Origin of the sequence: Mucilaginibacter paludis DSM 18603 (assembly GCF_000166195.2) — a bacterium.
Classification (GTDB): domain Bacteria; phylum Bacteroidota; class Bacteroidia; order Sphingobacteriales; family Sphingobacteriaceae; genus Mucilaginibacter; species Mucilaginibacter paludis.
The window spans coordinates 1,613,786-1,671,456 of sequence record NZ_CM001403.1 but is presented as its reverse complement, the minus strand read 5'-3'; the positions used below and the strand labels follow the sequence as shown (position 1 = coordinate 1,671,456).

Below are 57,671 nucleotides of genomic sequence, written 5' to 3'. Positions count from 1 at the left end.
GAAGCTTACCGCCCCTTTGGCTGCCCGGACTTTGTTTATAGACTGTCTACCACGCCCTATCTTGAAGGCGACCATATTTAAATACCTGTTACACAAGTAAACGCCGTTTAATTAACAGAGCGGTTCATTCACTTTTCAAACTTTTGACAGGATTGATTAAGGCTGCTTTAAGCGCCTGGTAACTGACGGTGACTAATGCAATGGTTAAGGTCATAAGTGCCGCCATCCCACGTAATATGCTAACCTGTAAAGGCAAGTATTAAGGCTGTATCGGGGGGGGGGGTGGCGTGCAACGATTGAAAATGAAAGTCTTTAAGTACGCCGATAATCTTTCCACGGTGGTCAAAGAAAGTGAACAGTTTTCCTATAGGATTTTTGTAACCATTCCATCATAAAGTTCGACGATGCCGAAAGTGTCGTTATAATCATTGATGTGGCGCAGGTTCATTTGCTAAAGGCCTTTTATCGTCCTATAGTTTATATTGTGTCCGCCTTCCTATATGCGGTGTTGTAATGAACCGCTTTTGGTACGCAAGGAACTTGTTTGTTTTACCAATGATCATTAGTTTTAGTATACCAGCCTACCCGCAACCTTTAAAAATAGCTCTCCACTCTCAAAATCGCCATTCGTCCCCTGATCTCGTAATGGTTGACCAGCAGTTGATTGGTTTGCGAATAATAGAACGTATAGTCCTTTACGTTAAAGATATTAGTTATATCCAGACTGAGATCGAGGCGATTCTTTTTAAGGTTTTTTTTCACATTCAAATCGCAAAACAGGTATTTCCTTGACCCGAAATCCGATTGCTGGGTAAAGCTTTGCCGCGCGGCAATCTCCACCAGCATGGATTTGGAAAGATTAAAATCCAGGTTAAGACGGCTGTCGAGCCGAAAGGTCTGATACGCGGAATTCACATCATCATCCTTAAACTGAACACGGTTCCATGAGAAGGCAGGCTGATAATTGATCGTCAGCACCTGCGCCACCTTTTTATTAAAAGTGCCGTAGATATCGATCCCATTGCTATAGGATGGCAGAAGTTGCAATCGCTGGCAGGCCGTTTTTAATCCATTGCTTTTTTAAAGCTTGTTGTTTTGCCATCAATACCTGGCCGTCTTCAATTTTAGCAAGCAAAACTGGGACGATCATACCGTCATATAAATCGATAACTTTGAAGGTGTCCCTGTATTCATTAATATGCTGGAGATTCATTTCATATACGCCTTTGATTGTCCGTGCATCTACATGATGTCCACCTTCACATACACGTTGTTCAACACGGAATTTACAGGCACGAATATTATCCAAACAAAGATAATTTAGCTGAAGCTGGTACCCATTCCGTTCAAAGCGATCAATGTAGCGCCAGTAATCCGGATGAGATAAGGGTGTTTCCAATACAAAATGATTTCTTAATGCAATAGCTCTATCCATTGACTCTTCAAGACTGGCTTCCATTAAACGGGTCGCGCTGGCCGTCAGTTCATCTGCCGCCAGCCCCTTCCCGCTTAATTCCAGTTCAAAATGCATCCTTGTCTTGTCTCGGTCAAATGAGTAGATGCCGTCAAATTCTTCGGGCAGTAACGAAGTAATAAATGTTGACTTACCGGCACCATTCGGGCCTGAGATGACCAATAAGGTTGGTTTAGAATAATCCATGCTTTAACCGGATGTCTACAGCTTCCTGCCGGGTTAGTTCCCGCACCAGCTTTGACCGCAATTCGGCACCATTTTCGGTTATCTCCTGTATCTCGATATGACCGTCCGGAAACTCGCGGTAAGCCAGGCCTTCCGGCAAGTCTTCAGACAGTATCAGGAAAGGCACGCCGCCAGCCAAATTCTTCTGTCTTAAGGCCCTGGCCGCTTCCAAAACCCGCTGATTCTGTTGTGTGAGTGCTGTTTCAAATGTTGTCATGACTTTGCCTTAAAAATAATCTTGCTTAAGTATAAATATACGAAAAATCAGCCGTTTCTGCAATCCAATACTGTTATGAAAAGTCCTTATTCCCGGCTACCGTCATGTTCTATTGGTTGAAGTGTTTTAATGCCGGTCGTTCCATAACCGTTCCACTTTAGATAATAAAATATAGGATCAGGTTCGGACATATTTAATTCTTGACAAAGGTTTCAAAGGTTGAAAGCGTGATATCGCTGTGATTTGATTTATTCAATAGGTGTCCTGTCGACTCAAAAATAAATTTAGACGGATAAAATTGAACATGCAGTAACTTTTTCAGCTTAATCGCCTGAGTGTTATACAAAACTGGATAACTGATATTATATTTACTTATCATAGCTTTGATGTAAGTCGTATCCTTCTTTAGCTCTTCTTTGTCACAATTAACAGAAATGAAATATACATCCTTCCGATTTTTGATTTTTTCGTAAAGTGCATTTAGTTCTTTAATTTCTGCGATACACGGGCCGCAGTCTAAAGACCAAAAATCTATCAACAGGTATTTAGCATTATGTATTTTATCATTGTCGATATCTCCTTGATTAAGATTCAAATATTTAAAACTTTCATAAGCGCTACTATTATCTCGCACTAATTGGATTTTTTCGGAAAGCCCAGTTGCCTTTCTGTAATTTTCCTCGGCAAGAGCGGGGTCGATTTTTAAGTACCATGACTTTAAGCTATCTAAAGGAAAGGCATCTTTGCCGACTGTTTTTGCCATATTATTTAATATAGCAAGACCGTTATCTTTTTGACCCGTCTTATAATAATGATCCAATAAGATTTTTGAGCAGTCAACAATTCCTCTTTCATCAACCTGGTTTGTCTGGCTCTCCTTTAAGAGGTAATTCATTGCTTCCTCGGGGTGTCCTTGATAGTATAAGTTTTTGCACTCCATTTCAAATTTATAGTCATTGATGATTTTAAGCAGATCAGATACAAAAACTTTCCCTTTCGCGGTAGGTGATGAATACGACTCAAGCAAATTTTTCAGACCAGTGTAAAAAGAATATAGACTACTAAAATCAGGTTGTGATAAATGAGCTTGAGTTCCAAAAGTGAGTGTGTTCTTTAATGACCCGAGCCATATTAATTTTAAATAACTATCAGAACGGTTTTCTTTGAAATTGTTGTAGTCAACCAATAACGAAGGAAACATGTATTTGGAATATAAATGATATTCGACGTTTCTGTCAAGCTGTAATTTTTGAGTGATCGATAAAAAGCTCCACATGTACGAATAGGAATCTAAGTTTAGTAATGCTTTGTTATTCAAATCCGGTTTCGGCGTGGACTGCTTTAAAATATATTTTCCCCACTCTTGATTAAAAACAGAAAAGAGACTATCCATTGTCTGATTAGATGCATTTAAAGGACGTAACCGAATCTGGGGAAAAATATAATTGTCCTTTAAAAAATTTTGCTGAAGAATGCTTCTTGCCAACTTATCATCGTTTACTTGCCCCTGAACCAGGCGCGCATTTAAACAACAGATGCAGGTCACTGATAATATGAGTATTATTTTTTTCATCCAATTACTTAATTATTGCAACGACAAAAATTCTTATGTGGAAATACTGAAAATCTGTCCCCAGCTAAAGTGTCTTGTTTATATATTTATTAAACGAAATTATCTGTTAATTAATTGCTGCCTTCTTTGCATCTCTGACTTTTATCCCCTTATTATCCGGGAATTGTGGAGGAATTGATCTTGAATTTCCAAAGAAATAACTGAGTGAAAAGCCGAACGTTCTAAATTGTTGCTGACTTGCCAGCGTACCGTTTACCAACGGAGAGGTATAATTTGTATGAGTATTATTCCCCTTATTCAGTAAATCGCTAATGGAAAATCCAACGGACATTTTTTTGTTAAATAAAGATTTATTGATAGACGTGTACAATTGTGGGCCGTCATAGTATATTTTACTAAACGGGGTAAAATCGTGATCTGTGTAACTTAACGCCGAATGCCACCTTAAGCCACTCACGGGTGTTACATCCGCCTGCAATGTGAGCGTATAATAATTACCGTTTAACTTCCAGGGTTCATTTGTCTGCAATGTTGTATGCAGATTGTATAAACCATATTCAATACTGCCATTGAAACTCAGCTTAGTATTAAATTCCCAATTAACCGAACTGTTCAAAAAAATCTTTGTTTGCTTATCCAAATTCTCTTTAATTTTTAATAATGCATCATTAACAATGTTGTAAGGCCCATAATCTATCAGCCCGTGATCAGCTTCGTAAGACAAGGTATTACTTAAGGAAAATTTCTTTATTTGAATCGTCTGGTTCAAACGATAATATTCATTAATCTGAGGATTGATATTGCTTGATCCCATATTGCTATTAAGCTCCGTCTGTGTCCTTGTGCTGGGATTTAAATCGTCGCCAGACGGCAACAAGATTTGCCTATTGTATGCTGCAGAAAATGCACCAGCCTTAGCGGTCGGCAGATAAAATATGATGTTTGGGAAATAATCAATTCTTGAATCGTGTATTCCATAAGGATAAAGAGCGATTTGACTTAAATCCAGCCGGTTATTAATTGTGACAGATAATTTTTTAATCGGAAAACGAATTTTATAGTATAACGAGGTAATATTTTGGGAATATGTTAGGTCTTGATTTGCCCCAGTTGAGGATGGTTGGAGATCCTCAATATTAAAAAAGAAGTTTTTATCAGAGTGGAATTGATATAGCGCGCCAAATTCCATTGCTATTTTATTTACCATAAAATCATGCCCAGCTAATATACTATAATCATTATTTTGATCTTTAATGTGGCTGATGATTCCTGCACTATCTTTTATCGCCAGGTTTAAAGTGGTATTTGTCTCTGAGTTCGTGTACCATCCTCTTACGAAATAAGAACTATTAACATTAACCTTATAGGTTAATCCTAAGTAATTGTTAATAAGTCTTGGATTAAATGCAATTAGAAGGTTTTCTGTAGATTTAGCAGATGCGCTTAAAAATTGATCGATTAATGAACTTGAACTTTGATTTAAATCAATATTGTTATAGGAGAATGAATAATTGATTTTTAGTTTTTTACTCAATTGGGAGTTCAGGCTTAAATTCGTAAAAATGGGAGAAGTGTTATTCACACCATTTTGATCCCTTTTATAGATGCCATCCCCTGAACTTGAAATGACATAGTTTGAATAATTAGAAATTTTAATGTCAGTAGAATATCTGTTAACCATTAAATTAACAAATGTGTTGTCCTTGGCGATATTTCCTGTAATCGTACCAATGTTGTTTTTTCGGTTGACCGCAACATTTGCAATAGCAATGCCATTAAATGAAATTTGTGGTGTTTTTTTAGTAACTATATTTACAATAATTTGATCAGCCTTTATATCGGATGACAGCGTGCTGTTATTTATGATTTCAACTCGCTCTATATCTGCCAAGGGGAAATTTTCGATGGTCTGTTGAGTGACTTGTGTGCCGTTCAAATAAAAAACCGCATGTAGGTTCCCGTCCACTAAATAACCATCTTTCGAGAAGCGAATACCTGGGATTTTCGTTAATAAATTTTTGCCGATTGGCAAGTCGCCTACTGTGAATGAAGATGCTTTATATGATTTTTTTTCAGGGGTAGAATAATTAACGTTGCCCGTTACGCTAACTTCCTTTAAAGTATTCAAATGGTTTGAGTTTACGTCAAGCACGCCGAGATCTGTTTCTGAATTGTTGATTATCGGAAAATTGCGAAGATTGATAGCAGTATCCAACGAGAAAAAAAGGGATTGACCTGATAGCCTGATAAGGTAAAATTTAACAGGAATTTTGAAATGTAGGTAACCTTTATTATCGGTCATTACATTTTGTTTAAAAGAAGTATCAGTAGGGCTATTAATTGTAAAATTCAGATAGCCTGTATTAAATTGATTTTTAGAATTGGTTATTTTTAATTTGAACGTATTAACGGCATCGCCTTTTTTTTGAGCAAGGGTTGAGAACGATAATATGTTTAATAAGATACATACCAAGGTTTTTGCCGGTAGGCATTTAGGATGTCTGAGTTTTATGCCTAACATAGATGAAACTTGCTAAGATTAACAAAATAGAATTAAGTAATATGTGATCATTCCAGTTGAGCATACCAATAATTCCACCACAGCTACAAGGTATGTACGGACTTTTTGTAAGAATTAAAAAAATATAAGTGGTGAACATTGCCAAGAGAAAAATACTTAGGAGTATTCCTTTTATCCGGGTTTTACGAATTATCAGTAATGCAGAACAAGTGAGCTCGATGATTATGACAAAGATGCCGACAGCCGGAACTAAATTTAGGGGAATGATGGGTGAGCGTGCTAAATCGTTGAGAAATTGCCCCCAATCTACCAGCTTCGATAAAGCTGTATAGAAAAACAGAGCGAAGAGAAAATATACAACAATAATTTCGACCAACGTAAAAAATCTTTTCATATTCGACTATTTAAAAACGCATATATACCCATTGAGTAAAATGATATATAATTGTTGACCTACGAAAGAAAAGCCGGAGGCTGGAGAATGCAATCGAGGTAAGGGGATTTTATAGGAGTATAGATAATTTCTTTTGTTTAGCAGATCGTAAACATCGAGAATAGTAGTATCAGTAAAGGAAACTTTTTTATCATTATCTGCCAGCAGGGACGACAAGACATACAACTTATCCTTGACGACCTGGCCATATCTATTTACAAAAATTGGTTGCGTTTTATAAGTGTAGCGTGCTGTGCCGCTTATTCGTTCAACAGCCGGAACATTTTGCACCGTGTCAATAGTATTAGACTTAAATTGCAGTCTCAGATTTTTATCTAACCAAAGGATTGTATTTTTAAAATAACAGAGGTATATAAACCCGTTTTTATAGGGGAGAATCCTACCGTCATCAGTTAGTTTAATTCCATCATTAAACAACTTTGGGCTTTCTACAGCTTTGATGCCTTTTTTATAAATAACAATTTCAAACGTTGGACTATTTTTATAAAAATTCTTGCATAAAATATCTGTTTGGTCTAATACTATGGGGTTAAATGAAGAAGGGGCAGTTTTAGCTGAATCAATAACTTTCAGCCGCCGATTAACTATTTTGAAGACATGGTATTTGCCACTATTAGAGTCAAAATAGTATAAAGTATCATTACGGAAGATACAGTCATTGGCAATCGTAGTGCTCTTTGCAGGAAGGGCAATTGAAATTGTATCTATCGCGCTTGTGACGTCTGTATATAATGCTAAATTATTTTGTTTCGAGTAGGTATATATTCCCTCTTTATAGTAACCGGCAATTTGACTGAACCCTGAAAATATTTTTTTGCTGCCAATATATTTAACCGGAGCCTGCTTATATATTCTTTTAAATCCCCCATTTTTTACAAATTGATGTGAAGTTTTTTTAGTGGAATACATAAAAAGAAGAAATACTGATAATACACCCACTATTACAAATGCCAGCACATTTCGTAATTTCTTGAAAATGGTCATAATGGACTACGAGGGGTTAAAAACTTAAATATGATCTATGAATGAATAAGAATTTACAAAAGGCTTTACCCGAAAGATTTATCGCCGTTAAAAATTATTCGAGTAGTTAAAGAAAAAAGAGGCTGTTCTCGACCTGAAGTGAACCCCAAAAGTTAGACAAAAACTTTTGGGGTTTATTATTTATGTCAAAGCACACATTTGAAGAGAAACTTGATGTAGTTTCTCAAGTAAGAAAGGGAAAGCCGATTCTACGGATATCCCGCGAACGCCATATCCGTGAAGGCATGATATTGGAATGGGTTCGGAAATATGATCTTTATGGCGAAAGTGGGCTGCTCAAACAACCTAACGTCAAGCCCACGCCTGATTTCAAAGAAGAAGTTGTAAGGCTTGTCATAGAAAAAAAAGTACCTTTAAATCAGGTTGTTCTGGAATATAGATTAAGCAAGACTGCTTTAGAGCGCTGGGTAAGATCAGTACGGGTTGAGGGATATGCAGTACTATACCAGCAAAAGAATCCTGGACGACCACCTAAATGCATGGGAAGATCAAAGAAGCTTGAACCTGAAACAGAAGTAGAGAAGCTCCAGGCGGAAAATAGCCGTTTGCGGGCGGAGAACGCACTATTAAAAAAAGTCACGGCCTTAGTCAAGGAAAAAGAAGCCCGCGAACGCATGAGTGGGCAAAAGCCATCGAAGAACTAAGGCCCGAACATGATGTTTCAATTCTATTGGATTGCAAACAGATGGCTCGTTCTGTATTTTATTATCATCGCAAGCGCCTAAATGATGATAAATACAAGCATGAAAAAGAAGAGATCGCAAGTATATACCACTTGCATAAAGGCAGATATGGTTATCGGCGGGTCACCGCCGAAATGAAGAACCGGGGTTATAGCATAAATCACAAGACTGTCCAAAAATTGATGGGAACATTAGGCCTAAAATGCAATATCAGGAAAGTAAGTTATCGCTCATACAAAGGTGAGGTTGGTAAAATTGCCCCTAATGTACTTGAAAGGGATTTTGAGGCAAATCTGCCTAATCAGAAATGGGCTACGGATGTCACTCAGATGAACATTAAAGGGGAGAAGATCTATTTATCTCCTATAATTGACATGTTCAACGGGGAAGTCATTTCTTATAGTATTTCAAAATCTCCAAATATGCAGATGATAGATGAAATGTTATATGAGGCTTTTGATAAAGTGAAAGATATAAGGGGACTTATTTTTCACTCTGACCAAGGGTGGCAATATCAACATTATGGATATAGAAAGGCTTTGGAAAAACATGGAATTATTCAAAGCATGTCCAGAAAGGGAAACTGCTTGGATAATGCCTTGGCCGAAAGCTTCTTTGGGATCTTAAAGACAGAATTACTGTACAAACAGAGCTTTGAAACTGCGGAAGAATTTATAACTTCGTTAAAAGAATACATTCATTACTATAACAATGAAAGAATAAAAAACAGGTTAAATGGAAAGAGCCCGGTGGAATACCGAGCTCTCGTACAAAAAACTTAATTTTGTAAACTGTCCAACTTTTTGGGGTCACACCAACCTGTGAGACAGCCTCTCTTTTTCAATGCACTTAGTTACTGAGCAGTACTGTAAACTAAGACACCCGGAGTAGAATGGGTTACACCGTCTGGCCCGGTAAAGGCGTAACAAGTGTTGTCCGCTGGTACACATGTGCCAGTAGAAGCTTCAGCTTTAGCTTTAGTGATTGCTACACCGGCTATTACCATAACAGCCAATGTTACTTTTAATAATACTGTTTTCATAAAGTGTTTTTTTTTAAATGATACATTTAAATTTATACCTTATACTTTTTGTTAAGTAAGGATTGCTTTATTTTCTATCCCGAATTATTGCCATTCTATCCCGAAAAAGGCGGCTTCTACAAAAACAATTGAAATCACCCGGAAAAACAACCTCTTATTTTAGGGCTTCATTATATTTTTCTTATTCTAATCAGATTCTTTTAATACCATTTTCAAAATATTGGTTAGGATTGATGACTCCCTTTTCAACTGTTTATTTCTTCTATATATTCTTAATTGTGATTGATTTATGGGTTATGGACTTTTGAAATAAGTGTTTACTTAGATCAGGGAAACAGAAATGGTAGATTACTTATTACCGATAACACCTTGTTCAATTCGCCCATTATTCCCCTGCCGCACCCTTTCGGATGATGAGGTGCGTTAAGGCCGGGTCGCTCAATAACCTTTCCATTTCTGATAGAATGATCTGCTGCACATCCTGTTTGATCTGGAAGTAATTTCTTTGAACAATGGCATTTTCCAGTTTGCGCACCATCGGTATCGGTTTATACGCTTGAATTTCCTTTTTCAGCGCCTCATGGTCATTAATGATCTCACTATGAAAGGCCTTCAATTCTATCTTACAATCCGGGTTATCCGCTACCATGCCCACAAACTCGCCCGAACTCAGGGCGGCGATCTTTGACGGCGGCACGGCGGCTTCCAGTTGCTTAGACCTGCTTATCGATGTATCCGAACGATTAATGGATAAGCTTTCCCTGTCCTGCATGATCTTGCCGACCTTTTCTGATACGAGCTTCGCCGTATCGCCGGATACCTGACCCACTGCCATGTTGCCCACGATGTTCATAATCACATCTGCCTGCTCACGGCCATAATCCTTACGCAACTGGCTGGCATCCTGAATACCCAAACAGGTAGAAATTAAATTACTGCGGCCGGTACTGATCGTTGGTATGATATCCGTTGTAAGGGTAGGAAATTCGTCAAAGATAAGGCTGCACTTCAGCTTATCCTTTTGATTTATGATCTTCAACAGCCGGTTGGTAAACAATGATAAAACGGCCCCATAGATTTGTATTTTCTGCGGATTGTTACCCATGCAAACGATCTTCGGCGCATCAGGATTATTGATATCCAGCGTAAAATCATTGCCTGACAAAACATAATACAGTTGCGGTGATGAGATGCGCGCCATCGTGATCTTGGCTGAAGCAATCTGCCCTTCTAACTGCTCTACCGCATCCCGCATGTAAGCGCTGACAAATGGGTTGATCAATACATCAATTTCTTTTTGAGTGCGCAGGACGGTAAACAAGTCGTCGTATTCCACCTGCATCAGCTCGATGACATGCGGCAGGGTACAAAACTCGCCGCCCTTGTACTTGCGCAAATACCAGATGATGGCAGTCAAAAAGTTGATTGGCGATTCTACGAAAAAATCGCCTTGTCGCTTCAACCACTCGCGGTTCAGGCCCAGCAGAATAGTACGCGCCGATTCAACGGCATCGGTAATGTCCAGCATGGCGGATGGATCAAGCGGGTTACAACGATGGCTGTGAGAAAGGTCGTCGAAGTTGATCGAAAAGAATTTCGGCGTTACCTTATATTTATCCTTATTGTTCAACCAGGTATTATAGGCGATGACGGATAGGTCGGGCATTTTAAAGTCATAAACGAACATGGCGAAGCCCTTGCGTATATGCTGAGTAATGATATGCCTGATAACGAAATAGGACTTACCCGAACCGGGGCTGCCTAACACGAGCACCCCCCGGAAAGGATTTATAAAATTCAGCCAACTGTTCCTGTCTTTCGTTTTCAGTCGGTATCGCGCGGGCAGGTTAACGGAGTACTCATTTTCGATCAGTCTTTCCTCCTGGGGAAAGGTTTCATTCTCGCTGTTAAATATGTCATTAGCCAGCTTATCCCGTATGATGCGCGATACCATCGTTCCACCGCTCAGGAACAGCAGGTAACCTAAGCTTGTAACAGCCATATAGAGCAGCGCCACGCCGCTCATTGCACCCCTTATCTGTAATAGAAAATAGCTGATAAAAAAGAAAACCAAGCCGGTTAGGAGGTAAATAAACGCTGTTTTGAAATTCTGTTTTTCGTCCTTTTTACCTTTGACGCCGATAAGCGCAATAATGAGGAATCCCAAAGCGATCAGCTTTGATTTTTGGAAATTTCTGAACAGGCCTGTGGCAATGATATTGTTTAAAATCCTGTCCGATAGCGGAGCCACCAGATGCCATCCGGCAAAGGCACCATAACACTCCTTGTAAAAATGTATTACCAGTATGGCAATACTGATCAGCCTGGTCATGTCCAGGATCTTGCGCATGGCCTGATCGTTTTCTCCTGTCTGCATCGTTTCTCCTTCACTAAATTAAACCATCAAACCTGCGGCGGTAATTGCTGCCGCTTTCTTTTTTTCTTTGTTCTTTTCAACTGCCAGTCCATCTGCCCGCCCTGAAAATCCGGCTCTAATAAGACATCGGCCAATCCTTTGGCGTTGGGCAACTGATCACCAGGAGGAAAGGGATTTCCACCCTGTTTACGTTCGGCATCCGATACTGCGCTATTGCCAGTGGCGGCGCGGTTGAAAGGTATTTTTTTTCCCGCCGCCAGTTTTGTTTTTTGCTCACCCGCCCCACCATTTGTACATCGTTCTAAAATAGCTTTGGCACTATAAGCCTTACCTAATGCGCTACCATTAAAAACACAACCTTTTGCATGATCGACGTAAGTTATACCATAAATGACACCGTTTTCGTTTTGCCGGATCACCGTATCAATTCCCTGATCTTTTAAGACTGAGATCAGCCCGTTCAGGTCAAGCCTGCCATGCAATAAGGCGAGGTCAATTGCATTCTTTACCCTGACCCTGTGCGGTTGCTTCGCAGCGTCATTGGTGGCAAACTTCGCTTCGAGAAATTTCAAACCCGGCTTGTTATAAATGTCACTGGCTTTGATTGGTACACCGACTTTGTTACCCTCATCATCCAGAACCCGGTAAACCAAGCCCCGGTGCCTGAAAATTCGTGAGCCTTCGCCGCCCCGGTCAGCCGCTACGTTATACAATTGCAGGACTGCGTTCAATTCCGCAAGGGACGCAAATTTGTAGCGTGGCAGCACATTTTCCAATACGTTAGCAATCGCCCTTCTGGTTTCTGTGCGGCCATAAGCAACCTTCTGCGCATTAACCGGTTTGAGCCGGTATGCCTGTTGCTTCGAGCTGTCATCGGCTTTCACCAGACCGTATTTTTTTTCCAGTTCCCTGCGCGTTTTTTCGGACTGGTTTTGCCCGATGTTCTGCGTATCGACGCGCTTGCCATCAGCCCGAACCTTTACAGAAACCAAATGAATATGTGGATGCCCGGCGTCGAAGTGCTGATACATCAAATAAGGCAGATCATCGAAGCCTATTCCCTTCATATAGGCATCCGCGATCTCGCGCAAACGATCCTCCGAAAGGTTTTCGGAAGGGTCAAAGTTGAGCGAAATATGGACACTGTTGCGGGTCACGTTTTCATTTAGCGCCGCCTGATTTTGCAGGCGCGCCAGCTTTTGTTCAAAGGATAAATTCTGATAGTCAATCGGGTAATTCCCGGCACCTATACAAAGCGCAGCACCTTCTTTAACCTTGTTCTCATTGTAGTTCAAAAGCCGCAAAAGCGAGTGTCCCGTTTTAATCACTGCAACCATACCGCCGCCAGCTTTTCGACCTGTGAAACTACCTCATCCATTTTGCCAAACAACACACTTTTATCCCGCTCAAAAGCCGTTAGCCAGAACTGCATTTGCGGCAGATGATCGAGCGTATGCAGGCGATGCACCGCCTGGTTAAAGTTTACGCCAATGGCATTTAATTCCTTGCGCAAAAGCATCAGTTCGGCCATTGCCTCGTCCATCGAACGATTTCGGTAACTACTGACCAGCGGCCTGTTAAAAATGATGCGGCGCACATAGTCGCTGAGCTTGCGGCAATTGCTTTTCTTCCATTTTTTTTCTATTTCTCCATACTCTGTTACGGTCAGCCGTAAGCCGATTATGCGGCTGCGGTTCTCATGTTCCTGTTCCATCACACATCCCTTTCCCCGTTAAAATCCTTTCAAAACCAGCACTTTCCAACCCGCCCCCGACTTCGGAGGGGGCGGCAAGATGCGGTTGTTGTTAAACAACCGGACATCTTGCCGATTGCGAAAAGGCAATCTTTCGCCAGCTACCGGATGGCCACAATCCGGAATTTCGTAAAAGCTGACTGATCAGCTTATTTTTTGTTTAAGCTGTTTTTTTGTTGACAGCTCCTTTTTAGTGAGCCAGTCGTTTAAATCCTTGTATTTGCTATAAAAGCTGCTTTCATCCCTATAGCGTTCACTTAAGGATAAGGCGTATTTTGTATATGCATTGCCAGTGGTATCGTTGTCAAGCCAAAGCCCGATGGCCTCATGCTGCTCCATAAACGGGCGCGCTCTTTGAAAAAAAGCTGCGCTATTTAAGATCACGAAATCTGAGTTGCCTGCAAGTTTGTTCTGTATTGTCGCCTTGTAAGTCAGGAAGTCAAGGAAGCCCTCGAAAACCTGCACTTTTTCTGCGCCGTTATTGATGGTGGTGATGTCTTTAGGGGCACTGCTTTGTTTGACAATTTTGTTGCGTAATTCGTAACCACCTGCATTATTTTTAAAGCCGATAGCATAGTAAGAACGTCCTTCTATTTCGTAGCTTACCTCCCGGCAAAACAGTTCGGCAACGGACACCGGTATCATGCGTTCATGAAGGTAATTTTTAAGTGCATAAGACCAGAGCGGGCGGTCACCTTTGATGATGATCCCGTTGTTCGCTTCACCAAAATTTGCAGATGAAATCAACGACTGTTCGCTGGGCTGTTGAATGGAAAAATCGCCGTTGAATTTCCCTTTCAGTTCACCAATGCTGCATTTAAAATAAAGCAGGCCAAAGTCGATCAGGTTGCCGCCTTTACCATCACCGTGATCGAACCATTTGTTTTTTGTACGGTTGACATGAAAGCTGGCATCGTCTTCATTTCGCAGTGGTGACAAGTAATAATAATCCACTCCGTTCCGGCTTGGCTTTGCCGGTTCAAAACCTATGGTAGCCAGGTAATCCACCATGTCCAGCGCCCTGATTTCATCGAGCGTAAGCCCTTGTTTAGTTGTATCCATCACCCACTAACTGCTATCTACATCATTAAACCAAAAGCGAAATTAAACAGCACAAATGGCATTAACCTATCCCCGCTAAATTTTGATAGGGATAGTAAAAGATCTAACCTTTAATTTTACAGCCGTTAAATAAATTAAAATTTTAATGTATGGCAACGAATGTGATGGCCCAGGTGTATGAAACATTATTGTGCAGCCCTGGCATGAATGAGGCGGTGAAGGTCGATGTCAAGATCAACCGTAAAACGGTTTTATTATTGAACAGCGTAATCGAAAGGGGACTAAGTGTAAAGGACGGTGAACAATCCCAGGGGTTACTTGAACTGATACCTAAAGAAACAGTTGAGGAACTTAAACAATTCTCGGATGAATGCCTAAAAAAGGCAGGCCTGACAGAGCTAAGTGAAAAAATGAAGAGCTGGAACCTAAAATAGCCCGCCGGTAACTATTGGTACGGCCTGCCAATACTGGCGGGCCGTATATTTTGCAAAAAACAAATTACAAGAACAAGAAAGCTAATAGAAACCGATAAGGCAAGTGCTATGCGTTTAGCCGGTCGTTAAGGATGCGTTCCGGCGCAGCCGGGTGGCATCCTTAAGCGAAGCGGGCGACCGGCTAAACGCATAGCTCTTGCAGCAGCAGGATAAGCGGGAGAGCCGTAATGACGTGCGCTTAGCGCGCAAAATGAAGGCGAACCGGCTTATCCTGCATTAAAGCCAATTGCGGGTGAAAAAAGAAAGATAAAAGACTGGAATTAACCGGCCTGAAATAGAATAGCCTACGGCATTTGCTAAAATAACGTTAGCTGAACCATACTAACCTGTACCTGACTGATCGCTCTGAGTGTAGCCATAATAACAGGCTGTTTTACATTCGTCGTATCTTTATCGCCAATTCTGGCGGTCATCATCTTTTTGATCTCATCAAGCGCATAAATAAGAGCGTCCTGGCGACAGCGGAATTGTTTACCGTAAATAGAAAGCCCATAGCCGCCGCCCGCCATCCCGTAACTGTAATTAAGCGCATAAGTCCAGATATGATTAATGCCACGACCAAGATAGATATTGCTGTATTCACCATATCTTTCTGAATCACCTAACTTAATATCTTCCTTTTCCAAAAATTCCGATCTGCAAAACCAGTCGTTTTTGTCAAAAGCGATTTCGGTAAAGCCAAATTCTAAACCCTTGCGGTAAGCGTGTACATTCATCAGGATGTGGCGGATGTCCTTACCGAAGCCTTTAAACCATGCCAGCTTTTCGGTATTATTGCTTTCAATGGCTTCCAATATTTCGGCAATCATGTTCTTTTCCCATTGAACACTAAAATGATTGGCTTGCAAATAATTCTTTATTGTAGCTGAATTGAGGGTTAATGCACTATTTTCCATAACTTAAAAATTAATTTCTGTGCCTGGCTACATAGTTTAAACCCGCTATGTCAAGGGCGGCTGTAAAGCCGTTTATGTACCCTTGACATAGCGGGTTTAAACTATACTTTTGCTTAAGAAATTATTTTTATAGTTAGGGAAATAGAATATACCCTTATGGCAGACAGTTAATTGGCAGAAAAAAATGATTGCGGAATTTTTATTCAGATGCAACATTGGCTAATTCGTCGTGTTTTTTAACCAGCCTTATTGAATGAGCAAGAAGAAAAGCAAAGTCAAGGAAAACCCCCATAAGTTGCAAGCCAAGCATAAGCACGACTATATCTCGCGCTTAAAAATGGTTTGCGATAAGCTCGTTGGCACCGGCTGGTTCGAATTGATTCCTGCGGTTGATATCGATGTCATGTACGACAAGCGCTATCCATCGCTAACCATCAAAATGGCACCTGGTACGGCCATTGATGAAGTCCGCTGGCAAACCTACCGTCGAACGCTATCTGTTTTACTTGACGCTCCAGCATTTGACATTGCTGAGGAGAATATTCCACTCAAAACGATGCTCAGCGAGGGCCTGACTTTAATACATTTTGTATCTATGATGGCTGAAAATCGATTTCCACGATCCGAAGAACTCCGTGCGGTATTTAAACCCTTTCTGATTACCGCCAATGGGTACTACAGTTCCATAGCCGACCAGGTTGCTTTTCTGTTGTTTTTGATGGATGTGCGCAATGGAAATTTCCGGGACGGTTTTCTACACGCAGATCGTACACAGACTAACTTAGGGAAAGTTCGGGCAACAGAGAATACGATCTTTGTTCATTTATTTAAGCCAATTATCAGCAGCATCGTGATCAATGGCCGCAAGCGCGAAATAATAGCCGTGAACAGGTTTGTTCCGCCTGGAATAAGTTTGCAAGTCAAATTCAAGCCTTCGGCAATTGGTCTGATATCAGCGGTAAATGATACTTTACCGGTTTATATTCAGCGCCACGCCCTTCATCGCCTGGATGAGCGACTGGGTTTACAAGCCAACAATGTACATGCACATTTATTTTTCAGCCTGTTTGAACAGCCGGTAAATTACGTCTCTGGGAAGGGATGCACCCTGATCGAGTTTAATATGTATGAATACAAAGTAGGTTACTTACTGACTACGGTTCACGACGATAAATTGATTGTTCGCTCCTTTCTATTCTTAACTAACGATGGAACACCCGAAGGACGTAAATTGCGCCAGCTTACCGGGTTGGAGAAATATGACAAAAAATATTTGGGTATTGATAAGTTGTCCACTTTTAGTGCATATAATATTCATGAAGACAAAGAATTGAGCGCTCTTTTTAAAGAAGCAGGTTGCGGTTCATTGCTTGATGCAAGAAACCTTCAGGCTATCACCTCAGACTACACGCCTGAACGTGACAAAGCAAAACTGCATAAATATCTTAATGTCGATTAGTCAAGTCGATGTTTCCAGGAAACGGTACAGACAAGTGCCTAATTAATGAGAAGAACAAAAGCCGGGCTACTGATATAAATAGTCGGAGTACCTAAGAATACTATGGATGTTTTACGAATCCTTCGAAATCAAGCAGGTCTTTAGGTGGTAGGTTAAGACCTTTAGCAAGTTCAATTAATGTTAACATAGTAATATTTATCTTTCCACTTTCGATCTTCTGAATATCGCCGTAGTCAATATTACACCGTTGAGCCATTTGGCGGTAGGTCAGCTTCCTTTCCTTTCGTAACGATTTGTGGTGTTTCCCAAATAAAATTAATACTTTTTTATCTAAATCGCTGATCATTCTTGCCCGGTAAATGAACAGAAAGATGAAATATTATTTAGGCATAAGTGTTGGTGAATTACCCAACAAGACTTAGCTTTGATATATTAACCAACACCTTTAACCGCATCGAGATGGAAGCAAGTGGCGATGAAACAAATCTGGAACAGATAATAGATGAAGTATTTGGGCCTGAACCATTCGGGCCTGTAGAGGAACAACTGTTAAAATGGCTTGCTTTCTTGCTAACTGGCAATGGAGGAAAGATCAGTTGTCTTGATGAATTGAACTATAACTTGTTTAAGGAAAAGCTGGACGTCCTGCTTCCGGCTGTGTACCGATGGCACGTTGAGAAAATCAATCATACGCAATAAGAATGGCCGTTATTTTTCGACCATATAATATATAATATTATAAAAACATCTATCTTTAATCGTCCTAACCATTTCACAATAATGCGATCTCAAATTTTAAGCCTGTTCAGTGTTCTGCTGTTATGGAATATTGCCCAGGGACAAACCAAACAATCTTACGAAGCGGCTTATAAAGAACAATTAGCAATGCTTTCCGGAAAAGAACCGGTCAGTTTCAAAAAGTCTGTTTTTTTAACTGAAAATGCTTACTACGGGGGCAGTCTTAACTATCAGGCATTTTGCCAGGATATTTCCAATATAAGTGCCCAGCTAAAGAAACCTGCCGCTAAGCCACGGCCTGCAAAAGTTTTAAATCCTTTTGAAATGGTTCATGTGCCGGATAGTATCAGAAATAAGTTATCTTTTTTCATTTCAAAAGCAGAACATGACAGCACACAAATTAATTCGGCTGTTAAAATTCAGCATTTGCTAATGAAGGACAGAGCCAATCATTTTGAGTTTGTGGACGGCATCTATTGGTTTAAGCTGATGAATACTAACGCCAATCTGTATTATTTCATTCATACCAAAGCGGAACAAGTGCATATCATAAGGGATTATTCAGTTGAAAATCTCTTAATTGAATTTGCTGGTTATTTTGAGCACAATAAACAAAGCGTCAGCGAACAGGATAAGATAGACTATCTAAAGGCATTATCAGTTGATCTGAAAAACAGGGCTGAACGGTTGAAACCGGGTTTTTATGGTGATTATGAAGTTCGCAAAAATCCTAAAAGTGGTTCAATGTCAGTTGCGAGCCATTTGTGATCAATTAAACCTGTATTGATATTTCACCTACCTGTCTTGGAATTAAATAAATAACATAAACTTATCATATTGGCATTAGCATTTAACGGGCCCGCGAACCCGGAGAGAAGGTCAGAGATGGCCCTTTTTTATTTACCTTTCCTCACCATCACGGAATATAAGGGTTGTTCAGGTGATGCCTGTACCGGAAATAGGCAATGTACTCCAGCTTTTCAGCTTCGGTCAGTCGTTGGTATGTCGGTCTGACCTTTTCACGGAAGTCTTTGAAGACGATATATAGCCCATCTCTTTCGGTGGCTGCTACCAATCCTTCATCAATCAGTAATTGAATTAACCCGACAATGGCGTCATAAGAAAGAGCACTGTAAATGGGATGGTTGTCGAAATAGGGGTCTTTCTTCACATCAATCCTCACTTTCTATTAAAACCAACTCACCGAACCTGATATCCCATTTACCGGTGACTGGATGTAAATGTTCAATGGCTTCTACCATACAGTTTACCTCACGCAGTTTGATTTCAAATTTTTGCGAAGCATTGCTGATGCGGTAAGCTTTATTCCTTTGGAGTTTCCTTTCGTGAATATCCTGAAGCTTGTTGAGGGTTTCCCGCATGATCTGTGCTTCTCGTTTTAAGGAACCTATCTTTTCATTAAATCTGTTCAGGCCGTGAAATTTTCTCATCATAAGGTTTAGTCTTACCTTTTTACGTAAAGCGCCTGTAAATGTTGGGTAAAAACCCAACATTTTTGAAAAAATACTTGTGAAAACACTTTAATAAATTAGTTTTGCAGATATATAATAAATGATGAGAAATGGATCAATTGATTTTCCCCTCTATATCGTTTATTTGTGATAAGGTTTAGGTTAAAAGCCTGCGACAGCGATTGTTTGCGGGCTTTTATTGTTTTAATCCCTATTCCAATCGCTGCAACCAATTAACTTAAACTTGTGATGAAGTGAAAAACATTCATCATTCAATTTATCCTGAGCTTTTACTTTCAAATCAGGAATCTTAATTTTAATGATCATCTATCCATTTCCATTATCTTTTTCTTGAAGTTTTGAATAATTTGTTTGACAAATAGCTCATGAAGTTTTCCCTATAATATTCACCAACGGTAAATGTGAGATTGTTATTCATTTTGATCGTATTACCATCAATGTAATTAATGCGATCTGTTGAAATAATAAATGCACGATGAAACTGTTTAAAACCTTCCCGAGATCCGAGTAATTCCATTATGTCCTTAATTGTAAGATAGGCGGTTAATATTTTATTACTTGTTAAGTGAATTTTGATGTAGTTGTGGGCACTTTCAAAAGCGATCACATCCTTATACAGCACCTTCACAATGCGTAAATCTTCTTCTTTATTTTTTACCAGGAAGTAATTGTCATCAGCATGATGGTCTCCGTTGTGGGCGAAAGACCTTACCGGCATCTCAGCAGGAAAAAGACGGTTGATGGTTGTTGAGAATTTGGCAAAAGTGTAAGGTTTCAAAAGATAGGCATCCGCCTCGACCTCGAATGCTTCAAAAGCGTATTTTGAATACGCGGTGGTAAAAATCAGTTTTTGTGTTTTCGCTCTTAAGGCCTTTGCCAGTTCCAATCCGGAGATATTGGGCATATTGATGTCCATAAAAAGAATATCAATGTTGATCTCGCTGCTTACCTGCTCTAAGGCGGTACGTGGGTCGGTGAATATGGCGTGGATATTCAACCGGGGCACCAGATCGATATATTTCTTTATCGCTTCGATGGAAAATTGCTCATCGTCCACTATGACACAGTTTAACATACTTTTCGTTTTATATTGGTTTATATGAAATAAAGGTTTGGCTTACGATGGATCAAAAGCAAAAGGAACAGCAATGCTTACACGCAGGCTGATCATCAGGTGTTGGAGTACCCACTAACTGATAAGATGATTATCAACCGCCGGGGTGATTAAATTCAATAACTAAGCTTTAAAACCACACCAAATATAATCCATAGCAAACCGAACAAAAGTATTTGACCTTCATATCACACCTAAAATTACCTAATGTTTAAAATTAAGCGTAATAAAGTTTAAATCACTATATGTTAGCTATATAGGTTAATTTTCTCCATAGAAAGGTATTTTTTCTTTCCTGAACCAAAGTCTACGTTGGCAAAATTCCGCGGACTTGTTTAGCATAAAGAGTTATTAAATCTCGTCTTAGCGCATTAAGAGATGGTAAATAGTCGTTCATTTCAACTTATATTATAACTACATAATTTATTTACCATGAAAAAATTTGAATGTATCATTATTGATGATGAACCTTTTGCTATTAACTGGCTGAGCAACTATATCAATTCAATGCCTAACCTCAACCTGCTGAAAAGTTTCACTGATCCACTACAGGCCCTGATCGAGATCGCTAACGGGGATATGGTCGATCTAATCTTATTAGACATCAATATGCCGAAAATTACGGGAATCGACCTTTCCCGCGAAATCAGGAAAAAGACTAAAAAATTAATTTTTTCAACGGCCTATAAACAATACGGATACGAGGCTTTCGAGGTCGAGGCGGATGCTTATCTTTTGAAGCCGTATACTATATCAAAATTTGTGGGCACCCTGGCGAAAGTGTTTTCGGTGAACGATGAAACAAGCAGCGTTTTTTTAGCACCCGATGAGTTCTTTTTTGTAAAAAATAAAGATGAAGATTTAAAGATCGTCAAGATCAATTATTCGGATGTGATAGCGATAGAGAGCAAGCAAAACTACGTTCAGATCCATACGCTAACCAGAAAAGTGCTTACCTATATGTCGCTCACCGAAATTTCAAAAATATTGCGGCATTTGCAGAACTTTGTGCAATTCCAGCGCAGTTTTATTATTGGAAAGCAACACATTGATTCCATAGACGGAAATACCATCAAAATGGTAAATGGCCTTAAAATAACCGTTGGGGATTATTATCGTAAAGATTTTTCAGCATTTTTGACTGAAAGATTAATCAAGGCAGGGCGCAAACGTTAGTATTGCCCCTGCCTGATTCAGCCTAATTAATTTGAACGGCCACCATGCAACATCCCCGTTTTGGTTATGGTGATCATCGTTGTTGTAGGATCGGTCGGCACGTCTGTTTCAGTAGGTGATTTTGAAACTGAATTTCCCCTGTACACAAACAGTGTACTGTCGCTGATTTTAAAATTTTTCTTTTTCATAGTTTTTTTCCGGAAACTTAGGGCGAAAAAGAACCGTAACAAATGATGGTATATGGAATGGCCTTGTTTCTATCTATAAAACAACATTTACATGAAAAAGAATTTCCAGTTGTGGTTTAATCGATATAAGTTACAGTTGTTGGTTTGGGCATTGTACATTTTTTATGAAGCGGTTTTAATCGGCTATGTATCCGGTGTTTTTGGACACCCCATGACTTATTTACTGCATTATATCGCAGCCATCATACTTTTTTATGTCCATGCTGAAATCGTTTTGCCCTGGGCGTTAGCGATAAAAAAATTCATCGCATTCCGGCTTCCGCTTGTATTGGTTGAGCTGGCCGTATTTGTTTTCGTATCTTTCAATTTCGATGTAATATTAGTTGACAGCGGGATTGTCATTCATGAAAAGCCATTTCGCATGTCCTGGGTGTACTTTTTTAGTATGCTTTACCGGGGCGGATACTTTGCAGGCTTTTCTACAGGTTATTACTACCTGGTGACCTATATGAAAGAGAAAAGAAAAACAAATGAATTAGAAAAGCAGCATTTGAACGACATCATTACTCAGCAAAAAGCGGAACAGGAATTAACGAAGGCGCAGAACGCTTTCTTAAAAGCCCAAATCAATCCACATTTTCTTTTTAACACACTTGATTTTATCTATCACAGCATCGCTGATTCGTCACCTATTGCCGCTGACGCGGTGATCGTCTTAACAGAGATGATGAGATATGCCGTTGATGCCGATAAGATGGGGGAATACATTTATTTAGGGGACGAAATTGACCAGGCCGAAAACCTGATTTATTTGAACCAGGTCAGGCAAAACCATTCACTTTATTTTAAACTGAATTATACTGAGCAAATCCGGAATATCCGTCTGATCCCTTTAGTTCTGTTGACGCTGATCGAAAATATTTTTAAACATGGAGATCTAAGTGAACCCAACGACGAAGCCGTTATTAACCTGAATCTTGATGCCCATTACCTGCATATAGACACCTATAATCTTATTTCGCAAAACACATCCGATACTGGCTCTCACGCCGGTCTGAACAATATCCAGAAAAGATTAGGTTATACTTACGGGTCAGAAGTAACTTTTAATTATCATGCCGATCAAACCAATCACTTTCATTTAAACCTCAGCATTCCGCTGGGACGTTTGAACGTAAGCGCTGTCTTAACATAAACTTTACCAAATACTGGTATAATATGCCCTCGTGCATGCGTTGATCGGAAATAAAAAGACGGTTAATATGCATGTGGAGTACATCTGCCAATAGCTTACGCCTAACGGTTAGATCGTTACTTTTTTTGAACAGATTTCTGTAAGCCTTTAAAAGTTGACTTTGAAGTTTGAATGCTACCATTTTAGTTTCGGTTAAGTGATCCCGCTTCAGTGCTTCAAATTTTTGGTTCAGCAATTTAAAGCTGGTCCGGCTCAACCCTAATTCGCAGCTAAAACTATCGGCCATTGCTTTTGCAAAATTCAACTGCTCGTCGCTGTCTTTGAATACTAAAGCAACCAATAGGCTCATCATTATCAATGTTGACGCATAATAGTTATCCATTGCTTTATTACCGACCAGCAACCCCATTACATATTTACTATCCTGAAAAAACAGGTTTTCGGTTAGTCCCATTCTCTTATCACCATAACGCCAGGTTTCACGAAAATAGGTTTTAATCTGTAAGTCAGAGATTAACCCGATCTTTAGATCAGGTTCTATTAAAGACCGGATTTCACTTATTATATCGTAACCTTCAGTCTGGTTTATTAGATGCAACCTCAACCTGATATGAGGCCGCGGGTCATCATACCGGATAAAAAACCATTTATATATTTGCGGTTTAATCTCCATCAACAGGGGGCGGATCTTGTTGACCAATATTTCGTTCGCTCTCGCCGGGTGGCAATATATTTCAAAATACAACCAGTCATTTCCGGGAGGGACGATACTACTTTCATCAGGACTATTTGCCGGTAATTCCAAATCAGGTAATTCATATACGGGATGGCTATGCCCATAACTTGCAATAATCTGCGTAATATGTTTTTTACCTGATTCGTTTGTAAATACATCGTAATCTGAAATTAAGGCTTCTGAGATATAAACGGCAAGCCTCCCCTGCTGCCGGCAATAGGATAAAAATGCGTCAATATCCGATTCCTCAGAAGGATTGAAACATAGCTTCTGATCACTATGACCGGCGGTAAAAGGATGATGGATACCTTTTTGATAAAGCCAGTCCTTCAATAATTCCGGCGCTGATTCCCTTTTTTCAGTTTGTATCGAGCTAAGAAGGGCACCTGGTAATTTCCAGCTTGCGGGCGATACAATCACATTTTTAAAATAAACACGGGGATAATAATCAAGCTCCGGGAAAATAAAAGGCAATTGAAAGTTAAGGTCTGATTTGATATGCTGGTGCTGAAGGTCACTCAAAAACCGGAATAGCCCAAGATCAGAACGGGAATAATTATAGGCCGATGGGATTCGCGGCACCATTCTTCTATTATACTTTTTCGACCATAGTACGATTTCCGCTCCCCGGATGGTAACCCATATATCCTCTGTGAAAAGTGGCTCATCTTCACAAGGCCAGCTCATGATCGGCAATTCAAATGGGTAAAGTTGTTTCCGCCTGTTGACATTGTCAACGTCCTTTTCCAGATGGTAGGCGACATCAAAAAATAGGATGCCGGGGTTTGCGCGCTGTTCCAAATCCGTGATCTGCAGGGCGAAATTTTCCAATTCAGTGCTGGCAATTGTAAAACGGCCTAATAAAGCATTAGCTGTACAACCACCGATATTTTCGATGACCGGATGTTTATCGTAAAAATGAAGTAAAACGCTAAACGTGTTTGGCAACGGCAAATCTGATGACTCCTGGCCTGTTGTAAATTCTTCCAGCCTGATCGGGTCGCCGCTCGTAAGCTTGTCAATCAGAAAACGGTGGAGTGCTGTATATGGGATGTGTTGTTGTTTTTTCTTTTCATTTGCCCCCAAAATATCCAGTTGCTCTGTTAAATCATAGGCCGCGTTCCGTTTTCCAAAGTTTCCATAACCAACTCCCAATTCTAAATCTAATGCGGTCATTAATGGTACTATCCGATGTTCAAATTTTTTAAGAAAGGCATTACAAAAATTAGCCAGGTCTTTATTCTCAGTATCAGGAAGGTGTTTTGCCAAAAATTTTATCAGTTGTGGCAGCTCTTTCATGTCGTGATCGGCAATCGCTCCTGAAACCAGCTTCCTTTCTGAAATTAAATACTTCAAAGATAGCTTGCTGTTTTTAAGCCCTATTCTTTGAAAATATTCTTTTCCCGTGATATTGACTTCAACCTCAGAAAATAAAAGCTGGAGCCGCAGCATTTGAGAAAGAAGTTGCTTTATCTGACGGTCATTCACATTCAGTTCTGAGGCCATCTTTTTGAAAAGTGCGTCCCGTGAAATTTTTTTCCGGCAGATTGTTAGCACAGTAATCAATTCCGGGAAGCCTGCAATTACTGCCAACTCAAAAAAATCTTCGTTTCTGCGGATGTAACGAACGTTTGTATCAATAAAATAGATCGTCGAGTTAGCAATGAGCCACCGGGCTTTTGATACGCTTATGTTATTATTGAACCTGTGTTGGCAAACATCCTTCCAATCGATGAACTCATGTACGGATAACGTATCTTCTAAAATTACAGGCGTTTGGGGAAAGGCCAAAAACGGAACGAGGGAAATCGCTGCCAGTTTTCCAAAAGGCGTAGGCCTATACCTGACGCGATTAAAATACTTCCAGATCGTATAACGGATTTTCGGACTTAAAGTGTCCAGGTCAGCTTTACTACAATTAGCAATCAGGTGGTAAAATGACGGAGAGGAAAGATTGATGAGTTCTTTTAATTCATCCCATTTGTTTTCCAGTTGATCTGTGGGGCTGAATACCGGCGTCCTGCATAAAGCCGTATTGAGTAAGTTTAATTGGAAGCTACCTGATTTAATTTTCTGCATTGGCTGAAAAGTTGTTACAGCGCAAAGAAATCTGCAATTGCATTTCAGGGTAACGAAGTTATATGCAAGGGGTTGTTTTCAGGATAGAAAAGCCTGTTTAAAGGATTCAGATATTTAGATTTTGTTTTTAGTCTAAATCTTAATTGCATACCAAAAAATGACGGTTCAAAACAATCATTTGTCAAATAGATGTAAAAGCCCTTGATTTTCGGGCTGGAACGGTTAATATTCGGGCGATATTCCTAACGGGAGTAAACCCGCATTCCTTAAACATTGGTTAAATTAGATTGGCTTTTTAACCTAAGTGAAATTGCAGGTTAACATATTTAAATAATCCAATCTCAGAGCCAAATGTGTTAACGAGGTAATTCACGGTGGGTTGCCACGGGTATTGTACATCTATTTATAATTAAAGCTGGTCTTCCAACCGGGCCTTAAACACAATGAATTAAGGCCCGATTGGAATGTTAATTCTATAGTAGGGAAATCGTGTGGCAGTGAGCTGAGACAAAATTTAAGGGATTTTAAAGTCCCTTTTAACCTGAACAAGCTAATTTATACATGCCTATGCTTATCCCGGGAACCAAAATGCACATTGTGACGTTCAGTTTCATCATGCTGGAATTTTGCATGTTTATCTGGCAGATGGCACGATACTTCTACCGGTTGCGGGACAAGCACCGGGGTTGGTATATCCTATTGTTGTTATTGCTGTTGCTATATAATATTACTAACGGTTTTTTTCCTGACCCCAATATTCCATTGCCTGTCAAAACACAGAATATCATCGCTTATGGAATGGCTTTCCTGATGGTGTCGTATTTCCCATTTTATTTTTACAAGGAGTTTGACCTAACCGCGTTAAGAAATCATGTGCTTTATGGTGTGCCTATCTTCCTGATACTCCCTTATATCATCTTTTTTGTGATCATGTATTCCATTAATGGAGAACTTAAAAGAGATATGGGCTATGGCGTAATCCTTCCGTTTGCGTATTCCCTGGTATTGCTTTGGATTGTTCTATCCGCGATCAGGAAGCGTTACCAGCAGAACAGGGATGATCATTTCTATGCAGAGGAAATCAGTGTTTACTTCGCTGTTTTACCGTGGGTGCCGATGACGTTGTTCGCATGGCTGGAGGTCGGGCAAGTTGTCGAAACTTTATGCGCTAACCTTGGATTCCTTATCATAACGATCATATTTTTTATCAAGTCGGCAAGGCGGGCCATGCAGGAATACCTGGAAGAAAACGCTATCACCATCGGAGAAACTAATCCTTATCAATTCCAGGCTAATTGCCTGCATTTTGATCTCACCCGAACGGAGATATTGATCATCCAGTATATATATAAAGGCAAGTCGAATAAAGAGATCGCTGATCTGATGTCTATTTCGGAAAATACGGTTAAAAAACATCTTCAAAATGTGTACCGCAAGGTCAATGTAAAGAGCCGTGCCGCGCTGATCTATACATTACAAAATCACCACAGCACTATGTTATAATGTCTTTGTCATAAAAATTACTCCTTTTTAATTAGGATAAATACCCGATCTAAGCATTTTTATAGCGAAATACCGTCGTTAATTTTGATAATATTTTTTTAACGGTTGTAACTGGCAACTCCGGGATTGCATTTAAGATCAAGATTATGACAGCAGATGAATTATATAAGCTTCTATTTACTATCAGGAATCTTCCGGCAGCGTTATCAGACGAAGGTGAAAGAGCGCGGTTAACAGCTTACCTGAATAAAATTGTTGGCCATAGTTATCACCAGCGCGATCAACTCCTTTTAAGTGAAGGACAGGAGGCCATGTATATTTACTTCCTGGAAAAAGGTTTTGCGAGAGGGTATTATCATGATATTCAGCATGACCGGGAGCATACGGTTATGCTTTGGGATCAGTATTCGTTTATTACTGACCCGCCCGCTTTTTTTGAAAAAGAGCCTTCCAAACTTAACATAGAAGTGATGGCCGGAAGCCACCTGCTTTTTATCTCCCGGCAACAATTAGATGAGCTTTACCAGACCTTTCCCTATGCCGAAGTTTTCACTTTCCGTATTACCTCTTTTTATAGCGCCCATTTTGCTACGAGAAGCCACGACCTGGTAAGTTTATCTGCGTGGGAGCGGTATCAACAATTATTAAAACACTATCCAAAAATTGAATTAAAGGTCACAAAAAAGATCATTGCATCTTATATTGATGTTGCCCCGCAGTCATTGAGCCGCCTGATCAAAGCGAATCGCTGCCGTTAAAATCGTTTTTTGCTGTAAAGCATCACCTTTGTTAATTCCTTTGTTAACCTTGGTTAAGTCATTTCGCCACATAGGTGTACGGGCAATAACAATTGCCGATTGTAACTTTAACTCATAGTTACAAACCCTTATGTAACCCTAAATCAATACCTAACCGCTTACTTATTACAAGTAATACAAAAGAAAGGAGACTGGTGACAAAGAGTACAAGAATACAATTGCGGGTTACGTACCTGCCGATAACTGAAGTTATCTCTTTATCCAACTATATAAGATGGTCAATCCAAAATTCCAATGGAAAGTGTAATAACAACTAAATCTAAAATTCAAATCTCAGAACTTGCAAAGGAAATTACAGCGATTGCTATCCGTTGGTTATGTATGGCATTATTCTTTTATACTGCCCATGCGAAAACCGTTGATCACGACCGTTTCCTAAAAGGTCTGGCAAGGGTACATTTGATCAGCGGCTTTGCCTTATTTCTTTCTTATGCTGTTCCAATTGTCGAATTTTTAGTTGCGTTGTTATTGTTGGTGCCGAACACTGCAAAGACTGGGCTATATTGCTTTATCGCAGTAATGTCTGCGTTTACAATTTACATCGCAAGCGCGCTGATTTGGGAACCAACCCTTCCGTGCCATTGCGGGGGAGCCATCGAAAAACTAAGCTGGGGACAACATATATGGTTTAATCTCGCATTCATACTTATAGCCATTACAGGTGTCTGGCTCATTAATTTTAACAAAACATTTAAATTACAAAAATCATGAAAAATTTCAAACAAGTAGCTTACGGCCTGTTGGTAGGTGCTATGGCAATCGGATTTAGTGCTTTTACCAATGCAAAAGAAAGTAACGAGGCTGTCAAAATTCACAAGGCCTTAAAGGCCGGTATGATAACAGACAATTTTATTGTACAACCGACTTTAAATAACTTCGTACAGGAGAGCAGTGTAAATACATCTAATTGCGGCGATCCGGCAACAAGGCAATGTGTTTATGATGTAACTACTTCAGGAAAAAGCAACATTCCCGATCAGGCCAGTTACACTGCTGCCGAAATTGACAACTATATTTCGCATTCATGGCTAACTCCGGCATCTGGTTCCAGTGCCGCGTTATATCAACCATAAGCCAGACAATGCCTGATAGTCCAAAAGAGGTATCCCAATATTGGGACACCTCTTTTGCTAATTAGCTTTTTAGCAAGTATTACAGTGATTGTTTCACCATTGCAATAAAAGCTTTACTATCAGTTCTTGGGTCTGGTGGTGCGACAGAAATAATTTTTCCGTCCTTGGAAATGATAATTATTGTCGGGCATCCCTGAATATTATAATGTTTGACAATGGCTGATTGCCTGTCCATTCCCGCCAATAGATTAATTTCACTTTTACCACTGTATTTTTCAGCAGCCAAACTTTTTAACCACATGGTTTTGTTCCTGTCAAGGCTTACGGTAATGAATATTACATCAGGGTTTGCCTTAAAGGATGAAATAATTGGCTTTAGCTTTGCAGCCATGCCTATACAACCCTCACACCCGGTAAACCAAAAATCCATAACTACCACCTTACCCTGAAAATCTTTCAATTGACGGATTTTCCCATTTTCGTCTGGAAGCTCAAAAGGATACGCGTTTGCACCGATAGCGCTGTTATCACTAAATTCCTGTAAGGCTTTTTTATACTGGTTATTTACAGCTTCGCTAACCGCCTTGTTTACAAAATCAACAAAGTCGCTCTGCCTTCGCCGGTCTATTTCATAAAAGGCGAGCAATTTTAATTTATCCCTTAGAGCGCCATTATCCTGATTTAGATCAATTGCCTGATTAATATCCGCGAATTTAAGATCGGGATAATGGCTTTTCCCGGCATTGCTGTTCATGATTACGGCATAGGCCCTGTCCTTTTTAAATAAAAAATCAGCATACTGGTACGATAAAACGAATAAATTAGAGTCAGTTAAGATCTTTTCTTTGTAATGACCGTAATCCCTTATAAACAATTTTTTTGCTGTTTTATAAATTTCCGTGGTTTGCAGGGTAAAAGGTGTATAATACATTTCGACAAGCCTTTGATTGTAATTACCCCAACAATCCAAGCCAATTAAGTTATAAATTTCCCGGCTTAATTTCCCTTTCAAGCTATTCAGGATGGCTGATTGTACTTTTAATATGGAATCCAGTTGGGATTTACGGCAGTCAAATGCCGCTTCATAATCCTTTAACCGCATGTAGGTATTATATTGATTATTGTTAATTATCACATCACTGTTACTTATTTTATACATACAATTGTACGTGTCGGCGCTTCTACCACTAAAAAAAGCTCCGTTCTTTTGATTTGACAAATGCAATTCTACCGTATCTCCTTGCTGAAAAAGAAATAGATTATTGCTGCGGTTAAGCGGCCTGCCTGTCCCTGGTTTGTTATAAACATAATCTATACGTCCATAGTTGAGCGAGACTGATAATGGAATGACCAGCATAGTCTTAGCTGCGGTTATTTTGAAACGGTATAAGTCTGTGCCGATTGCATAATTGGTATTAATGTCATTCTTACTCATGCTAAATTCAATAGCGGCATCCTGAAGCATTGCAGGATCATCTATAACAAGATCAATAATCACAGGATGCCTTTTATTGGTTGTTTGTGCGCGGGCAAATAATGGTAACTGTACCGTTATCAGTAACCATAAAATGCATCTACACAAATTATGTATTTTCATATCTGTTTTGTCTTTAGTAAAAAATATAAAGGATCTTTCATCATGGGTTACCGTGGATTTTGCTGTATGCCGCTTAGCGCGATTTCGTCCGTTGGGATGGGTAATACCCAACGGTTATCATTAGGAGGTAAAGTGTAGGTAGTTCCGCTAATAATACGGCTAAGCGTAATATTAGCACCCTCTTTATTTAACCGCTTTAGGTCATACCACCGGAGCCCTCGCCATACCAGCTCTTTTTGACGTTCAGTCAAAGCAGCAGCTAAAGCAGTGGCAGGAGATGATGCCGTCAAGGGTGCGTATGCAGTGGTATTACTGTAACGGTTGATCAGTAGTTGGTTTAATTTATCCATAGTCGCGCTGACCATTCCTTTTCTCGCCAAGCATTCTGCTTTAATAAGGTACTGCTCATCGGTAGCCAAACCCGTGAAAGCATAATTCCCTAACCCGTAATAACCTTTTTTTCTGTAGTAGGTGCCATCTGCTGATTTAGAAAAGAAAATCAACAATCGCAGGTCATTCGGAGCATATAGATTTATAATATTGATGGGGATTCTCCCTTTTGAGCCGGATGTGGTCAGGGAAAAATTAGGGTAAGCGATCACCTGCCTTGCATTGTAGATCAGTTCATTATTAACCGTAGTGAACGGGCTGCTTGCCGTTTTGCTAATCGTGTTGTAGTCGATCAGACTACTATACAAACCCAGGCATTGATCTGCGTAATTTTCAGCCTGCGCATAATTTCGCATATCCAGGTAAATTCGGGCCAGTAAAGCATAAACCGCGATTTTTGAGGGGCGGTTTAAGTTAGCAGATGGCCTGGTCGAAGGGAGCAAACTTGCCGCTGTTATGAGATCACTGAAAATCTGATTGTAGGTTTGCTGTAAGGTTGCTCGCTGCTGAATATCATCAACGCCCGATTTTAGGCGTAGCGGGATACCTAAATCCGAATTGGCTGTACTGGCATCATAGGCTTTGCAAAAAGTTCGTGTCAGGTCATAAAAAGCAAATGCACGGGTAAATAGTGCCCATCCCTTTATATACTGACCTTGTAACGTTATTGCGCTGTCGGATTTGGCTAATCCGTCCAGTACGCTATTTGAATAAAATACCTGCAAATACAGCGTATTCCAATCCTGTATATTCACATCCCCGGCATATATGTCATTTGCCCATATATAGGCGTTCCGTTCTGTTGCCGTTGCGTTCAGCCAGTTGGCATCGCTTACCATATATTCATCTGCCGAAAGCTGCGCCAGCCCTCCTGTGCTGTTCAAAAAGTTCGTGTTGTTAAGCAGGTTTTGAAAATCCGTCAACGTGGTTGGCGTTAAAATATTAGTAGCAGGTTTTTTGTCTAAAAAATCAGATTTTTTACAGGCATAAAGGCTTAGTAGCAGGGCCATTATATAAAACCATTGTTTGTTTTTTTTCATTTTAATTTCTTTGTTAGGGTCAAATACTGGGTTACAGGTCGCCTTTAATTCCAAAGGCAATGGTTCTGGGCACCAGGATGCCTGTTGGGTAATCAGGGTCAATGTGGTATTTATTGGCCCTCCATAGGATACCGATATTGTTGATATACGCAAAGACATTTAAGTTTCTGAACGGCAAATGTGGTTTTTTGCTAAGGGTATAACCTAACCGGAAGTCTTGCAACCTGATATTGGCGGCATTTTCGACCAGTATATTTGAATAGGTGTATAATGCCGTTCGATAAGTGCTTGACGGGTAGATCAGAGCGGGAACATTGGTATGCAACTCATCGCCCGGCTTTTGCCAGCGGTTATCATAATCGGACATTTGATAATTACCGCCGCCGGTGGAATAAAGTCCATCATTATTTAATGAGTTTCTCCTAAAATGATAACCAAACTTATAAGTGATATTGAACGATAAATCAAAGGCATTGTAGGCAAAAGTATTTCGCAAACTACCAAAGGATGTTGGTGTGGCTGAACCGCTGTAAACCAATTCGGATCGGTTGGTTGAATTGGCGATGCCCGTATAATCTGAACTTACCGTCCCATTTAAATACCCTTGAGGGTCGCCTGTGGCAGTTAACCCGGCATATTTAAAGCTGAAAATGGCATAATAGGGATAGCCCTGCAAAGGGTTGTTATAATTGGCCGAAACAACATTGTAATTCGTTCCGTTGCTTACCTTATAATCTGTAACACGGCTTTGGACATGGTTGTATAGTAAAGTTGTTAACCATTTCAACTTACCATTCAAATTAATGCTATTTAATTGCACATCTACCCCTTTGGTAGAGGTATTGGCGGAATTGCCAGTATAAAGGGTAGTGCCTGTTTGTGGTGCTATTGGACTGTTCCCGATCAGATCTATGCCGTTTTTGTGCCAGTAATCCACACTGCCGGTCAATCGATTTTCTTTTGTTGCAAAATCCAATCCGATATTTATATTCCGATCTTTTTCCCAACGTAAAGAAGGGTTAGGGGGATTAACGATCTGGCTATAAGGGGCGTTATAGGTTTTTGATGTCAGTCCGGGGCTTGCGGTCAGGTAAGCGGATAAATTAGTGTTCACATTCCCGGTATAGCCATAAGTAGCGCGTAGCTTTAATTGAGGCAGCCAGTCTATTTTATAAAAAATTTCTTTGTTGACGACCCACGCAAGCCCGGCACTCCAGAGCGGCACCCCTTTCTGATTGGTCGTTACCCCAAATAGATTGGATTCATCCCTGCGGGCGCTTAAGGAAGCAATATATTTATCATTATAAATGTAAGAACCATTAAAATAATAGGAAAAAAAACGATTGTCCGTACCTAACCCGGTAGTATTTGTTGGAATTTGACTGGTATTGTACCCGTAAAAATTAGGATAGTATGCTGTATAGTTAACGGCGGCATTCTGGTTGGTGGCCGTTTCAGGGTTATAACCATACAGACCGTTGGTACTGTTAAAAGTGGTATAGTCCTTAATTTCTGTTCCGGCTATCGCACTTATAGCGTGTTTTCCCCAAGCGCTATCATAATTAAGCTGAAAACGCCCGTTATTGGAACTGATATTGGTTAAGTTAGTATATAAAATATCACCAAGCGGGATGGGATGGGTAACGGTGCCTGTTACCGGGTCAATTTGTGTATAGGTATTGATTAGGTTCCGGGTATAATAGGATTGGCGTTCGTTCAGGTTATCACTTTCTGTAACCCCTTTTTCATAGTTATATAAGGCTAACGCTTTTAAACCCGGAAAAATTTTATAGGTCAGGGAAAGGTTTATCCGGTAATCTGTTAAGTTGGTAGTCGTGCCGCTATAGCCGTTGTTCAGTTCGTCCAGTGGTTTATATAACCAGTTGAGCAATTGGCCATTTCCGGCGGTACTGGCATAGGACAGCCTTAGCGTTTTGGCAATAGCCAAAGGGTTCCCATTGGCATCTGCAAACTGATCGTAAGGATATAAGGTATTACTGACGACAGGCCCTGATTTTGTGGTGCTTGCTGTATAAATAATATTGGAAAAAAATTCAAGTTTGTTTTTTAAAAAGTAATAGGTATTACTGGCGTTAAGTGAAACCCGGTCGTAGCTGTTGTTCACGTAACTGTTCAGGTTTTTGTCGTACCCTGCCGACACGAAATACTTTTGTGCAGCACCACCTCCGCTTATACTGGCCTGATATTGCTGAAATACGCTTGGCCTGTAATAATATTTTAGTATCTGCTGCCTTGAATCATATCCCTTTAGCTTATTGATCCGCGCCAGCGAATCGGCTGCCGATATAGTGCCGTTCCTTTTGGCCGAAAAAATCTCTACAGCGGGTGACAATGCTGAATATCCGTCACTGATCGAGGCATTGTAAGCGCCTTGGTTAAATAAAAAATGTTCTATCCCGATATATTGTGCGGACGTCAACTGTGGAGTATAATATAAATTTGGTTTTGCACCAATAGTGGCATTGGCATTGAAACTTACGGTTGGAGCAGCATTAAGATGTCCTTTTTTTGTTGTTATAACAATAACGCCGTTACCGCTACGGGCTCCCCAGGCGGAGGCCGCAGCCGCGTCTTTAAGGATAGTTATACTTTCAATGTCATTAGGATTTATATTATTGACATCCCCGTCATAAGGAAAGTTGTCGACGATAATTAGCGGGTCTGGATTTGAAAACAAGGTGGCTCGCCCACGAATCTCGATATTACTTTGTCCGAATTGATGATTACCATTATTAGTAAAAATCAATCCACTTGTCACTCCGTTTAACCTATCTAAAATATTTGTAGAAACTGACCGATTTATTAACTGATTATCGATTTGAACAAAACTTCCCGTTGCCCTTTCTTTCGGAATCGTCTGATACCCCGTTGATACTATCGCAACTTCATTAAGTTGTGTGCCACCATTTTCAAGTACTATTGTTAAGTATTCCGCACTTGTTACAACAATCTCTTTGGTCAAATACCCGATAAAAGAAACCTGCAAAACAGTACTATCAGCAACATTATTAATTTCAAATTCACCTTTGCTATCGGTAGTTGCTGATACCGACCCGCCTTTAATTTTAATAGTAGCACCGGGAAACGGTATCCCTTTACTGTCAGTTACCTTTCCCTTTATTGGAAACGCCGGTTTTTCAGATTGCCCTTGCGTGGGAGGCCGCGAACTGGAAACTACAATTTGGTCGCCTATAATTTCGTAAGTAAGCTTAAGCGGCGATAACAATTCAGTAAGCACTTTGCTCACAGGCTGATCTTTTGCATGTATAGTTACCTGTTTATTCAGAATGCCTTTGGCATTGCTATATATTATTCCTATTTGTCCTTGTTTGGCGATTTGATCAAGCGTTTCTTTTAATGTTTTCTTTTCTATATCTATCGAAATTGGGTTGGTTAAGCCTTGCGACCGGGAAACTTCGACTGCCAAAGCGCAGTTAAAAAAACAGGCCGTTGCGACGGTTAAAACAAATAACCTGCACTTCAATTTGGTGGGTAAGTTTTTAAGCATAGTGGTTAATTAAATGGGGGTTGATGGGAGAATATGATGCGCATTTCAAATTGATTAATTGGCGGTAGCGGCTTTCGAATGAGCCACAAAAAGGGCAATAACAATCCTGTAAAGCAATTTTTCATTTTTTTGCAGTTGAGTTTGTTCGTTAAAAATTGATTAGATGGCCGCCTGAGAGCGCAGCCCTTATTTATCTTTTGTTATTACTATTTGTCACTACATCCTCCCACTATAACATATCCCTTGTCAGTTTGACGAACGGTAGCGCCAATTGCTGCAACTAATTGGCGTAGTACAATATCAATCGGCTTTGAGGTATCAAATTCGCCATAACAGAGACAGGATGCCGATTTGTTTTCCAGTTCAATATCTTGATTGTAATAGCGTCTGAAGTCGGCAACAACTTCGGGCACAAGCGTTCCGTCATAGCTTAAAATGCCATTTCGCTTTTTTAATAGGGGGGCAACCGTTGGTATTGATTTTTCAGTTAAAGTTGCTTGAGCATTATTATATTCTGCCTGTTGTTTCGGCCTTAAAGTAACTTCAGATAGCTTATGCTTATTAGCCGCTAACATGGCAACCTTAACCACACCGGTTACGACTGTAACACTGTATAGATTCTGCTTACTATCGGATTTGATATTGAAAGATGTACCAACAACTTGGGTCTGCATCCGTCCGCTATGAATAATAAAAGGATGTTTTTTATCCTTCGCCACCTCGAAATAGGCTTCGCCGTCCAGCGTAACTTCTCGATAACTATTAACTAACTGATCTGCATATTTTATCGTGCTGGACGGGCTAAGCCATATCTTGGTTCCATCGAATAACTTAATTAGTTTTCTCTGGCCGTTTTGGGTAACTATTTGTTTTGAGGAATTTTTTATATGCGCATTATAAATATCTGTAAAATGCTGGTAAAAAAAGAATAAAGTGGCTGAACCGACCACCAGCCATAAAGCGGCGATCTTCAACCAGGTATTAGCTATTTTATAGGGAAACTTGGATGGATTAGACTTTGGGGGAATTTGTGCCCGAATTTCGCTAAGTATGACAGATTTAACTTTGGTAATAATCTTATCTTCTTGTTCGGCCTTCAGTGGCTTTAGGGTGTCTTTAGAAAGTTCATTACCGATCAAGGAATTAAAAAGTTCCTCATTTTCCTTTTTGCTGATTAGCTTAAACAGTTCATTGATCTCGTCAGGAGTACACTCATCGTCGAGGTACTTTTTAAAGAGACTTTTTATATAGATTTGATCCTTCATTTGTTGTGTTACTCCACAACAAAATAAAACATAAGAGAAAATAGGGCTATTGAATAAATAAATTATTTTAATGCGCCATTTGTTTGCTGTCAATTACACGCAGGGTAAAAACCGCAAATTGGCTTTCCGAAGTAATTCGGAACGAGCACCCGAAGGACATCAAAGTTTGTCGATAGGTAATCATTGATGATTTTGCGGTTGCAAACCTGAAATCGCTAACGCTTTATCGTATCTACTACCATCAAAACATTTTTGCTTTAACTTTGCAAATCATTGTAAATCATGTCCTATGCAGCTTAGAAATCACATTGTTTATCGCTTTTTAACTGAAAAACATTTTTTAAACGATATTTTAAGATCATTGCTTCCCATAGAAGTTGAAAATTTGATTCGCCATCAGCAGAGTGACGAAGAAATGCACAGGATCGCTATGACGTACAAGTTATTGGAGATTGATGAACAAAAAGCTTATTATATCACCAATACAGTAGTTGATAAGCTTGACATGCTTAAAGTAACCAATAAAAATGGGATATATGACTGGACGGTTTTTAAGCATGTAAAACCTTGTAAACTAACATTCATATTCAAAAACAATAGTTTTTTACGTGTCTGGATTCATCACCATGTTATCCAATTTTTACATGGGCAGTTTGTTTATTATTCACAGCAGGAGAAGCTAAAGTATAAGGCAACAGGTACTATAGATGTGGTACAATTATATGTAGACAGGAATACCGGTGAACCTACTGCTTATTTTGCCCACGCGAGTGCAAATGGTATGGAAGAAACCTTCTATAAATTATTGTGTTTTTTCTTTCTATCTGAAAACCAAGAAATTATTGTTAACCCAGGTAAAAGCTATGGCACCAAGAAACAACCTGATGCGCTTTCAAATGATATCAATGTACCTGTAACTATCGTTAACAGTTGCTGGAATATAACGAGCATACGAACCGACGGATTTGATGTAAGCGGGCATTTTAGATTGCAACCCTGCGGGCCTGCTTTAGCCGATACGAGAATGATATTTATAGAGCCGTATAAAAAGCATGGTTATGTAAGAAAGGCCGCCAAGCCATTAGAATAACGTTGAAAGTTCACTAAAAGACGTTATCGACATTTACGCTGATGAATAAGCCAGGTTGCGGAATATAGTTTTCGCAGGTTGTCATAAACTTCAATAACTTCCCTTGCGGTCAGTGTTTCGAGAACGGCTTTATCAGACAAAGCTATACGGAGCCATTCGTGCAGGTACTCCTTATATTGTTTTAAAGTAATCCGCTTGAAAAATCTTTTTATTACTGCCAATGGATTGAGGATCTCTTTTTCTGAAAGATTATGCGGGAAAAACTCCCAATCCTTTCTTTCCTGCTCAATTTGGCTTTCTGTTATGTTTTCATTTGATAAGAACATCATGCTATTACCGGAAGCTAATAAAAGATGGGCAGCCTCTATTAACTGTATTGTTTCTTCGTAAACAGAAAGGAGGTATACCGCCCCGTGACGACTTTTGAATTGCTCGTCATTAATTACGTAGTGCCGCCATTTTTTCAGATCTTTTCGTATGCTCTCCCGGCAATCCAGACTGAAAGAAGTCAGCAATGACCTCGAACGGTGAATTTACCTCACTTGATGGTGTATTTGTATATAGTGCAGGTGTGGCCATGGACTTTTAATTTACTATGGATTAATGCGATATAGTGCTACAGAGACTATCAGAAAGACAGCCAAATCAGTATTTAACAGAAAAAACTCTTTTACAGATTTATTGGCTGACACGATTTGATTGCGAATTGTTGAGGTGGAGATTCCCAAAATTTCACTTGCTTCCTGATAGCTTTTACCTTCAAATTTACACAGCTTAAAAACCTGCTTGCGTTGTGGTGGTAAATCTTCTATAGCCCTCATTAAAAGCTCGTAAGTTTCCTGGTCGATCATGTTTTCTTCCGCGTTGGTAACATGATCTACCGTAGTTATTATCAAATGGTCGATGAGTCGTTTATCACGGGCAACTTTTTGAAAATGGTTCAACACCAGCCACCGGGCAACCATATATAGGTATGGCCAAAATGCTTTATCGGGGTCAATTTGTTCGCGCCTTGTCCACACAGTTAGAAAAAGCTCTTGCAAAAGCTCCTGGGCAACTTCCTCATCTTTTACTAAAAACAAAATATTGCGGTATAAGGGCCTGCTACAATGATCGTAAATCTTGGCAAAAGCTCGCTCACTGCCTTGTTGCAGTTGATTTAGAAGTAAGGTAATATTTGTTTTATCTAAACTCATTGGATGGCTTCCTCAAATTGAATTGAGCCATTCAAGAATCCACTAAAGCCATAAGGCCGGAGCAGTTGTTCTTATTGAATTTGCCCGCACTCCCGGTGGTAACGGGGGCTTGAAACAAGTATCAGAGATACGAGTAACAAGCCAGGACGCAAACAATAAGCTGCCCCGGCCTAATAGCGTAGCTATAAGAACCGGGTGCTCACCTATTCCTCGCGTCCATTCAATACCACTTGTGCGGACGAGGCTCTTAGCGAACACCTCTATATCATTTCGATAATAAGTGTTGCAAAATTAATCTTATATCATCAATTTTTAAATCTTAAATATTTTAACAAATTACAAATATATAACAAATAGTCACTTAGGCAAATCAAATAGTCTATTTAACTAATTAATAACTCAAATAGACTATTTTTACAATTAATTCAACATTTTTAAGTGTTTTACATTTGGGTTTGCAGTGTAAACCGATGAGTAAAGCGATAAAGTTAAATAGGATTAAGGGTGCGTTAGTTGATAAAGGGATTCCGAGTTTTCTGCTTGCTATCTATATGGGTGTACACGAAACTACTGTATCTGATTGGTGTACTAATAGAAATCAACCAAGCCCTAAAGACTTTAAAAAAATAGCTGATTTTTTAGATTTAAATATTCGGGAACTTATTGTCCCAACGCAACCTACGGGCAATAAAATAGCAGAATCGATGTTAGCCGAAGTTGAGAAGTTTCAACATCAGGGCTTATCTTTATACGTCCAAACGGAAACCAAAACAAAAAAGCCAAAGAAAATTGTAAACCCTGAACTTTTGAAGCGATTAAAAGATCTTATAATTGAGAAATAACTGCCTCAACTTATTTGTCAGTTAACAAAAAAATACAAACAATCCACCTAAACAGCGATATCGGGATAGTCATTCAATAATTTTGCATTTACAACGTGTCGCTAATCAATAATAGATTCTTCTTCGTTAGCCGTTAAGCGGTTTTAATGTATCTGAAAGCTTTATATATTTGAGCGAACAAGATCCTATGAGCAAACAGGTTGAACGGCTAAAAAAAAATTTAATTGAGTTAACGGATGTTATAAACGCATTCCAGTCGGAAACGGTACAATGCATTGTTATTGACCGTATTTTGAACTATCTAGCAGCTAAAGACCGTGGCGCTGAAACAGATATAAATGAAGGGGATACTACAATACCTTTCAATGCCAATATCATAAAACCTGACCTACCGGGAAGCTCCAAGGGTAAAAAGATGGGTTCCACTAAAATCTTAAACCAATTATTGACGACTGATTTTTTTGATAGCCCGAAATCTATTGCTTCGATCACTGATTTTTGTGCCACGAAATATGATACCGTGCTTCAAACAAGTGAAATATCGGGTGTACTACTAAAGCTAATTAAGGTCAATAAATTATCACGCGTGAAAAGCGAGGAAACCAACCGTTATGTCTATCTGAAACCTGTTTGATACTACCGTGTAAACTTACATGCTGCATAATTAGTAACCAATCGCCGCCGCTGTTGCAGGAGACCATAACAGTAATACCGATTGAGCTGTAACCGGAACGATAAGGCTTCAGTCCACACCCGTATTCCATGTACCACTTCACTTCCGGCGATCAGGTAAACGCACTTCCGAAAATCTGCTGAAAGGCATTGAAGCCGGGCGATTTAGAGACTTTGTACAGCCGCATGATTGTATACAGGTACACCAAAAGTAGCTCCTTATGGTGTACCTGGTTCAACGACTTAATGGCTAATGATGATCTGCTTTTTAATCGTTTCCTTCCCTTTCAATATATGTAAATAATAAGTCCCGCTCGGAATTTGAGAGGTGTCGATTACAACGTATTTACTGACTGACGTGTTCTTTGCGCTTGCCAGCACGCGCCCTTTATCACTGTAAATTCTTGCTTCAAACAATTCATAAACCTGATCGGGATTTTGTATTTTGGCTTTCGCCGCCGTGCTGGCTATCGAACTGGATACGGTGATCTGGTTAGTAGCCGGATTGGGATAATAAGTATACGCAAACGAACTGCTGCAAGAGGCCGATTCTACATAGGTATAACTTTCTACCGGAACGCCACAGGGGCCGTTTACCTGTACCCTCAATGTGCCGTTAGTAGGGCTGAAGGGATATAGGGAGATACTGTTGTTACCGTTCCCATTGATCGCGTAAGAATTCGGGTCTACACCAAGCCAATCCCATGTATAGCCGCCCACACTGTAGGGATAAGTCGGCACGTTATAATAGAACTCCCCGCCAACACAGATCGGATTGGCATCGCCGTAAATGATCCCGTTATACCAGAAAGGATTACCGGACTGAATAACCAATGTTGCGGTAATGTTACCGCATGAACCGGCATAGGTCGCCGTTAGGTTACCAAATTGATTGGTGTTATTGGATGCCACGGTCACTGTATTCGCAGTTGATGATGTAATGGTCATCGGGCTTGTAACTGCCCAGGTGGGCGTAACGCCAGCGGGCAAGCCGGTGATCGTATACGTTTCACTCGAACAGATATAAGGCGCACCGGTGATCAATGGGTAAGGCAAGCCGCCCACAGAACTTGCATTGGTATTGCCAGGATCAAGCCAGTCTTTCAACCGGGTGTCAGCAGTGCCGCCCCCATCCCAGGAAACGTCAAAACGTCCGAAAAGCTGTTGAAAGTTGGCATCTCCGGGACAGGTCCCAGTGCCACCATGTAATTGTCCGACGATCTGGTGATTCTGATTTAAGAGTGGTGACCCGGATGAACCCTGCTCCGCTCCACCTGACGTCATCACAGCTTGCCAATGCGTACCTGGACCAAAAGATACAGTTCCTGAACCTAAGTAAAAATTCAGTGTCGAAGAATTAGTTGCGACAGCATTATTATCGGTTGATATTTTCATTACATCGCCCTTCGGATGATGAATCATAACAGATGACGATGCTCCGGTCGTGCTTCTTGACCACCCATTGTAATATATTCCAGAATTAGCCAGGGGGGTGGCCATCAGTTCAACCAACGCAAAATCACTTTGCTGGTAAGCGGCACGGAAAGTTGAACCGTTGTAAGTCAGGTAATCATAATCTTCACTGCCGCTGCACGTAGGGCTTTTATAATTAAAACGGAAAAGCCATCCACCAACCGCATTTTTCTCTCCAGCCGATAAGGTAGCATCCGGCGTAATGGAGTCCACGCAATGAAAGGCAGTAAGGAAGTAAGTTTTCAGATCCTGGCACACGTCGGTAATCATCGAACCACTGCATAACCGGTCACCACTGCTTAATAAAATCATGGCAACCCCATTAGATTCCGAAACCCAATTTGCTCCCTGGCTGCAATTCACGTTAACTTCGCAAGATGACGACTGCCCGTAACCGCCAACGCTATAAGGGTCGGAGAACGTCCGTTTATAACCATGCACGATCTTTGAAATATGCAGTTTGCTTTTGGCGCGTGCGCTGGCAGGTTCAAACAGGGTTAAAATAATAGAATTGCCTTCAATAATATCCGTAGCCAAATAGTGATTTTTAGCGGTTATTGCCGAGGTATATGGGCCAACCTGCATATTGCCAGCCGTGTTGTTGATCATTAATTCACATCCATCGGCAAGTTCGAGATCATCGAAAACAAGGTTCAGGGAATAGGCTTTGTCGGATGAAATCTGCAACTGCCATATCCTTCCCTTTGTCGTTTCCATCCATTTTCCTGCCCCGAATCCTAAATCAACGGCAAATCCTTTTCCAAAACGGAATGGCAAACCCAATTTGCTTTCAGCCTCATCTTCCTTGAACAAGGTAGCTGTATCAATACGTTCAGCCAAAGTGTAAAGGCCGCGCCCCTTGGGGTTGTCCGGCGCTGTTAGCTTACGATCAGCGGTAATTTTAATTCTTTTAACCGGAATTTGGGCCATAGCTTCGCCTATGACGATGCTAAAGCACATGCACATCAAGATCTTTTTCATTATGATAAAGTTTAGTTGGTGATGCTGAACGATGTTTTAAGTACCTGGTTAGAAGTGGCGTTACTGGTCGCAAAAGTATAGCTGAGGCCGGTATTATAAGTTCCGAAAGTCAGGCTTGCGGTATTACAGGCAGTTGCAGCGCTTGGCCGGGGATAATCAATAGTTTGTGTGCTCCCGGCTTTAATAACAATGAGGCCGATATCCGTGCAGTTCGTATTTATACAGGGCCTGCCCATGTCCGTGCCTGTTGCACTGTATGCGCGAAACAAGTCGCTTTTTGAGTTGCAAATGAGGTCCGGCATGAAATTATTTAAATTGACGTCCTGATTGGTCGTATTGGAAATTAGGAGCTGGAAATGGATGGTGTCAGTTTTACTGAATGAGGTCGTAACCAATCCCCCGGAATTAGCGGTCTGTAACTTAAACGTTAGTGGAAAATCCGTTGTATTGTCTTTTTTGCAGCTGAATGAGCCGAAAATAAAAAATGTCAAAATAAAAGATAAGTTATAGTATTTCATAGGTTAAGGTTTTTAAAGAAAATACGTAAACAATAGTCTAAACGCTACAGAAAATTAAACTTTTTACCAAACTGAAGGGGCAGCTTGGATAGCTTAAAAGTTTATATATAAGTGGCCATAAAGACACTAAGCTATGTGTATTTTTTTAAAATGCAAAATATATTAATTAGCCAATTTAAAATACGCCAATGTATTATGTATCTGTTCTTTATAGGGGATTACAGGACGCGAGTCTAAATTTATTTATTTCCACTTCTTATTGGCATATAGACTTTCATTTCCGATGTCAATTCCAGAAGAATATCCTCAAAAAAACTTTCGGAAATCAACTGAAAAGGCTGAACGAAAAGGGGGACGTACTCTTATAAACCGTTAATCTTCTTTCGATAAGGAATTATCCGACAAGTTATAGGATTGGTAATATATTGATATGTTGTGCATATCCCGCAGGTGTTTAAATAGAGCTTATCTTTGGCTGTAATAGGTATTTGAGAGTTATATATTTTTCCAGTTTTTTTCAATTTGGCGAGTGTAAACCTTTAAAATATCACTGTTTGAATTGTGTAATTATTTCAACTTTAATTGCCATTTTCTATTGCATGCAATAAGCATCATAAAACAATGAATTGCATACATTATTATCATACTGCGACGAGGCTAAACAGCCCCGTCAGCCCAAAATCCGGCTAAATGAATCAAGAGGCCGTCTTCGTTCAGCCGTCCGTAACTATGGGCTGTAAAAAGCGCTTGGCCTTGCTGGTCATATTGTGTCCATTCTGAAAGTAGCTGCCCGTGCTGCTGTCTAAACCAATTTACCCGGAAATAACCACCAGGAAATTTTTTTTGGAAGCCTGTCGCGTGGGCAAGAAGAGAACTTCTTCCACGGCCATCTACGCCGGGATTTGTAAATATCACATCTTCAGCTACACTTGAATTCAAGAGTTGTTCCTGCTCGGCAGGAGATTCTTTAGCGAATGCGTCTAAGTATTTCTCAAAAACGATTCGAAATTTGTCGTTGGTCATAACATTATTTGTTGAATACATTGCTTTCCAATTTCCCCCAAAATTAACAAGACAATATGTACATAAAGGACTGATTAATTCATTAATTTTGTTTAATCGTACATTTTCATGGATGCATTAAGTAAAATTTTAGAATCAATAAAGCTTAGCGGTGTCGTCTACCGAAAATTGGAAGTAACAGCTCCCTGGGGAATTGAGTTGCCTAAAAGTCGGTTTTTGCAATTTTGGAAACTGCTGGAAGGATCGTGTTGCCTTCAAGTAGAAGAAAACGTTGGTATACAATTAGCTAGGGGAGATCTGGTGCTGATACCAAATGGAAGTAATCATTGCATATCCGATAAAGCCGATAGCATCAGGATCCCCTTAAAAACCTATATAAATTTTCGGGACACCGAAAGCCCTTACTTTTTGGAGGGAGATTTGAAAACTGTCATGCTGGGCGGTCACTTTGAATTCGATGATCAATATCAGCACCCGCTTATTACCGGGTTACCTGGCGTAATCCACTTAAAAGAAATTCGTCAACAGAATCAAGACTGGCTCGAACTTACAACCAATCAGATACTCTTGGAAATTGATCAACCAAAGCCTGGCAGTGATATTTTAGTAAGCCGTTTATCAGAAGGGCTTTTCATTCATACGTTACGCGCCTATTTAGATCAGAGTAAGATCAAGCAAGGGTTTTTGCTTGCCTTGACGGATAAAAGGATAAGTGCAGCTTTGCAAAACTTACAAGATTCGCCTGAAAAAAACTGGACGCTGGAGGAACTCTCTAAATCTGCCGGAATGTCAAGAACGTTATTTTTTAATACTTTCAAATCGCTGGTGGGTCAAACCCCGTTGAGCTACCTTCAAAATTGGCGGATGCAAAAGGCAAAAGACTTACTTTTAACAAGCAAGGACAACGTAAGTATTATAGCGAATCAAGTCGGCTATCAATCAGAGGCCGCATTTAACAGGCTATTTAAGCATACATTTAAAGAGACGCCTGCGAGTTTTAGAAGGTCAAAAAACAAACAGGCCATTTCTATCAACTGATGTATCCCCTCTTCGGTGAATTTAATTAAGAAGTTAATCACCATTATTAAACCGGAAATAATTTGGCCCATGATGCGAAGGACATACACAGGTAATTCGTATGCCGAACTTTATTTTAAATAGCTATTGATCTTTCGATTGGTTGATTATTGGATAGTCGTTTAGCAGTTCTATTTCATCGACGATTTGTTGCTAATTCAATTCTATAATATGTACTTCTTCGTTAACTGTCAGCGGTTTTAAAATATCTGAAAGCTTTATATATTTGAGCGAACAAGGTCTTATGAGCAAACAGGTTGAACGGCTAAAAAAAGATTTAATTGAGTTAACGGATGTTATAAATGCATTCCAGTCGAAACGGTACAATGCATTGTTATTGTTATTGACCGTATTTTGAATTATTTAGCAGCTAAAGACTGTGGTGGTGAGACAGATATAAATGAAGGGGATACTCAACGCTTTTCAATGCCAATGTTATAAAACCTGACCTACCAGGAAGGCCCAAGAGTAAAAAGGTGAGTTCAACTAGAATCTTAAACCAATTATTGACGGCTGATTTTTTTGATGCCCCGAAATCAATTGCTTCGATCACTGATTTTTGTGCCACGCAATATGGCGTAGATCTCCAATCCTACCAAGTATCCGGTGTATTGCTGAAATTTATTATGGAAAATAAGTTATCACGTGTAACAAGCGAGGAAACCAACCGTTTTGTATATCTGAAACCGGTTGATACTACTGCGTAAGATTACATGCTGTTAAGTTAGTAACCAATTGCCGCCGCAAATTCCAGCTTCATTTAATCCATTTTCCATCAAGTTGGAGATTTTGATGAACCGACAGGCCCTTAATCAACCCTCTGAAAAATGATGTAATTATCCGGATCATCTACAATTATTGCCGGCTTCCCCTTGAGCAAAATTATTTTACCGCTGGCCTGAACGCGCTGCGGCATTTTATCCTTTAAAAGTTCCTCATGGGAAATTGTTCTGGCGGGCTGATGATTTGGCCCCACTTTATCTGTAATAACTACGATGAATTGGCGGTTATTTAAGGTTGAATCACTCAAATAAATCAGCTCTTGAAACAAATCTTTTTGCCCTTTTATCCTTACCGTTTTACGCTCATATTCGTAACCATAAACTTTTTTAAACTGTCCAACGTATTTAGAACCTGACGATGCCGAAATGAGGTTTTGGGCATGGCTTAAAGATATACTGAAAAATGTCAATAGGATACTGAATGCCAAATATTTCATAGATTAAATGTATTATAATTTGACTGTAAAGTAAAAGATTTGATATTACTTGAAGTGCTGGTGAAAATTAATATCATGTAAATAATTTCCTTACTGATGAGTAATACATTGCTCCAATTTCAGCGAAATATCCAGTATGCACCATAGCGTGTTTAACAAAATAAGATACATTCCAATAAATAAACCTTCGGGCTGTGGCAAAAACTAAATAACATCTTCAAGGGTGAATTGGTAATGAGTAGCCGAATCTTGTGAAATTAAATATCCACGTTTCAAACTCATAGCAATTAAAAATTCCTTTGCCCAATTATCTGCTATTCTCAGGATAGTCATTCAATAGCACTATTGCCTCGTCAATCTGATCCTGGGTTAATTCACTGGTACTTTCTTCATCTATCAGACCACGTGTCCTGGCTTTTCCATCGGCTCTATAGCTTCATCTTTGATAACTCCTCTGAACATAAATCGGATCCAAAAATATTACTTCACCTTGTTGTGGCTTGTTGTTAAATTTAGCGTAACCACTTAACGCCGAAAACGTGGTACCAGGAGGCGTACACCGCATTTGAAGCAGTGTATAGGTGAACGGTATCAAAAATATAGTGCAGGTGCTACCCGAATATTTAGCTTTGATATACTTTTCTAAAAGGTTTATACTGAGCTCATGCTTTTTACCTTCGAATTCTGCGACGATTAGTGAATCGGCACTGTCTGACAATTGCATATCAACAACATTTTTTGCTGAATCTACACGTACTTTGATCAGGCAATTCACGGGAATACACTTTCTTACAAGTTCCATTGGATAACTTACTATCCATGGAAAAGAATTAACGAATTGATGGTAACTCTGGTCTGCCTTAACCTGTGCCATACAGTGACCAGAAACCAGAAAGGCCGCTGCCATTAAAATACGCTTTATGTAATTCATAATTGATTTAGCTAACATCCATGTCCATAAAAATGACCTTGCCCATCTGTGTGAGCCCGGTAAAGGGTATTAATTTCCAGCTGATACCCCGGGCAGTTAACCAAGCCCGGGTTGTTATATAAATAAGTATTTTCAAGCCCACCCCATGCTAACGAATAGGCTATCTGATCACTCATACCAGGAAACATTGTTTGTAAATCACCCGCCATGTCATCCAAATAGTCTTTTGCCATTAGCTCATGTTGCGGAGCGCCGATGTCAATGCCTTGGTAATCCAAATATGCATGAACCCCTTCATGTAAAATGGTGGCCGCAATAAACTCCTGTGATGAGTTTGATAAAGTACCTGGGTTTAAATATATTTCAGCACCTATAAGCGCACCGTTACTATCTTTAAGTGGCGACTCCTCTCCGTCGTCGCCGGAATTTGTCATTATTACCTGATCTGTTATTGTAAAATTCAAGGTGGATGTAGTACCAAAAACGTGTTGAATGAGTGCGTTAATATCTCCTTTACCATTATCGTTTAATATAGCATCAACCATATTATGTAAGCATGGGTCTTTGACCTTATTTATAATTTCAAAAACAGGAGCATCAGCACCATTCCTCGTGTCAACCCAGCCCCCATCTGCTGTAGTAGAACCATTACAATTAGAGCGTGTGCTATAATTAAAATAACTTAAACCGATAGACCACATTTGGGGAGCATACTCCATTTGAACTTGTTGCATTGCATGTTGAAGAGCATCTTGGATAAAATAACCTAATTGCCCGTTTGTATCATCCATATTATAAATAAATAACGCATTGGTATACGATGAACTTTGGTCGGTTAAGTACGGGATATAATTGGACATCAGATAAGCGAAAAAGTAATTACTGATCTCAAATTGAATTGTGGATGGTTCCATTCCTTCAATCCATTTTGAATATGCACCATCATAATCGGAACTGGAACCGGAACCATCAACTTCAATGTGGTAGCTAATATAAAAATCAAAAATCAATTGAGTTTGGCAATAGTTGATGGGAGGCGGATTATCAATACTGTTATTTTGTTTCCCAACAGATGGAGACTTCAATACATTTTTTTTATTCAGGGTATATAACTGAGCTCTCTGATGCTCTGCTTCGATAATCGAGTTACTCACACGTACCCCTCTTTGAGAAAAATGATATAAAATATGTTCAGTACGTTCTTGTTCTGTTATCATTTGTTTGTTCGAAGACGAGGTACTTAATACCGCCGTTTCTAATTTGCGGATTGTTGCTTTTACGAATTTTTTGTCTTTGGAAAAACCAAATTCGATGACCTGGTTACAAGGCTGGTCGCCTTTGATAATTGGCAATATAAAATTGACAGGCATTTCACCACTGGAAGTGTGTCTGACGATGACTTTAGTCCAGTCTATTTTCCCTAATTGATTAATCGAATCGATGAAAGATTTATCATACGTACTAAGTTTTTCGGCTAAAGAGGCAATAAAGGGATCTTTTATCGAAGTGGATGATAGTTGCGGTGGATAGTGTTCTTTTTTACAGGCGCTATAACAGATCAGGATTAAACTTACTAAAAGCAAAAATGACCTGCTTTTAAATGGGGCTAGATTCAAAAGGAATTTATTTTTCATTATAGTTGGCGTTTGGCTTATCCTTATTAAAAATTTATCGGTTATGCGCCGCGCTATCGTCCGGGAATCGATATGTTACTATGGTTTGCAGTGATTGATTTGTTAAAAATAATTTTAAGGTGAACCCTTTTGGCGGGACTTGGGAAAAAAGGAAAGGCATTGCAATGCCGATCAGTTTCAGAGATGTGTTAGTCATAAGGTCGGTTAAATTAAAATTCCTATTTACACTTAGGGCAATGCAAATAATTGATCAAATATAAAATATTAAGCAATAATTTTTGACTGTTTAATTAAAATGTTAAAAATTAGCCCAACGGTTAAATATCTAAGATAGGCGATTGATAGATTATTTAAGATATTACGTTGCCCACTCGTCATAGAAAACCGGTAATTTCAAATGGAAACGAGGAATAGGTAAAATGCTCTTGCCAAATGGTGTGTGCTGACTATTGAACTTTTGGCCTGGCTGATTGATTTCCATCCCTGATAACGCAATTGGTGCGGTTATAAGTTGAGATATTACAGTTATCAAGATAAAATCCCTTAGCCCTGTTAAATCAACAGGGGTAAAGGATTTTAACGACAAGTCAACATCAGCAATAAAAGCTGGTTTTACGCGCTAAAATTTTCTGATTATGGCTTAGACCCTTGAATGTCGCTTACAATGTGTTTTCCAAAAAACTCTTTTTCTACAGCCTGCCATTCGTCATCATGACCCGTTTGTAATGACGAATTGATTAAATCAAGAGGTATCGGTTTTTCAAATTCTATATATATGGAATGGGTATGAATGTGTCTTTCCAATTTTTCAGATATATTTTTTCTATTTTCAAAAAACAAGGTAATCCCAGTGCGATAGCCTACTTTTCGGCCATGACTAAGTAAGTACGATTTGACTTCAATATTTAAACTGTTTAATATGTCGTTCAATTCTTTATGCTGGTATTTTGCTTTTTGAAGCACCACGTGTTCGTAGAGATACTTAGCTGTGTCTTGCTGAATATAAAGTGAGGTAATTGGCTTGGATAATACCAACTTAGGGCTATTATGTTTAGCTGTTGCATAGCTGTTTGCCGATGCAGTAATTGCGATGGTCAATATGAGGTGCTTTTTCATGAGGATTATTTAATTACAAGGTGAAGTTTTGTAGATTCTTTTCTATCCTGGTATTTTAAATCAGGCCCGACTAATCATCATGCTTTTGATTTCTTAATTCGTTAATAGAGTTTACCAAAATATATAAGCTTAATCCTTTATGTGTAAAATCGAAATGTAACAACTGGGCTAATTGCTCGAAGGATAAAATAAATAATAAAGCCTTATCGGCCTCTGTAATCCCACAATAATTATGTAGTATATTATAAGTTAGTTGATTATTGCTTATTAAAGATTCATGACTTTTTGATTGTTCTGAAAGGAAAACCGATAATTCATCAATTATTCCAGAATATTCCTTTCTTTCAGAATTGGATTTATTAGCCTCATAATAGAAACCTTTCTTTACCATATCAGCAAAATCGTGTTTGTTTTTAAAATAGTATAAATGATGAAGCTGAAGTTTTTTGTTTTTATAATCCATAAATTCTTTCATGCTCTTAATTTTACGCTGCTCAGATTGCATAAAAAAATAACGGTGAATTAAGTAGGTCAAAGATTTCTCAACATCATCCATTGCGCAGTTCAGGAACTTGAATATATGGGCAAAAATAATTGTGCTTATATGTAAGTTTCGCTCCACACTGTAACAATTGCTCTCAGAAACTTGACCATGGATCATACGTTCAACCTCCATTGCGACATCTTCAAATCTTGTACGAAAAGCTGAATTTGGGTTGCTATCAGTATAGATATAGGTCGCCCTGGTGTTTATTTGAACCTTTTTTCTCAATAAATTATTAAATAGCTTTTTAAGGTCTTGATTTAACAAAATTGCGTCGTTAGCCGAATTTATTTGAAAAGTTAACGAAACTCTATTCGAAAAAATCCTGTGAAACTGAGTCGGAGATGTAAAACTATATTTATACCGCTCTTTGAAATATTCCTCATTCTTTAATGCCCTCACGACAACATTGTAGAAAGTCTCGATTGTAAAATTGTGAAAATTAATATCAATAACATACCTGTTAAGTAAACCGGTTGATCTTTCAAAGAGTTTTGCATTTTCGACATAACTCGTGATATAATCGGCTATTTTACTCAGATTTTCAACTTGTTCATTAAAAAGGTGCTCCTTGGCGATGCTAATCATATCTTCGATAAAAGGTCCGTTTGCCGAAGATAAATATCGATTCTTCTGCTTTTCGGAAATTATCCAATCAGATCCTTTTGCAATTTCTATCTGTGACATATGATAAATGAAATCATTTATCAACAAAAATTTTTGTTTAAAATCCAACTCCTTTCTGAATTCTTTAGCAAGTCGTCCAAGGTCTTTTACCCGATCATTATAAATATTAGTACGGGCTACGTGCCCTGATTTGTGGAATGACTTTGCTGCAATTTGTATAGAACGTACTATTTTATTGTCAAGGTCCCTAATTATGCGCCCATTCACAATCATCGATAATAAAATGCCCCTGTAATGCAAACTTTCATTTAATAAGACGTTTTCAATATCATATAAAGGCACCAATGTTATGTCAAGCGAAATTCCACTGATAACGGCATTTACGGTAGATACCACACTGAATTGAAAATTAAACACAATTATATCAACATCTGACAGGTTATTGAGTTCAACATTATTTACCTGGCTACCAGTGAAAATTATCCCGGCACTCATCGGAAAAAGTTTTTGAATCATACCAGGTATGGCGCTTACTAACATGATTTTGCTTGTCGTATATTTTTTAAGGTTAAGTAGTGGTAGTACCAGTAAGGCAATATTAAACTTATTGTTCCTTAATCGACTTATTTATCATTGACATTAAATTTCCATTAAAAACACCTTTAGGCTTTTTTGACAAATAACTTTTTCTGTAATATTATCCTAAATATTAAGCGATTAATTATCGTTTAACCCCGCCCCTTTCCTAATTAAACAGATATAAAAGCATCTGAAAAACTATTTGATATTTAAAGCTTTGCTCGGTAAGGCTTTGTTGAATGGGCTATGCCTATATTATAGAATTTTAATTGTTGGAATTTTAAACTCTTTTATGATTGTATTTAATAAAAACGCTGTACTCCAGGTTATATTCGTCATGACGCTTCTTTGCTGCGCTTGTAAAACTACTAACAAGACACAGGTAAAATGCTGCGGGATTAATCAGGATATTCCGGATTTCAAAGGCGACACAGCGTTTCAGAATATTTATTACCCTGAACTCGTATCAAAAAAAATTCTGACACCTATAAAACGTTCGAATGCACCATTGGAGATCAGATACACTATCCTGGCAGGCGGCCATACAGAAACTTTGGTGATAGAATGCCGTGGAAAGGCCATGCATGTTATGGTTTACAGATTTGGAAGAGTCAATAAAACTATGGCTAGCCAGTATGTAAACAGTGATAATATTGATATAGGTTCAGAACGAGCAATTGATAAATATACAACAATCTTAAATGTCCGTGACTTGAGTGATCGCTATAAGACATTTGACTGGAACAATTTATTCCATACACTGATTAAAAATCATTTTTTTGATTTACCAGGTGATCCCGTTTATCAGGATTCCATAAAAAAACTAAGACCTGGGGCATATCCGCCTGATGGGTACATCAATTATTTCGAGATCAAAGTAGGCAATCAATTCAGAAACGTCGAATATCAAGATTCTAATTATACTGTAGGAGTTCCGGGACTTGATTTTGTACAAAACGAAATCAGCAATCAAAAATCCCTTGGTGTCTTTTTTCAAAAACCGAATTAAAATCACGATTTATAAATATTACTACTTATGAAACAAAACATTCTGGAATTAGCCGGCGACTTTAAACCGATAGGTACCGACATACTTAGGGGCTTAAAAGGAGGTAATATACCGGCATTAACACAAGCACAGCTGGAAAAACTTTTTGATTACAGTGGATTGGGAGGCTTTAACAGCGACCAATCTAAGCGGTTTACCGATCAAATTCAAAAAATGGAGCAAACGGACTTTGGTGCAGGTATGTTAGGTGCTATGCTTACAACAGGTGGTGCTCCCATTAAGTTAACAGAGCAAATTCCAACGCAGGCAAATCCAAACCTTGGAAATGAAGCTGCGGGATCTTACTTTCCCACAATCAATACACTATGGCTCAACCCGGGAACTATAGATGTGACCGTGAATTCTTCCTTGCAGAGTGCTGCATTATTAGATACTATTGCTCACGAGTTATACCACTCTTATCAAACTAACATTCTGGGGAAGTTATTGGGCGTTTTTGATCCGAATAGCGTTAAAAGGGAACTTGACGCGGATTTGGCAGGAGCAAAAATACTTTACGAATATGACGTTAAATTCAATACAAGCTATTATAACCAGTATTATGTCCAAGAACATTACTCAGGTACATATTGGCAATTAGGGGATAATAACGGGGGCTTATACGGGCTCAGTAACATCACCAGTCCTGGCGTTACAAACGATTTCGGAGCTATATTTGATCAAGTTGTCCGATATGATCATTTTAACTTAGATAACTACAACTATTTGATTTCTAATTTTTTACATAGTTTCGAAACCCCAAATAATAGCTATAATTCACTATCGGCAGCAGGCATATCAGACACCGATGATATTAATCAATCCGCAATAAACCGTTTGCTTTTCTATCGTCCATCACTTTTACCCAACGCTCCTACATCTTATGGGACAATTCACTCTTACAATGATGTAACCAATTATATACAATCTGTTTTAAACTATTATTACAAAAAAGATGTCAACAATGGAAATGGGTTTGGCAATAACGCCACAATAACCACATCATGGCATTATTCCCAGCTATTAGGAGTTTTTCAGAATGCCAGCGGAGACACTATGGGCGCTCTTCAAATACCACCTCAGGTAATGCAGATTTTGGTCGATATTTCGATCGAGAGTCCAATGGAAATCACGCAACAACAATTTCTTGCGCTTGGGGCGGCTATGCAGAACGGAGTTAATCTTCCGGAAAGCACGGTCGGCATTCTGTCACCGCCAACATTACCTCCCTGGGTAGATCCAAGTAGCTCTTCTGCGAATCAACAGGGACTCAATGGATGGTACTATGATTCACAAAGTAATTCCTGGATATCAACAATAGGTTCCTATCCTATAACTGTTGGAGGGGGATCCGGCTATAATTTTGGTAGTCAAGATCCAAGCATCATCGGAGGCGGAGGTGTTAGTATTTGGTATAATCCTACCACTGATCATACCCAAGCAATTGCATCAGGTCAGCAGCCTTCGGCAGGTTATACTACATTAGTCAAATCAGATGATGCCGGTATTACCAAAGCCTACAACAATGCATATGATTATAACAATAACCTACCACTCGTTGCACGAGAGGCGGCAGCAAATGCCGCTGCCCTGGCTTACCAAAACGCTGAACACAACGGTTTAAGTGTTGCGCAAGCTAATGCGAACGCTTCTATTGCCGCCCAACAAGCGGCACTCAATACATTATTATATTACGGGTATGATGTAGACGACCTTGGCGATGATGATGATTTGGATGACGACTTGGATGATATTTTTGACATTGACGACGATGACATTTTAGATGATACCACAGGAACTGTTGCTGTTAGCGGCTCTGGGAATAGTGGAGGGGGTACCGGTGGTTCAGGTGGAGGAAGCACAGGTGGCGGTGGCAGCAGTGGTGGCGGTAGCAGCAGTGGTGACGATGGATCTTATGACCGTGATGAAGATGATCCGGTTGACACTTCATATGACACTTCATACGACGATCCAGGCGACGGCGGAGATCCATCTGGCGGGGACTATAATGGAGGGGGCGATAGTGTGGGTACTATTTACATAGATTTCAATAGTTACGACAATGAACTTGAACAAGGTATTACCGTTGCCAATTGGTGGTAAAATAAACATAATAAATTGCTGAAAAGTTTTCCTACTGATCGCCAAATGGACATGATGGACTGTGGCCCATCATGTTTAAAAATTATTGCTAAATACTATGGTAAGTACTACTCTATGCAATATCTGCGTGACAAGTGTGGACTTACCAAAGATGGAGTATCATTTCTTGATTTAAGTTATGCCGCAGAAAGTATCGGCTTACGGTCATTAGCTATAAACGCCACCATTGACGACCTGGCAAATATTGTACCGCTGCCATGCATTGTACATTGGGATGATAGTCACTTTGTCGTGGTTTACAAAGTAACTTCAAATAAGGTTTACGTTTCGGATCCGGCGAAAGGCTTGATTAAATACTCACGGAAAGAATTTGAAACCAAATGCTATGATAAGGAAACCCTGAACTGCTCAGTGATGGTTCTGGAACCCCAAGCTGATTTCAAACAACGTGAAGCTGGTGAAAAGATCGAAAGAAAAAAAAGAGTTGAGAATTTTATTGGCTATTTTATCCCTTTTAAAAATAGTTTCGCAAATCTACTCGTAGTCATGCTTGTTGTAACGACATTGCAAGCCTTTCTACCGTTTATCTCTAAAGCAGTTATTGATGTCGGTATCCATACTCACGATCTTAAATTTATTGACATCGTCCTTATAGCAAATATCACCATCATCTTGAGCATAACGCTATCCAACGCGGTAAGAGACTGGATACTACTACACGTAACTTCGAGAATTAACATTGCGCTAGTTTCAGATTACTTGATTAAGCTTATGCGCTTACCGGTAACTTTTTTTGAAAACAAGTCCGTTGGTGATATTTTACAGCGGGCTAACGATCTGGAACGTATCAGGAACTTTATCATGAATAATTCCTTAAATACATTCTTTTCAATCATAACATTCGTGATCTTCAGTGTGATCTTATGTATATACAATTATACGATGTTCTTCATTTTTTTAGGGGGAAGCATTTTTTATGTTACGTGGGTTTTGGGCTTCCTGAGAATTCGAAGAAAATTGGATTGGGAATACTTTGATTTAATTTCCAAAAATCAAAGTTTTTGGGTGGAAGCTGTTACTTCTATACAAGACATAAAATTAAATAATTACGAAAAATCAAAACGCTGGAAATGGGAAAAGATTCAAGCCAGGATGTATAAGGTTAATCAAAAGGTTATGACCGTGAATAATTGGCAAAATTCCGGTGCCCAATGCATTGACTCTTTAAAAAACTTACTGATAACTTTCGTTGCGGCCAAAGCAGTCATCTCAGGAAATATCACTTTTGGCGTAATGGTATCGACACAATTTATAATCGGTATGCTAAACGGTCCTGTTGTGCAGTTCATAAGTTTTATAGTTTCTGGTCAATATGCTCAGATAAGTTTTCACCGGGTCAACGAAGTACATTTGTTGCCAGATGAAGAAGATAACGAAACGGTAAATAATATTGCTTTACCGATGGACAAAAGCTTAGTATTAAAAAATGTCTCTTTTCAATATACGCAGAATGCGCCGCCAACATTAAAAAATATTAATCTACACATTCCGGAAGGGAAAGTTACAGCGATTGTGGGTGATAGCGGAAGTGGTAAATCAACACTTCTAAAGTTGCTTTTAAGATTATACAACCCAACGTTCGGAGAAGTTTTGATCGGTGGAATGAATATCAAAAATATTAGTTTGAAACAGTGGCGTGACCGCTGCGGCGCAGTCATGCAGGATGGAAAAATATTTAATGATACAATTATCAATAACATTGTTTTAGGGGATGAAAAAATCGATTTTGA

Annotated in this window: 54 protein-coding genes (2 of these 54 running past the window's edge); 21 read left to right on the top strand and 33 right to left on the bottom strand. The window is 39.4% G+C overall.

The window, feature by feature from the left end; translation table 11 throughout:
* A protein-coding gene (locus MUCPA_RS07130; protein ID WP_008505381.1) for a hypothetical protein crosses the window boundary here: on the top strand, position 1 shows a 1-nt sliver of it. The gene continues 851 nt to the left of window position 1, outside the view; just 1 of its 852 coding nucleotides falls inside the window; its start codon lies off the left edge, out of view; the stop codon is cut by the window's left edge — 1 of its three bases falls inside, at position 1.
* Positions 2 to 594: 593 nt separating this feature from the next.
* Here the strand turns inward: MUCPA_RS07130 and MUCPA_RS07125 are convergent.
* The 7 genes from MUCPA_RS07125 to MUCPA_RS07095 form a co-directional block, all read right to left on the bottom strand.
* Positions 595 to 1,047, bottom strand: coding sequence for an outer membrane beta-barrel protein (locus tag MUCPA_RS07125; RefSeq protein WP_040625772.1), 453 nt, complete (start codon positions 1,045 to 1,047; stop codon positions 595 to 597).
* Complete coding sequence (locus MUCPA_RS07120) at positions 1,025 to 1,660, bottom strand: zeta toxin family protein (RefSeq protein ID WP_008505380.1); 636 nt, start codon at positions 1,658 to 1,660, stop codon at positions 1,025 to 1,027. Before MUCPA_RS07120 ends, MUCPA_RS07125 begins: the two co-directional genes overlap by 23 nt.
* Positions 1,647 to 1,916 carry a hypothetical protein gene (locus MUCPA_RS07115; RefSeq protein WP_008505379.1) on the bottom strand — a complete coding sequence of 90 codons (270 nt, stop codon included), beginning with the start codon at positions 1,914 to 1,916 and terminating at the stop codon, positions 1,647 to 1,649. Before MUCPA_RS07115 ends, MUCPA_RS07120 begins: the two co-directional genes overlap by 14 nt.
* A 193-nt stretch (positions 1,917 to 2,109) precedes the next feature.
* A complete protein-coding gene (locus tag MUCPA_RS07110; protein WP_008505378.1) occupies positions 2,110 to 3,489 on the bottom strand; it encodes a TlpA family protein disulfide reductase in 1,380 nt (459 codons plus the stop codon).
* A gap of 106 nt (positions 3,490 to 3,595) precedes the next feature.
* Positions 3,596 to 6,010: an outer membrane beta-barrel protein gene (locus tag MUCPA_RS07105; protein ID WP_008505377.1), complete on the bottom strand. Its 2,415-nt coding sequence runs from the start codon at positions 6,008 to 6,010 to the stop codon at positions 3,596 to 3,598.
* Positions 5,982 to 6,404, bottom strand: coding sequence for a MauE/DoxX family redox-associated membrane protein (locus tag MUCPA_RS39495; RefSeq protein ID WP_008505376.1), 423 nt, complete (start codon positions 6,402 to 6,404; stop codon positions 5,982 to 5,984). The genes MUCPA_RS07105 and MUCPA_RS39495 overlap by 29 nt, the downstream gene beginning before the upstream one ends.
* Positions 6,405 to 6,410: 6 nt before the next feature.
* Entirely contained in the window at positions 6,411 to 7,448 is a 1,038-nt protein-coding gene (locus tag MUCPA_RS07095; protein ID WP_008505375.1) for a hypothetical protein, read from the bottom strand.
* A 182-nt stretch (positions 7,449 to 7,630) separates the two neighbouring features.
* Between MUCPA_RS07095 and MUCPA_RS07090 the strand changes: the two genes are divergently transcribed.
* Together MUCPA_RS07090 and MUCPA_RS07085 are read left to right on the top strand one after the other, a co-directional pair.
* Positions 7,631 to 8,152 (top strand): helix-turn-helix domain-containing protein, encoded by a 522-nt coding sequence (locus MUCPA_RS07090; RefSeq protein ID WP_008503751.1) that lies wholly within the window; start codon positions 7,631 to 7,633, stop codon positions 8,150 to 8,152.
* The gene (locus MUCPA_RS07085; protein WP_157544057.1) at positions 8,074 to 8,973 is read left to right on the top strand and encodes an IS3 family transposase; all 900 of its coding nucleotides are present in this window, start codon (positions 8,074 to 8,076) and stop codon (positions 8,971 to 8,973) included. Before MUCPA_RS07090 ends, MUCPA_RS07085 begins: the two co-directional genes overlap by 79 nt.
* A 71-nt stretch (positions 8,974 to 9,044) precedes the next feature.
* Here MUCPA_RS07085 and MUCPA_RS07080 read toward each other — a convergent pair whose 3' ends face one another.
* The 5 genes from MUCPA_RS07080 to MUCPA_RS07060 all read right to left on the bottom strand — a co-directional run bounded on the left by MUCPA_RS07080 (position 9,045) and on the right by MUCPA_RS07060 (position 14,425).
* Complete coding sequence (locus tag MUCPA_RS07080; protein WP_008505374.1) at positions 9,045 to 9,233, bottom strand: hypothetical protein; 189 nt, start codon at positions 9,231 to 9,233, stop codon at positions 9,045 to 9,047.
* Between the two features lie 385 nt (positions 9,234 to 9,618).
* Positions 9,619 to 11,610: a conjugal transfer protein MobC gene (mobC, locus tag MUCPA_RS07075; protein WP_008505372.1), complete on the bottom strand. Its 1,992-nt coding sequence runs from the start codon at positions 11,608 to 11,610 to the stop codon at positions 9,619 to 9,621.
* Positions 11,611 to 11,636: 26 nt separating this feature from the next.
* The gene (locus MUCPA_RS07070; protein WP_008505370.1) at positions 11,637 to 12,947 is read right to left on the bottom strand and encodes a relaxase/mobilization nuclease domain-containing protein; all 1,311 of its coding nucleotides are present in this window, start codon (positions 12,945 to 12,947) and stop codon (positions 11,637 to 11,639) included.
* A complete protein-coding gene (locus MUCPA_RS07065) occupies positions 12,935 to 13,324 on the bottom strand; it encodes a plasmid mobilization protein (protein WP_008505368.1) in 390 nt (129 codons plus the stop codon). The genes MUCPA_RS07070 and MUCPA_RS07065 overlap by 13 nt, the downstream gene beginning before the upstream one ends.
* A 183-nt stretch (positions 13,325 to 13,507) precedes the next feature.
* Positions 13,508 to 14,425 (bottom strand): toprim domain-containing protein, encoded by a 918-nt coding sequence (locus MUCPA_RS07060; RefSeq protein ID WP_008505366.1) that lies wholly within the window; start codon positions 14,423 to 14,425, stop codon positions 13,508 to 13,510.
* Positions 14,426 to 14,574: 149 nt separating this feature from the next.
* On the opposite strand from MUCPA_RS07060, the gene MUCPA_RS07055 reads away from it, so the two are divergent.
* Positions 14,575 to 14,859, top strand: a complete 285-nt coding sequence (locus MUCPA_RS07055) for a hypothetical protein (RefSeq protein ID WP_008505364.1) — start codon at positions 14,575 to 14,577, stop codon at positions 14,857 to 14,859.
* 356 nt (positions 14,860 to 15,215) lie between these two features.
* Here MUCPA_RS07055 and MUCPA_RS07050 read toward each other — a convergent pair whose 3' ends face one another.
* On the bottom strand, positions 15,216 to 15,815 hold the full coding sequence (locus tag MUCPA_RS07050; RefSeq protein ID WP_008505362.1) for a hypothetical protein: 600 nt from the start codon (positions 15,813 to 15,815) through the stop codon (positions 15,216 to 15,218).
* Positions 15,816 to 16,068: 253 nt separating this feature from the next.
* Between MUCPA_RS07050 and MUCPA_RS07045 the strand changes: the two genes are divergently transcribed.
* Positions 16,069 to 17,274 carry a hypothetical protein gene (locus MUCPA_RS07045; protein WP_008505360.1) on the top strand — a complete coding sequence of 402 codons (1,206 nt, stop codon included), beginning with the start codon at positions 16,069 to 16,071 and terminating at the stop codon, positions 17,272 to 17,274.
* 100 nt (positions 17,275 to 17,374) lie between these two features.
* Here the strand turns inward: MUCPA_RS07045 and MUCPA_RS07040 are convergent, their stop codons facing one another.
* Positions 17,375 to 17,620, bottom strand: coding sequence for a helix-turn-helix domain-containing protein (locus MUCPA_RS07040; RefSeq protein ID WP_008505358.1), 246 nt, complete (start codon positions 17,618 to 17,620; stop codon positions 17,375 to 17,377).
* A gap of 53 nt (positions 17,621 to 17,673) precedes the next feature.
* Here MUCPA_RS07040 and MUCPA_RS07035 point away from each other — a divergent pair, with 53 nt between their 5' ends.
* On the top strand, positions 17,674 to 17,973 hold the full coding sequence (locus MUCPA_RS07035) for a hypothetical protein (protein ID WP_008505356.1): 300 nt from the start codon (positions 17,674 to 17,676) through the stop codon (positions 17,971 to 17,973).
* Positions 17,974 to 18,159: 186 nt separating this feature from the next.
* Positions 18,160 to 18,780: a hypothetical protein gene (locus tag MUCPA_RS07030; protein WP_157543836.1), complete on the top strand. Its 621-nt coding sequence runs from the start codon at positions 18,160 to 18,162 to the stop codon at positions 18,778 to 18,780.
* A 148-nt stretch (positions 18,781 to 18,928) separates the two neighbouring features.
* Here MUCPA_RS07030 and MUCPA_RS07025 read toward each other — a convergent pair whose 3' ends face one another.
* From MUCPA_RS07025 to MUCPA_RS07015, 3 genes are all read right to left on the bottom strand, one after another.
* The gene (locus MUCPA_RS07025) at positions 18,929 to 19,183 is read right to left on the bottom strand and encodes a hypothetical protein (RefSeq protein WP_040625770.1); all 255 of its coding nucleotides are present in this window, start codon (positions 19,181 to 19,183) and stop codon (positions 18,929 to 18,931) included.
* 1 nt (position 19,184) lies between these two features.
* On the bottom strand, positions 19,185 to 19,466 hold the full coding sequence (locus MUCPA_RS07020) for a hypothetical protein (protein ID WP_008505351.1): 282 nt from the start codon (positions 19,464 to 19,466) through the stop codon (positions 19,185 to 19,187).
* Between the two features lie 358 nt (positions 19,467 to 19,824).
* Complete coding sequence (locus MUCPA_RS07015; protein ID WP_008505346.1) at positions 19,825 to 20,580, bottom strand: LytR/AlgR family response regulator transcription factor; 756 nt, start codon at positions 20,578 to 20,580, stop codon at positions 19,825 to 19,827.
* 471 nt (positions 20,581 to 21,051) lie between these two features.
* Here MUCPA_RS07015 and MUCPA_RS07010 point away from each other — a divergent pair, with 471 nt between their 5' ends.
* Positions 21,052 to 21,795, top strand: a complete 744-nt coding sequence (locus MUCPA_RS07010; protein WP_008505345.1) for a LytR/AlgR family response regulator transcription factor — start codon at positions 21,052 to 21,054, stop codon at positions 21,793 to 21,795.
* Between the two features lie 26 nt (positions 21,796 to 21,821).
* Here MUCPA_RS07010 and MUCPA_RS37600 read toward each other — a convergent pair whose 3' ends face one another.
* Positions 21,822 to 21,983 carry a hypothetical protein gene (locus tag MUCPA_RS37600; RefSeq protein ID WP_008505344.1) on the bottom strand — a complete coding sequence of 54 codons (162 nt, stop codon included), beginning with the start codon at positions 21,981 to 21,983 and terminating at the stop codon, positions 21,822 to 21,824.
* Positions 21,984 to 22,074: 91 nt separating this feature from the next.
* On the opposite strand from MUCPA_RS37600, the gene MUCPA_RS07005 reads away from it, so the two are divergent.
* Entirely contained in the window at positions 22,075 to 23,178 is a 1,104-nt protein-coding gene (locus MUCPA_RS07005; protein WP_008505343.1) for a sensor histidine kinase, read from the top strand.
* Here MUCPA_RS07005 and MUCPA_RS07000 read toward each other — a convergent pair.
* Positions 23,132 to 25,993 carry a lantibiotic dehydratase gene (locus MUCPA_RS07000; RefSeq protein WP_008505342.1) on the bottom strand — a complete coding sequence of 954 codons (2,862 nt, stop codon included), beginning with the start codon at positions 25,991 to 25,993 and terminating at the stop codon, positions 23,132 to 23,134. The two genes, MUCPA_RS07005 and MUCPA_RS07000, sit on opposite strands and share 47 nt — an antisense overlap.
* A gap of 561 nt (positions 25,994 to 26,554) precedes the next feature.
* On the opposite strand from MUCPA_RS07000, the gene MUCPA_RS06995 reads away from it, so the two are divergent.
* From MUCPA_RS06995 to MUCPA_RS06980, 4 genes are all read left to right on the top strand, one after another.
* The gene (locus tag MUCPA_RS06995) at positions 26,555 to 27,496 is read left to right on the top strand and encodes a helix-turn-helix domain-containing protein (RefSeq protein ID WP_008505341.1); all 942 of its coding nucleotides are present in this window, start codon (positions 26,555 to 26,557) and stop codon (positions 27,494 to 27,496) included.
* A gap of 146 nt (positions 27,497 to 27,642) precedes the next feature.
* Entirely contained in the window at positions 27,643 to 28,254 is a 612-nt protein-coding gene (locus tag MUCPA_RS06990) for a Crp/Fnr family transcriptional regulator (protein ID WP_008505340.1), read from the top strand.
* A gap of 294 nt (positions 28,255 to 28,548) precedes the next feature.
* Complete coding sequence (locus tag MUCPA_RS06985) at positions 28,549 to 29,025, top strand: MauE/DoxX family redox-associated membrane protein (protein ID WP_008505339.1); 477 nt, start codon at positions 28,549 to 28,551, stop codon at positions 29,023 to 29,025.
* The gene (locus MUCPA_RS06980; RefSeq protein WP_008505338.1) at positions 29,022 to 29,387 is read left to right on the top strand and encodes a hypothetical protein; all 366 of its coding nucleotides are present in this window, start codon (positions 29,022 to 29,024) and stop codon (positions 29,385 to 29,387) included. Before MUCPA_RS06985 ends, MUCPA_RS06980 begins: the two co-directional genes overlap by 4 nt.
* A gap of 79 nt (positions 29,388 to 29,466) precedes the next feature.
* Here the strand turns inward: MUCPA_RS06980 and MUCPA_RS06975 are convergent, their stop codons facing one another.
* From MUCPA_RS06975 to MUCPA_RS06960, 4 genes are all read right to left on the bottom strand, one after another.
* Positions 29,467 to 30,984, bottom strand: a complete 1,518-nt coding sequence (locus tag MUCPA_RS06975) for a TlpA family protein disulfide reductase (RefSeq protein WP_008505337.1) — start codon at positions 30,982 to 30,984, stop codon at positions 29,467 to 29,469.
* 47 nt (positions 30,985 to 31,031) lie between these two features.
* On the bottom strand, positions 31,032 to 32,414 hold the full coding sequence (locus MUCPA_RS06970; protein ID WP_008505336.1) for a RagB/SusD family nutrient uptake outer membrane protein: 1,383 nt from the start codon (positions 32,412 to 32,414) through the stop codon (positions 31,032 to 31,034).
* A gap of 31 nt (positions 32,415 to 32,445) precedes the next feature.
* Positions 32,446 to 35,943, bottom strand: a complete 3,498-nt coding sequence (locus MUCPA_RS06965) for a SusC/RagA family TonB-linked outer membrane protein (RefSeq protein ID WP_008505335.1) — start codon at positions 35,941 to 35,943, stop codon at positions 32,446 to 32,448.
* Between the two features lie 206 nt (positions 35,944 to 36,149).
* Positions 36,150 to 37,208 (bottom strand): FecR family protein, encoded by a 1,059-nt coding sequence (locus tag MUCPA_RS06960; RefSeq protein ID WP_008505333.1) that lies wholly within the window; start codon positions 37,206 to 37,208, stop codon positions 36,150 to 36,152.
* A gap of 289 nt (positions 37,209 to 37,497) precedes the next feature.
* Between MUCPA_RS06960 and MUCPA_RS06955 the strand changes: the two genes are divergently transcribed.
* Positions 37,498 to 38,298 (top strand): hypothetical protein, encoded by an 801-nt coding sequence (locus MUCPA_RS06955; RefSeq protein ID WP_008505332.1) that lies wholly within the window; start codon positions 37,498 to 37,500, stop codon positions 38,296 to 38,298.
* 23 nt (positions 38,299 to 38,321) lie between these two features.
* On the opposite strand, the gene MUCPA_RS37595 is transcribed toward MUCPA_RS06955, so the two are convergent.
* Both MUCPA_RS37595 and MUCPA_RS06945 read right to left on the bottom strand, forming a co-directional pair.
* Complete coding sequence (locus tag MUCPA_RS37595) at positions 38,322 to 38,813, bottom strand: hypothetical protein (protein ID WP_157543831.1); 492 nt, start codon at positions 38,811 to 38,813, stop codon at positions 38,322 to 38,324.
* Positions 38,814 to 38,891: 78 nt separating this feature from the next.
* Positions 38,892 to 39,494 (bottom strand): RNA polymerase sigma factor, encoded by a 603-nt coding sequence (locus MUCPA_RS06945; protein ID WP_008505329.1) that lies wholly within the window; start codon positions 39,492 to 39,494, stop codon positions 38,892 to 38,894.
* A gap of 470 nt (positions 39,495 to 39,964) precedes the next feature.
* On the opposite strand from MUCPA_RS06945, the gene MUCPA_RS36675 reads away from it, so the two are divergent.
* Together MUCPA_RS36675 and MUCPA_RS06935 are read left to right on the top strand one after the other, a co-directional pair.
* Positions 39,965 to 40,336 (top strand): helix-turn-helix transcriptional regulator, encoded by a 372-nt coding sequence (locus tag MUCPA_RS36675; protein WP_008505328.1) that lies wholly within the window; start codon positions 39,965 to 39,967, stop codon positions 40,334 to 40,336.
* Between the two features lie 187 nt (positions 40,337 to 40,523).
* Positions 40,524 to 40,970 (top strand): hypothetical protein, encoded by a 447-nt coding sequence (locus MUCPA_RS06935; protein WP_008505327.1) that lies wholly within the window; start codon positions 40,524 to 40,526, stop codon positions 40,968 to 40,970.
* 281 nt (positions 40,971 to 41,251) lie between these two features.
* On the opposite strand, the gene MUCPA_RS35770 is transcribed toward MUCPA_RS06935, so the two are convergent.
* The 3 genes from MUCPA_RS35770 to MUCPA_RS06920 form a co-directional block, all read right to left on the bottom strand.
* Complete coding sequence (locus MUCPA_RS35770; protein ID WP_008505326.1) at positions 41,252 to 43,462, bottom strand: T9SS type A sorting domain-containing protein; 2,211 nt, start codon at positions 43,460 to 43,462, stop codon at positions 41,252 to 41,254.
* A gap of 11 nt (positions 43,463 to 43,473) precedes the next feature.
* The gene (locus MUCPA_RS06925; RefSeq protein ID WP_008505325.1) at positions 43,474 to 43,980 is read right to left on the bottom strand and encodes a hypothetical protein; all 507 of its coding nucleotides are present in this window, start codon (positions 43,978 to 43,980) and stop codon (positions 43,474 to 43,476) included.
* A 657-nt stretch (positions 43,981 to 44,637) separates the two neighbouring features.
* Positions 44,638 to 45,003 carry a nuclear transport factor 2 family protein gene (locus MUCPA_RS06920; protein WP_008505322.1) on the bottom strand — a complete coding sequence of 122 codons (366 nt, stop codon included), beginning with the start codon at positions 45,001 to 45,003 and terminating at the stop codon, positions 44,638 to 44,640.
* Between the two features lie 108 nt (positions 45,004 to 45,111).
* Here MUCPA_RS06920 and MUCPA_RS06915 point away from each other — a divergent pair, with 108 nt between their 5' ends.
* Entirely contained in the window at positions 45,112 to 46,041 is a 930-nt protein-coding gene (locus tag MUCPA_RS06915; RefSeq protein WP_008505320.1) for an AraC family transcriptional regulator, read from the top strand.
* A gap of 515 nt (positions 46,042 to 46,556) precedes the next feature.
* A complete protein-coding gene (locus tag MUCPA_RS38820; protein WP_233276847.1) occupies positions 46,557 to 46,787 on the top strand; it encodes a hypothetical protein in 231 nt (76 codons plus the stop codon).
* A gap of 101 nt (positions 46,788 to 46,888) precedes the next feature.
* Here the strand turns inward: MUCPA_RS38820 and MUCPA_RS06905 are convergent, their stop codons facing one another.
* From MUCPA_RS06905 to MUCPA_RS06885, 5 genes are all read right to left on the bottom strand, one after another.
* Positions 46,889 to 47,299, bottom strand: a complete 411-nt coding sequence (locus MUCPA_RS06905) for a hypothetical protein (protein ID WP_008505318.1) — start codon at positions 47,297 to 47,299, stop codon at positions 46,889 to 46,891.
* 436 nt (positions 47,300 to 47,735) lie between these two features.
* A complete protein-coding gene (locus MUCPA_RS06900) occupies positions 47,736 to 48,248 on the bottom strand; it encodes a hypothetical protein (protein WP_040625766.1) in 513 nt (170 codons plus the stop codon).
* Positions 48,242 to 49,864: a hypothetical protein gene (locus MUCPA_RS06895; RefSeq protein ID WP_008505312.1), complete on the bottom strand. Its 1,623-nt coding sequence runs from the start codon at positions 49,862 to 49,864 to the stop codon at positions 48,242 to 48,244. The genes MUCPA_RS06900 and MUCPA_RS06895 overlap by 7 nt, the downstream gene beginning before the upstream one ends.
* 633 nt (positions 49,865 to 50,497) lie before the next feature.
* A complete protein-coding gene (locus MUCPA_RS06890; RefSeq protein ID WP_008505310.1) occupies positions 50,498 to 50,980 on the bottom strand; it encodes a hypothetical protein in 483 nt (160 codons plus the stop codon).
* 70 nt (positions 50,981 to 51,050) lie between these two features.
* Positions 51,051 to 52,691, bottom strand: coding sequence for a hypothetical protein (locus MUCPA_RS06885; protein ID WP_008505309.1), 1,641 nt, complete (start codon positions 52,689 to 52,691; stop codon positions 51,051 to 51,053).
* Between the two features lie 331 nt (positions 52,692 to 53,022).
* On the opposite strand from MUCPA_RS06885, the gene MUCPA_RS06880 reads away from it, so the two are divergent.
* The 3 genes in view from MUCPA_RS06880 to MUCPA_RS06870 are tightly spaced (at most 27 nt apart) and all read left to right on the top strand, a layout consistent with a single transcriptional unit that may run on beyond the window.
* Positions 53,023 to 53,739: a hypothetical protein gene (locus MUCPA_RS06880; protein WP_008505308.1), complete on the top strand. Its 717-nt coding sequence runs from the start codon at positions 53,023 to 53,025 to the stop codon at positions 53,737 to 53,739.
* Positions 53,740 to 53,766: 27 nt separating this feature from the next.
* Positions 53,767 to 55,881, top strand: a complete 2,115-nt coding sequence (locus MUCPA_RS06875) for a hypothetical protein (protein WP_008505307.1) — start codon at positions 53,767 to 53,769, stop codon at positions 55,879 to 55,881.
* Between the two features lie 15 nt (positions 55,882 to 55,896).
* Positions 55,897 to 57,671, top strand: the 5' portion of a protein-coding gene (locus MUCPA_RS06870; RefSeq protein ID WP_008505306.1) for a peptidase domain-containing ABC transporter. It continues 469 nt past the right edge of the window; 1,775 of the gene's 2,244 nt are visible here — the first part of the coding sequence; the start codon lies at positions 55,897 to 55,899; its stop codon lies off the right edge, out of view.

Bases quoted from the DNA above. Each gene is read 5' to 3' on its own strand.
- MUCPA_RS07120 (WP_008505380.1), bottom strand. From the start codon at position 1,660: ATGGATTATTCTAAACCAACCTTATTGGTCATCTCAGGCCCGAATGGT.
- MUCPA_RS07115 (WP_008505379.1), bottom strand. From the start codon at position 1,916: ATGACAACATTTGAAACAGCACTCACACAACAGAATCAGCGGGTTTTG.
- MUCPA_RS07110 (WP_008505378.1), bottom strand. From the start codon at position 3,489: ATGAAAAAAATAATACTCATATTATCAGTGACCTGCATCTGTTGTTTA.
- MUCPA_RS07105 (WP_008505377.1), bottom strand. From the start codon at position 6,010: ATGTTAGGCATAAAACTCAGACATCCTAAATGCCTACCGGCAAAAACC.
- MUCPA_RS39495 (WP_008505376.1), bottom strand. From the start codon at position 6,404: ATGAAAAGATTTTTTACGTTGGTCGAAATTATTGTTGTATATTTTCTC.
- MUCPA_RS07095 (WP_008505375.1), bottom strand. From the start codon at position 7,448: ATGACCATTTTCAAGAAATTACGAAATGTGCTGGCATTTGTAATAGTG.
- MUCPA_RS07090 (WP_008503751.1), top strand. From the start codon at position 7,631: ATGTCAAAGCACACATTTGAAGAGAAACTTGATGTAGTTTCTCAAGTA.
- MUCPA_RS07080 (WP_008505374.1), bottom strand. From the start codon at position 9,233: ATGAAAACAGTATTATTAAAAGTAACATTGGCTGTTATGGTAATAGCC.
- mobC (WP_008505372.1), bottom strand. From the start codon at position 11,610: ATGCAGACAGGAGAAAACGATCAGGCCATGCGCAAGATCCTGGACATG.
- MUCPA_RS07070 (WP_008505370.1), bottom strand. From the start codon at position 12,947: ATGGTTGCAGTGATTAAAACGGGACACTCGCTTTTGCGGCTTTTGAAC.
- MUCPA_RS07065 (WP_008505368.1), bottom strand. From the start codon at position 13,324: ATGGAACAGGAACATGAGAACCGCAGCCGCATAATCGGCTTACGGCTG.
- MUCPA_RS07060 (WP_008505366.1), bottom strand. From the start codon at position 14,425: ATGGATACAACTAAACAAGGGCTTACGCTCGATGAAATCAGGGCGCTG.
- MUCPA_RS07055 (WP_008505364.1), top strand. From the start codon at position 14,575: ATGGCAACGAATGTGATGGCCCAGGTGTATGAAACATTATTGTGCAGC.
- MUCPA_RS07050 (WP_008505362.1), bottom strand. From the start codon at position 15,815: ATGGAAAATAGTGCATTAACCCTCAATTCAGCTACAATAAAGAATTAT.
- MUCPA_RS07045 (WP_008505360.1), top strand. From the start codon at position 16,069: ATGAGCAAGAAGAAAAGCAAAGTCAAGGAAAACCCCCATAAGTTGCAA.
- MUCPA_RS07040 (WP_008505358.1), bottom strand. From the start codon at position 17,620: ATGATCAGCGATTTAGATAAAAAAGTATTAATTTTATTTGGGAAACAC.
- MUCPA_RS07030 (WP_157543836.1), top strand. From the start codon at position 18,160: ATGCTTTCCGGAAAAGAACCGGTCAGTTTCAAAAAGTCTGTTTTTTTA.
- MUCPA_RS07020 (WP_008505351.1), bottom strand. From the start codon at position 19,466: ATGATGAGAAAATTTCACGGCCTGAACAGATTTAATGAAAAGATAGGT.
- MUCPA_RS07015 (WP_008505346.1), bottom strand. From the start codon at position 20,580: ATGTTAAACTGTGTCATAGTGGACGATGAGCAATTTTCCATCGAAGCG.
- MUCPA_RS07010 (WP_008505345.1), top strand. From the start codon at position 21,052: ATGAAAAAATTTGAATGTATCATTATTGATGATGAACCTTTTGCTATT.
- MUCPA_RS37600 (WP_008505344.1), bottom strand. From the start codon at position 21,983: ATGAAAAAGAAAAATTTTAAAATCAGCGACAGTACACTGTTTGTGTAC.
- MUCPA_RS07005 (WP_008505343.1), top strand. From the start codon at position 22,075: ATGAAAAAGAATTTCCAGTTGTGGTTTAATCGATATAAGTTACAGTTG.
- MUCPA_RS07000 (WP_008505342.1), bottom strand. From the start codon at position 25,993: ATGCAGAAAATTAAATCAGGTAGCTTCCAATTAAACTTACTCAATACG.
- MUCPA_RS06995 (WP_008505341.1), top strand. From the start codon at position 26,555: ATGCCTATGCTTATCCCGGGAACCAAAATGCACATTGTGACGTTCAGT.
- MUCPA_RS06990 (WP_008505340.1), top strand. From the start codon at position 27,643: ATGACAGCAGATGAATTATATAAGCTTCTATTTACTATCAGGAATCTT.
- MUCPA_RS06985 (WP_008505339.1), top strand. From the start codon at position 28,549: ATGGAAAGTGTAATAACAACTAAATCTAAAATTCAAATCTCAGAACTT.
- MUCPA_RS06980 (WP_008505338.1), top strand. From the start codon at position 29,022: ATGAAAAATTTCAAACAAGTAGCTTACGGCCTGTTGGTAGGTGCTATG.
- MUCPA_RS06975 (WP_008505337.1), bottom strand. From the start codon at position 30,984: ATGAAAATACATAATTTGTGTAGATGCATTTTATGGTTACTGATAACG.
- MUCPA_RS06970 (WP_008505336.1), bottom strand. From the start codon at position 32,414: ATGAAAAAAAACAAACAATGGTTTTATATAATGGCCCTGCTACTAAGC.
- MUCPA_RS06965 (WP_008505335.1), bottom strand. From the start codon at position 35,943: ATGCTTAAAAACTTACCCACCAAATTGAAGTGCAGGTTATTTGTTTTA.
- MUCPA_RS06960 (WP_008505333.1), bottom strand. From the start codon at position 37,208: ATGAAGGATCAAATCTATATAAAAAGTCTCTTTAAAAAGTACCTCGAC.
- MUCPA_RS06955 (WP_008505332.1), top strand. From the start codon at position 37,498: ATGCAGCTTAGAAATCACATTGTTTATCGCTTTTTAACTGAAAAACAT.
- MUCPA_RS06945 (WP_008505329.1), bottom strand. From the start codon at position 39,494: ATGAGTTTAGATAAAACAAATATTACCTTACTTCTAAATCAACTGCAA.
- MUCPA_RS36675 (WP_008505328.1), top strand. From the start codon at position 39,965: ATGAGTAAAGCGATAAAGTTAAATAGGATTAAGGGTGCGTTAGTTGAT.
- MUCPA_RS06935 (WP_008505327.1), top strand. From the start codon at position 40,524: ATGAGCAAACAGGTTGAACGGCTAAAAAAAAATTTAATTGAGTTAACG.
- MUCPA_RS35770 (WP_008505326.1), bottom strand. From the start codon at position 43,462: ATGAAAAAGATCTTGATGTGCATGTGCTTTAGCATCGTCATAGGCGAA.
- MUCPA_RS06925 (WP_008505325.1), bottom strand. From the start codon at position 43,980: ATGAAATACTATAACTTATCTTTTATTTTGACATTTTTTATTTTCGGC.
- MUCPA_RS06920 (WP_008505322.1), bottom strand. From the start codon at position 45,003: ATGACCAACGACAAATTTCGAATCGTTTTTGAGAAATACTTAGACGCA.
- MUCPA_RS06915 (WP_008505320.1), top strand. From the start codon at position 45,112: ATGGATGCATTAAGTAAAATTTTAGAATCAATAAAGCTTAGCGGTGTC.
- MUCPA_RS06905 (WP_008505318.1), bottom strand. From the start codon at position 47,299: ATGAAATATTTGGCATTCAGTATCCTATTGACATTTTTCAGTATATCT.
- MUCPA_RS06900 (WP_040625766.1), bottom strand. From the start codon at position 48,248: ATGTTAGCTAAATCAATTATGAATTACATAAAGCGTATTTTAATGGCA.
- MUCPA_RS06895 (WP_008505312.1), bottom strand. From the start codon at position 49,864: ATGAAAAATAAATTCCTTTTGAATCTAGCCCCATTTAAAAGCAGGTCA.
- MUCPA_RS06890 (WP_008505310.1), bottom strand. From the start codon at position 50,980: ATGAAAAAGCACCTCATATTGACCATCGCAATTACTGCATCGGCAAAC.
- MUCPA_RS06885 (WP_008505309.1), bottom strand. From the start codon at position 52,691: ATGTTAGTAAGCGCCATACCTGGTATGATTCAAAAACTTTTTCCGATG.
- MUCPA_RS06880 (WP_008505308.1), top strand. From the start codon at position 53,023: ATGATTGTATTTAATAAAAACGCTGTACTCCAGGTTATATTCGTCATG.
- MUCPA_RS06875 (WP_008505307.1), top strand. From the start codon at position 53,767: ATGAAACAAAACATTCTGGAATTAGCCGGCGACTTTAAACCGATAGGT.